This window comes from Bacteroides ovatus (genome assembly GCF_001314995.1).
GTDB classification, from domain to species: Bacteria; Bacteroidota; Bacteroidia; order Bacteroidales; family Bacteroidaceae; genus Bacteroides; species Bacteroides ovatus.
Genome location: NZ_CP012938.1, coordinates 3,456,716 through 3,514,386, shown reverse-complemented (window position 1 = coordinate 3,514,386; position 57,671 = coordinate 3,456,716). Strand labels below are relative to the sequence as shown.

Below are 57,671 nucleotides of genomic sequence, written 5' to 3'. Positions count from 1 at the left end.
TGTGATGCAGTTTCCCTACGAATACATTCTTGAGAAAGCATGGAATCTGAATGTAGATGATGATAAATGGATTGAATGTCTGGCTGACAGACATGTGGGATGCGTGTCGCAGCCTGTGCGCGATGCTTGGAAACGATTATTCAATGACATTTATGTACAGGTGCCGCGCACATTGGGTACCTTACCCGGGTATCGCCCTGCATTGAATAGGAACAGTGAAAAACGGACAAGTAATGTGTACAGCAATGTTGAACTACTAGAGGTCTGGAGAAAATTGAATGAGGCACCTTCTGACCGGAGAGATGCTTTTCGCCTGGATTTGATTACTGTAGGCAGACAGGTGCTTGGAAACTACTTTCTTGATGTGAAAGTGGAGTTTGACAGGATGGTTGAAGCTAAAGACCATCAGGCTTTGAAAGCTTGTGGCGAGAAAATGAAAGAGATATTGAATGATTTGGATAAGCTGAATGCCTTTCATCCTTACTGTTCGTTGGATAAATGGATTGATGATGCACGGAAGATGGGGGATTCTCCCCAGTTGAAAGACTATTATGAAAAGAATGCTCGCAACTTGATTACTACTTGGGGTGGAAGCCTGAACGATTATGCCAGCCGTTCGTGGGCAGGACTGATAAGTGATTATTATGCAAAGCGCTGGGAGGTGTATATCAATACATTCATCAAAGCGGTCGGGGAAGGTGTAGAGGTGGATCAGAAGCAACTTGAAGATGAATTAAAAGAAATAGAAGAAGGTTGGGTAAATGCAACTGATCGGAAGGATACTCGAAAAGATGTTCATTCAACAACTGACGGATTATTATCATTCTCCACCTTTTTATTCAGCAAATATCAAAGACTGGTGAAATAAATAAGAGGCCTGTTTTATTTGTTGCTCGCGATTCATGCTATATCAGAAAGAATTAATATATTTGAAAATAAGGACTTAATATAATAAGTTTTTTATTTTCATATTTAAAATGATTAAGATGTCCCAGAAATACTCACAGGATGAAGCCCAAGCTTTGGTTAAGGCTCTGAAAGAGGGGAACCAGCTGGCATTTAGTATTGTATACAAGACGTATGCGGCGCAGACCTTTTCTTTGGCATTTAAATATTTGCTGAATAAAGAATTGGCTGAAGATGCTGTGCAGAACTTATTCTTAAAACTCTGGCTGAAAAAAGAAGAAATCGACGAGACAAAACCTATAAACAGATACCTTTTTACAATGTTGAAGAACGATCTGCTCAATACGTTGAGAGACTCAAAGAAAAATATCTATTTACTTGAGGATTGCCTTTCAATGGTTTTGGAATTGGAAGACAATTCTCAAAACGAAAACCTTAAACAAGAACAAATGAACATCATACAGCAAGCTCTTGAGCAACTTTCGCCACAACGCCGCAAGGTTTTTGAAATGAAAGTTTCGGGAAAATACTCCAATCAGGAAATAGCCGATAAACTTAATCTTTCGATCAATACAATTAAATTTCAATATAGCCAATCTTTGAAGCAGATTCGCGCGACAGTGGGAGAGCTTAGCCTATTGTTGCTTTATTGTATGATGTAGTTTTATCACTTTTTGCTGATATGGAACGTTCTTTTGAATTAACACGGTTTAACGTAGTCTGTATAATACTTTTTTGTAACAGTGTGTATTACTAATAGATATTGAAATATGAAATCAAAAAAGAAACATACAAATCAGGACTTTGAAGTAGTTGACGGCATCGGGAAATATATGGATGACGACATTCAGAGGATAATAGAAGGCAAACAGCTCGAATTGGGCGACAGAGAATTGCCTCCTTTTGATGAATATCGCATTTATAAGAATATTCAGGCAGCCGTGATGCGGGAAGAAAAACGAAAGAACAGGAGAATAAGGATGCCATTGTTCTTTAAGTGGACGGTAGCCTGTGCAATTGTTTTGCTAGTGATAGGTGTGGGATATAATTTCTATCAAAGTCATAATGAGGCAAACCTTGTTTATCGGGAGGTCTGTGCTGTAAGGGGGGAGAAGCTACTCGTATTACTTCCTGATGGTAGCCGGGTGTGGTTAAATGCCGATTCTAAATTGACCTATCCGGAACAGTTTGCAAAATACAACAGGAATGTTACGCTGGAAGGAGAGGCTTATTTTGAGATAGCAGAAAACAAGAAATCCCCTTTTCAGGTGCTTGCCGAGAATGTGAAAATACAAGTGACGGGAACGTGTTTCAATGTAAAAGCATACGCTTCGGATAAGGTAATCAAAACTACACTCGACGAAGGAAGTATAAATATCGGGCATATGCAAAGCCGCAGGCCTATGCAGCAAATGCTTCCCGGACAAACTGCAGTTTATGAAAAAAGGAGTAATGTAATAAAAATAAAAACTGATAGATATCACGATGATGCTTCGAGTTGGAAAAGCAACCGGCTTATTTTCAGAAATGCATCATTGAAAGAGGTGCTTACAACACTCTCGCGTCATTTTGATATAGAGATTACAGTTAAAAACGAAAAGATTGCTTCGTTTACGTACGACTTCGTTTGTAAAGGGAACGATTTGAACTATGTGTTGGAGGTGATGCAATCCATAACACCGGTTAGCTTTAAAAAAATATCAGAATATACATATACCGTTGAATAAGTAAACTTAATCTAATAACAAAAACAAATTTATGAAAGCACTTTTAAAGCCCATTGTATGGGTATGCCTTTTCTTTTTTGCGTATCAAAGTACGTATGCACAGGCTCTTAAAATAATGAGCTATAATTGCCGGATGTCCGGGGAAATGACCGGTTACTCGGTGAAGGAGTATGCTGTATTTATCAGGAAATACAATCCGGATGTTGTAATGTTGCAAGAGATAGATTACAACACAAAAAGGAATAAAAATCAGGATTTCACCACTCAATTGGCTGCGGAGTTGGGATTGTTTTCCGTATTCGGGAAAGCGATGGATACTGGGGGTGGAGAATATGGAGTAGCTATCCTTTCAAAATATCCTTTTGTTTATATCAATAACAAAACTTTTGAAGGGATAGACGGGGCCAAAGAACCCCGGACGCTATTATATGTAGATATTCAGGAACCGGGAACTTCAGACGTAATCAGGATAGGAACGACTCACCTGGATCATTCGACAGACCTGATAAGGAGTGCAATGGCCGAACAGATTAATGAACGGATTGGTACGGGAGATACCCCGACACTGCTGGGGGGAGATTTTAATGCCCGGACCGACTCTAATGTGATTTGTGAAGTCATGAAGAACTGGCAGAGAATCTGTGATGATACATTCACCTATCCCGCAGATCAGCCGACAATCAAGATTGATTATATATTCGGACTTCCACAGAATAAGTGGAAAGTGAAGTCGTTTAAAGTTTTATCTAATCCGGAAGTTTCTGACCACAGGGCTTTGTTTGCTGAAGTTGAATTTGTAAAATGAATGAAATATGAAATCAAACTATCTATATCTGCTATTTATATGTGTCATCTCTTGCCTGTTCGTTTCGTGTAGTGATGAGGATAACAAGGGAGAAGAAATTCCGGAATGGAACCGGTTCAGAACAACTAACGTGTTAGTTTATGCGCACTTGTCAGAGCAAAATTTATTTAGCTCTTGTAGTTATAAAGAGGTGGCGTCATCTATCAGAAACACTGTTCATTCAGTGGCATTGCTGGACAGGACGAACGCTGTCTATGGGCAAACAGCAATCATAAATACGGGTACGGAGACTGCTAGAGAGAGCAAGAAAGTGCCGGTGTTTGTACCTGTCAGCTATAGTAACGGAGAGAAAAAGATAATCGGCAGTACGGTTCTTTTTCCTTCTACTATTTCCGAAATGACACAATATGTAGTAAAAAACGATTGCAGATATCTTGAAACAAAAACAGAAGCAGTGAACGGAATAGATATGCTCTTCTGTTCTGTATCATTAAATAGTGAAGACCTGATAGCTCCGGCTGTCGACGCTTTCAAGAAAAAGGTAAACGAACAGACGGTTCTGGTAGGCACTGTTAAACGTGCGTTATTGCCTAATCTTGAGTCGGCAATTACTTCTAACTTAACTTCTGATACCTATTCTTTCGTAGAAGTGGAAAATAGAAATAGAGACTCCGAGTATTGTATATTTGTCCTGACTTCACATAAATGGGCTTTTAGGGGGGTAACCGAAACAAGTGTAAGCGGAGATTTACATTGTTTTCAATTACAAATTGAATCTTTAAAATAAAAAATGAACGGTCATGAAGCAATATATCAAAAATATAATGATCCTGATACTTGCCCTTTCATGGGGTTTGTTGTTGACAAATTGTAGTGATAGTGAGTCCGATTATTCGGACGACAACGCATATCCGCCACCTACTGTAGAGCTCACTTCTCCTTCCGAAATAGATGTGGTGGAGTATAACTCGACGGTGACTGTATCTGCCAGAAGTTTCTCTGCTGTGGGTATACACAGTATATATGCTACCTTGTTGAAGATGGATGAGAATGGAGAATATGAAGAGATAAACGCGACTGAACGTCAACGTTTAAAGATAGATACTCTGCAAACTGATATGACACTTGAATTTGACTTGAATGTCAAGGTCAACACGCGTGAAGCAGCCGGGATACTGGTAACATCAACGGATGTTTTGACAAAAACGGCACAAAAGGTAATACCTATTAAAAAGATAACCAAACTTCCATCCCAGATATTCACCGAACCATCAGATTTCTCTGTTTTAGTACCCGATGAAGAGGTTTCTCTGTCTGTAGTGATTCGTTCTGCTGTGGGCATTAAGTCTATAAAACATACATTGTGTAATAAAGTACTGGGTGACCTGAAGGAATATACGACTATTCCGGTATCAGGCAATCCGTTGGAAATGGAATTTATCCTGAAAACTGTCGTAGACAATAAAGAGACCAATGGAATCAAGATTGTGGTAGAAGATATAGAGGGGTTGAAAGAGGAAAAGATTATCAATATCGAAGGTCTTGAGGGTGTTGACAATAATGTTGCGCTTGTTTTCAACGATATTGAAATGGCGCCTGAATGGGAACATTCAACAGAACCGGATCAACCTTATATTTTCTCCATAGAGGGAATCATGATACAAGGTGTGCAAAAGCATGTATTAAGCCTGAAGGAAATTAAAGGATATGGCTCAAAGGCAAACGGCGTAGACTTTGCTTTCATTAATATATGGAGAAATCCAAGCTTTGTTGCCGTTAAAAACAGAGGTTTCTCCTTTGTCAGTGCATCAAGAATTAGTGGAGGACCAATAGGGAGAGCTTATGACGTGAATGACTGGATCAAACCGGCAGGTGTTGCTACCAACAAAACGTTGTTTACTCTTATACCTGATGATAAGGTTACTGATCTTGGTATTGATGTGATGATGGCGAACGCGGCTTCGGACGTCAAGACTTTTGAGGCGTTGAATGTATTGGAAAGTATAGCTAAAGGAGGTGCCGATATGTTAATGCAAAGAGTCAATGCGTCTGATGGATATCCGAATGATCCTTGTAGTTTGCAGATAAAAGACGGTTCTTATATTGCCTTTGTTACTGCGGCGGGCAAATATGGTGTCATTCATGTCATTGAAGCCGCAAATGATACCGATGCGTTAGTTGCCGGAGGATGTAAAATAGCTACTCCTACAGGAGTGGTAGGAAGCCAGGGGCCAGCCTACTCGGGAGCTGGCATAACCGGACTCACCTATGACGGTGTGGCATTACTTTACGGACGTACCTGTAAGTTGAAAATTGTGGTTCAAAAGTAAGGTTATTATAAATTAAGGAATAAAGAACAATACATTTATATTTTGATGTAAAAGTAAAGAAAGGTCGGCTCATAAAAGAAAATGAGCCGGCCTTGTTTTTAGATGTTTCTTTAAATATTGGTTATAATAGTTTTGATGTTATCTCATTAATTTGCGTATCAAACACGAAAATATTATTTTCCTTTATGCTTTTTGCCGGAAAAGCTATAACTTCGAAGCACTTTTTAATTTGAATAATAAATGTTAGATTTGAAGCAGCTTACAACTGATGTATGCCGGATTGCTACCGAAGTTGGATGTTTTTTGAAAGAAGAACGAAAGAACTTCCGTCGTGAGCGTGTGGTGGAAAAACATGCACACGATTATGTGTCTTATGTGGATAAAGAATCTGAAGTGCGAGTGGTGAAAGCCCTTACTGCTTTATTGCCTGAAGCGGGATTCATTACAGAAGAAGGCTCTGCCACTTATCAGGATGAACCCTACTGTTGGGTGATTGACCCCTTGGATGGAACCACGAATTATATTCATGATGAGGCTCCTTATTGTGTGTCCATCGCTTTACGTAGCCGTACCGAACTTCTTTTAGGCGTCGTTTATGAGGTTTGCCGGGATGAATGTTTTTATGCCTGGAAAGGCGGAAAAGCGTTTATGAATGGCGAAGAAATTCATGTGTCGAACGTTGAAAACATCAAAGATGCATTCGTCATTACAGAATTGCCTTATAATCATCTGCAATATAAACAGACCGCTCTTCATCTCATCGATCAGCTTTATGGAGTAGTGGGTGGTATTCGAATGAATGGCTCGGCTGCTGCCGCAATCTGCTATGTGGCTATTGGACGTTTTGATGCATGGATGGAAGCATTTCTCGGAAAATGGGATTATTCTGCAGCGGCACTGATTGTTCAGGAGGCGGGAGGAAAGGTGACTGACTTTTATGGTGAGGATCATTTCATAGAAGGACATCATATTATCGCAACGAACGGGAATCTTCATCCTTTCTTTCAGAAGCTCCTGGCAGAAGTCCCTCCATTGAATATGTAGGTGCTATTGTAACTTCAAATTGCTATTATTATGAAACACACACTTCTTATCAAAGACTGGCTTAGTTCTTTCTTATCTTTGCTATTTCCCCATTGCTGCGTTGTTTGCGGCCGGCCGTTAGCAAAGGGTGAAGAATGTATCTGTACAGTATGTAATATCAATCTACCCCGTACTAATTATCATCTTCGAAAAGATAATCCGGTAGAACGGCTCTTCTGGGGACAAATCCCTTTGGAACGGGCTACTTCTTTTTTCTTTTATGAGAAAGGAAGCGACTTCCGGTTGATTCTTCATCGGTTGAAATATGGTGGACAAAAGGAAATAGGTGCAATTATGGGGCGGTATATGGCTGCCGAACTTTTGTCTTCCAATTTTTTTCAGGGAATTGATGTGATAATCCCCATACCGCTTCATAAGAAAAAACAGCAAATCCGTGGTTATAATCAGAGTGAGTGGATTGCCCGTGGTATTGCTGCTGTAACAGGAATCCCCATCGATACAGAATCAATATTACGTAAGAAAAATACGGAAACGCAAACGCGTAAATCTGTGTTTGAACGTCGGGATAATGTGGAAGGTATCTTCGAGCTTCAGCATCCCGAAACACTTGCAGGGAAACACATACTGATAGTTGATGATGTGTTGACCACTGGTTCTACTACTCTGGCATGTGCTTCCTGCCTAGTGAATGTGGAAGGAATACGGATTAGTATATTGACGTTGGCAACGGCTTAAATTTGTTTCAAGAATGTATAAAGGGCTTCTCAAAGATGACTTTTTATAAAAAAAACGAGATTGAGAACCGAATGAATTAATAATTTCTTATATTTGCACTGTCGTAGATCGACATGTTTTTATGTTTTTGAAGAAAAAAAGCGTTTAGCTGATTTCTGTGCAAGCGAAAAGTCGAAAATTCAAATGTGCACATGAAACAGTAAAATGCTCCTTGCGATATGCGGGGGGTGTTTCCTGTTTGTGCACATAGGGCTTCGACTCCCTCGCTTGCGGATAGGCAAATGCCCTACCGCTTTTTTTGTATATATAGGGTTTGTAATAGGGCGCAAACCATCATTTGTTATAAATGGAAAGAACAAAAAAGATATGCCCGCTTTCTCCTCAAAGCAATCGTGTGATTTGCTTGAGAATCCCCCTCTTGGCTGCATTGCCATACAATCAAGAAATCTCTGGCTGGACATCTCTTATGGTATTCTTTCCTTCTTTCATGTATATAAACCGATTTGAAATGAATGAAGATAGAGAAATAAACAGGTTCGGCTAAGACCCCAAGACGAGGTGGTTTATATCCAAACGGTAGGACTGCCTCGTCTATTTTTTCATTAAACAAATGAAGTGTCACGGCGAATCCATAGCAGCCAGTTGGTTGTGGTTTGCTATTTTTCGCCAAGATTTAATGTTATTTAAACTTTAAAGGCAAGTCAAATGGGACAGAGTGGTGTCTGACGGCTAAAAGGTCGAAAACATTACATTTATGTGTAACTACTTGCCTTTATCAAGAAACGATGAGGTACGACCAGTATCAGAGGGGGACTAATGGATTTATCCGGGAGGTTCCCCTTATTCTTTCGTCTTTGTTCTCAAACTGATCCCCAAATCCCCAATATTCAGACTAAGCCGCCGTTTTCAAACTGAACCGCTGTCTTTGGAGTAGTAGCAAATCAGCGGGGATAAATTTTAGATTAGTCCGAAAAATCGGGGAACAGTTTAAAAGTTTGGGTAATGTGCTTCAGGGCAGCCTATACCAAAAAAGTTCGTTCCTGCACAGTTTTGAGCTAAACGGATGCATGCCTCGCCACCGTATCTCCGTTAGGTGTGCCAATAAGACTTTTTTAATTGCCCAAACAAATTATCTTTATTGCCTAGTCAGATTATCTCAATTAGCTACTTTTACTTCGTCCCACTATAATGGAACGCAAAAGTAACTATAGTGTCCCTTACGTTCTACTATAGTTTCCCGTAAAGAACACTATAGTGGAACGAAATAAAAATAGCAAGTGGAACGAATCTGGATAGGCAAACGGATAAATAGAAATGCCCAATTAAAATCATTTCCTATGAATAGACGATTCGACTCATTCCATATGGGTTTTGAACAATTCGATGCTCTTTTCTATAACATGTTCAATTCTTCCAGCTCCTTTACTTTTCTTCTGTATTGCCGATAAACAAGGAGTTTGCAGGTGAATAGCCGCCCCTTCACCTTCTCTTCATCGTGAATCAAGTCAAATTGCTACTTTCAGATTCCACCATTGAGCAAGATTAGTAAAGCTATTTTGTAATTAGTTTCAACCCTATTTGAAACTAGATGTTTCTCGGTGTGAAACGGATTGTTTCAAGCCTTAAAACAATTTTTGAAACTAATCGCTACAGGAGAAGAGATGGTGAAGTTGTTACCCTTCACCCGCAAATTCCTTGTTTATCGGAGAGACAGAGAAAAGATGAAGGGGGACATGGAAAAATGGAAAATAAATATCCAATAAGAGAATTTATTCGATTCTGTTGTGATTCAATACCACACCGGTTAATCACTATTTAATTCCTTTTTGTACCGATATGATGTACCTACTTTTAGAGATATGGTTGTTCTGAGCCAAATCCCACAAGATATATTATTAGTCCTTTGGATGATAAGAAAGGTGAATAAATAGAAAAGCCACCCTTCTAGGTGGCTTCTTTTTTGCTCTTCCTCTTGGACTTGAACCAAGGACCCTCTGATTAACAGTCAGATGCTCTAACCGACTGAGCTAAGGAAGAATGTTTGCAATCAAGATTTTCAACTTTGCTCTTCCTCTTGGACTTGAACCAAGGACCCTCTGATTAACAGTCAGATGCTCTAACCGACTGAGCTAAGGAAGAATGTTTTTCTCAATTGCGATGCAAAAGTACTAGGTTTTTTTGAAATATGCAATATCTTTGCAAAAAAAATATTAGGAATGGACAAAATAATAGGATTGGGCAACGCCCTGGTAGACGTACTCGCAACCCTGAAGGATGATACTCTTTTGGATGAAATGGGTTTACCCAAAGGAAGCATGCAGCTCATCGATGACGCTAAGTTACAGCAGATTAACACAAAATTTTCACAGATGAAAACTCACTTGGCAACAGGCGGATCAGCAGGAAATGCCATCCTCGGACTGGCTTGTTTGGGTGCTGGAACAGGGTTTATCGGAAAAGTGGGAAATGATAATTATGGAGAATTTTTTCGTGAAAATCTGCAGAAAAATAAGATTGAAGACAAATTATTGACCTCGGATCGACTGCCTTCCGGTGTGGCATCCACTTTTATTTCACCGGATGGAGAGCGCACTTTCGGAACCTATCTGGGAGCAGCGGCTTCTTTGAGAGCAGAGGAACTGACCTTGGATATGTTTAAAGGTTACGCGTACCTATTTATAGAAGGCTATCTTGTTCAGGACCACGAAATGATTCTTCACGCCATTGAACTGGCTAAAGAAGCCGGTTTGCAGATTTGTCTCGATATGGCTAGTTATAACATTGTGGCTAATGATCTGGAATTCTTCACCTTGTTAATAAACAAATATGTCGACATTGTCTTTGCAAACGAAGAGGAAGCGAAAGCCTTTACCGGCAAGGAGCCGGAGGAAGCTTTGAGAGTGATTGCCAAGAAATGCAGTATTGCTATCGTAAAAGTCGGGGCAAAGGGTTCTTATATCCGCAAAGGGACAGAAGAAATAAAGGTTTCGGCCATTTCGGTTCAAAAAGTGGTAGATACTACCGGTGCCGGTGATTATTTTGCTTCCGGATTCTTATACGGATTGACTTGCGGATATTCGTTGGATAAATGTGCAAAAATAGGTTCTATTCTCTCGGGAAATGTTATTCAGGTAATCGGAACAACGATACCACAGGAACGCTGGGATGAAATTAAGTTAAATATTAACAGGATTCTGGCGGAATAACAAAGGATTGAGCTACTTTTACGACTCATTTAGATTGAAAGAGGTATGAAAAAATTGCTGAACAGGCAGATAGCTATTGTTGCAGTAGCGGTGATAGCCACAGTTGCTTTCTTTAGTTTCAAGAGTGGAGACGACCGTAATTTCCAGATTGCAAAGAATCTGGATATATTTAATGCGATTGTGAAAGAACTGGATATGTTCTATGTAGATACCATTGATCCGAATAAAACGATTCGGGAAGGAATCGATAATATGCTTTATACGCTGGATCCTTATACGGAATATTTCCCGGAAGAAGATCAGAGTGAACTGGAGCAGATGATTAAAGGATCATTTGGTGGGATGGGTTCTTACATTGCTTATAATACGAAACTAAAACGTTCGATGATTTCTGAACCTTTTGAGGGAACGCCTGCTGCAAAAGCCGGTCTGAAAGCGGGAGATATACTGATGGAGATTGACGGACAGGATCTTGCCGGTAAGAATAATGCGGAAGTCAGCCAGATGTTACGCGGACAGGCAGGTACCAGTTTTAAGCTAAAGATTGAGCGCCCGAATGAGAAAGGTGGACGTACGCCGATGGAGTTCACGATTGTACGTGAGTCTATTCAGAATCCGGCGATTCCTTATACTGCCGTATTGGATAATAATGTAGGTTACATTAGCCTTAGCACTTTTTCCGGCAACCCTTCCAAAGAGTTTAAGAAAGCATTTCTGGATTTGAAGAAACAGGGAGCTACTTCGTTGGTGATAGACCTCCGTAGTAATGGCGGTGGATTGCTGGATGAAGCAGTAGAAATTGCGAATTATTTCTTGCCGCGTGGAAAGGTGATTGTAACGACCAAAGGGAAAATCAAACAAGCTAGTAACACTTATAAGACATTGCGCGAGCCGTTGGACTTGGATATTCCGATTGCGGTATTGGTAAATAGTGGAACCGCTTCTGCTTCCGAAATCTTATCAGGTTCTCTGCAGGATCTCGACCGTGCCGTTATAGTTGGTAACCGTACCTTCGGAAAAGGACTGGTACAGGTTCCCCGCTCTTTGCCTTATGGCGGAACGATGAAAGTGACTACCTCTAAATATTATATTCCAAGTGGCCGTTGTGTACAGGCTATTGACTACAAGCATCGTAATGAAGATGGAAGTGTAGGAACCATTCCTGATAGTTTGACTAAGGTATTCCATACGGCTGCCGGACGTGAAGTACGCGACGGAGGTGGTGTAATGCCGGATATTGTTATCAAACAGGAGAAATTACCGAATATCCTCTTCTATCTGGTACGCGATAATCTGATTTTCGATTATGCAACGCAGTATTGTTTGAAACATCCTACCATCGTTGCTCCGGAGGAGTTTGAGGTGACAGATGCCGATTATAATGATTTTAAAGCGTTGGTGAAGAAAGCCGACTTCAAATATGACCAGCAAAGCGAGAAAATTCTGAAAACGTTGAAAGAAGCTGCCGAGTTTGAAGGGTATATGGATGATGCTTCAGAGGAGTTCAAAGCACTTGAAAAGAAGTTGAACCATGATCTTGATCGCGACTTGGATTATTTCTCATCTGATATAAAGAAGATGATTGCTACTGAAATTATCAAGCGTTACTATTACCAACGTGGTAATATCATCCAGCAGTTGAAGGATGATGACGGTTTGAAGGAAGCGATGAAAATTCTGAATGATCCGGTGAAATATAAAGAAATGCTTAGTGCTCCGGCTGCTAAGGAATAAATAAATATATTTCAAACATAGATATATGCGGAAAACGCGGTTTTGTTACCAACAAGCCGCGTTTTCTGTATATCTATATTTAATTGTAAAAGTCCTGTAAGGTCATGCCCGGACACTGATATTTGTGTCCTTAATCGATCTTTATTGACGAACCAAAGGCAGGGTAAAATAGAATCTGCTTCCCTGGCCTTCCTGAGAGCGCAACCAGATACGTCCACCCATCTTCTCTACTAACATTCTGCAAAGAGTTAATCCCAATCCTGTTCCCTGAACAAAATCGTTGACCTTTCCAAAGCGCCGGAAAATTGTGGCAATTCTTGCTGCCGGAATGCCGATGCCGCTATCTTTAACGTAGAACTCTACAAAATCCTCCTTTTCCCGATAGCCGAAATGAATTTCTCCTTTCGGGGTAAACTTCGTAGCGTTACTAAGCAAGTTACTTATAATTTGTATGATGCGATTCCAGTCTCCCGAAGTATACATGTCCGTATTTACGTCGTCCAAAATAAGTTTGACACCGTTTTGCGTCTTATGACAGAATTGTTGTTCCAGCTGCAGGCAGATATCTATTAATTTGATCGGGCGGATATTGAATTTTAGAGAATCAGCTTCAAGTGATGCTAGATCCAGAATATCATTGAATAGATTCAGCAGCATTTCCGAATTTCGTTCGATGATTTCCGAATATTGATTCTTCTCTTCTGCAGATGTTGCGTAAGTGATTAGTTTGGAGAATCCTACAATGGCATTGAGTGGGGTACGTATTTCATGACTCATGTTTGCCAGAAAAGCAGATTTCAGCCGGTCCGACTCTTCCACTTTGATTCTGGCAGCCTTTAGTTCTTTCTGTTGCTGGGCATTCGTCTGTTCCGCCTCCCATTGTTGGGATATATCACGGCACATACACAACAGATACTCTTTATCCAAAGGAAAGATACGGTTTTCGTAGTGATGTAAAACACCATCCAACATAAGATCGTGTCTGGCTGTTGAACTTTCTCCTGTGAGAATCACCTTATCCATATTCTTGCGGACACTTTCATAAGCTTCTTTGGGCAGAATGTCTTTTACGTTAGTGGTAGTGATATTGTTGGGGCTGATACCTTCTACGTGATTAGTTGCCGGAGAAGAAGCAAGCTCTATGATATTGGCGTCATGGTCGAAGACGGTGAGCATGTCAGGAAGAGCATCCAGTATCCGGGTACTATATTTATCACGAAAACGTTCTTTGGAAGGAGAGGAAGAATCAGAAGAAGAATGAGAGGAAAGAAAATCTATTTTCTTCTCTAATTGTTCGATTATTTCCAAAAGATCTTCCTTTGTTTTGTTTTCGTAATTTCTCATAGAAGATTCGTTATTATTCATTAGAATGTTGTAGAAGTTGTTTTATCTGTTGCAAATATAAAACAATATTCCGAGATGCTGACAGCCTCCCTAGTTATTATAATATAAAAAAAACGGATAGCTTTTGCCCTACTAATCAGAATGTTCTATCTTTGCATCCATTATATATAAATGATTTACAATATGTCTACAGAATTATTCTCTACTCTGCCCTATAAGGTGGCAGATATTACACTTGCTGATTTCGGACGCAAGGAAATCGATTTGGCAGAAAAAGAAATGCCCGGCCTGATGGCTCTTCGCGAAAAGTATGGAGAATCCAAACCGTTAAAAGGTGCCCGCATTATGGGGTCGTTGCACATGACCATTCAAACGGCTGTGCTGATTGAAACATTAGTGGCTTTAGGAGCTGAAGTACGTTGGTGCTCTTGTAATATATATTCAACGCAGGATCATGCTGCTGCTGCGATAGCTGCTGCCGGTGTACCGGTATTTGCATGGAAGGGCGAGACTCTTGCCGATTATTGGTGGTGCACGTTGCAGGCATTGAGCTTTGACGGCGGCAAGGGACCGAATGTGATTGTAGATGATGGTGGTGACGCGACAATGATGATCCACGTGGGTTATGATGCTGAAAATAATGCTGCCGTATTGGATAAGGAAGTACACGCGGAGGATGAAATAGAACTGAATGCTATCTTGAAGAAAGTGTTGGCAGAAGACAGTACTCGCTGGCATCGCGTAGCGGAAGAAGTGCGTGGCGTATCTGAAGAGACTACGACAGGCGTACACCGTTTGTATCAGATGCAGGAAGAAGGCAAATTGCTGTTCCCGGCATTCAATGTAAACGACTCGGTAACGAAATCTAAGTTTGATAATCTGTACGGTTGCCGCGAATCGTTGGCCGACGGAATCAAGCGTGCAACAGATGTGATGATTGCCGGAAAAGTAGTAGTGGTATGCGGTTATGGTGATGTGGGTAAAGGCTGTTCTCACTCCATGCGTTCTTATGGAGCGCGGGTGCTCGTGACGGAGGTAGACCCGATCTGTGCACTGCAGGCTGCAATGGAAGGTTTCGAAGTAGTGACGATGGAAGAGGCTTGTCTGGAAGGTAACATCTTTGTGACTACGACAGGTAATATCGATATTATCCGTATCGACCACATGGAGAAAATGAAAGACCAGGCTATCGTTTGCAACATCGGCCATTTCGATAATGAAATTCAGGTAGATGCTTTGAAACATTATCCGGGCATCAAATGTGTGAACATCAAACCACAAGTAGACCGTTATTATTTCCCGGATGGACATAGCATTATCTTGTTGGCCGACGGTCGTCTGGTAAATCTGGGATGTGCAACAGGACACCCGTCATTCGTGATGAGTAATTCATTTACCAATCAGACATTGGCGCAGATAGAACTGTTCAACAAGAAATATGATATCAATGTATATCGCTTGCCGAAGCATCTGGACGAGGAAGTGGCTCGCCTGCATCTTGAAAAGATCGGTGTGAAACTGACTAAGCTGACTCCCGAACAGGCCGCTTATATTGGTGTATCGGTGGATGGACCTTATAAAGCAGATCATTATAGATACTAATTTGATTTACGATTAGACGATTTACCATTTACGATTGATAAATAAGGGAGATCGATATTCCACTGTTATCAATTGTAAATGTTAGATTGTCCGGTCGTATTTATTTTTATATTCAAACTTCAATCGTAAATAGTAAATCGTGTCATCGTAAATGAAAAAGTTTCTTCCTGACTTAATAGCCATTCTGGCTTTTATCATTCTTTCTTTCGCCTATTTTTTTCCGGCTGATATCGAAGGTCGTATCTTGTTTCAGCATGACACGGCTGCCGGAGTCGGTGCAGGACAAGAATCGAAAGAGTATCTCGAGCGTACCGGAGAACGTACGCGCTGGACAAACTCGATTTTTGGAGGTATGCCTACTTATCAGATGTCTCCGAGTTACGACTCGACAACGTCCCTGAAAGGGGTGGAGAAGGTTTATCGCCTCTTTCTCCCGGATTATGTAGTGCTGACTTTTATCATGATGCTGGGATTCTATATCCTCTTGCGGGCGTTTGGAATATCGGCCTGGCTGGCAGGATTAGGCGGAGTGATATGGGCATTCTCTTCCTATTTCTTCATTCTGATACCGGCAGGGCATATTTGGAAGTTTGTGACATTGGCTTATATACCACCTACGATTGCAGGTGTCGTTCTGGCTTACCGGAAGAAATACCTGTTGGGCGGAATCGTTACGGCCCTGTTCATCGCCCTTCAGATTCAGTCGAATCACATTCAGATGAGCTATTATTTCATGTTTGTGATCCTGTTTTTTGTAGGAGCTTACTTTGAAGATGCTTACAAAAAGAAAGAATTGCCTCATTTCTTCAAGGCTAGCGGGGTTTTAGCACTGGCTGCCGTGGTAGGAGTCTGCATCAATATTTCCAATCTGTATCATACGTATGAATATAGTAAGGAGACGATGCGCGGCAAGAGCGAATTGAAGCAGGAGGGAGCTGCTGCCAGTCAGACTAGTAGCGGATTGGATCGTGATTATATAACCAACTGGAGTTATGGTATCGGTGAAACGTTGACGTTGCTGGTTCCGAATGTAAAGGGGGGAGGATCAGGATCTACGATGTCACAGAGCGAAGCTGCTATGGCAAAGGCCAATCCAATGTATAACGGTATTTACTCACAGTTACCTCAATATTTCGGTGAGCAGCCGTGGACAGCCGGTCCGGTATATGTGGGGGCATTTGTGATGTTCCTCTTTGTATTGGGGTGCTTTATAGTGAAAGGTCCTCTTAAATGGGCGCTGCTGGGAGCTACTATCTTCTCGATTCTGCTTTCATGGGGAAAGAATTTCATGGGGCTGACGGACTTCTTTATCGATTATGTCCCGATGTATAATAAGTTCCGCGCTGTATCTTCTATTCTGGTAATAGCTGAATTTACAATACCTTTGTTGGCGATTTTTGCCTTGAAAGAGATTTTGAGTAAACCGGATATGCTGAAACAGGAAAAGAACTGCAGAGGAGTGATTGCTGCGTTGGTACTAACTGCCGGTGTGGCACTCATTTTAGCTGTCGCCCCGGGCACTTTCTTCTCCAGCTTTATAACGACACAGGAGATGACTGCTTTGAAACAAGCACTTCCTGCCGAACATTTGGCTCCGTTTGTGGCCAATCTGACTGAAATGCGCGAAGCCATTATTGCTTCGGATGCATGGCGCAGCTTCTTTATTATAGTGATCGGTTGCCTGTTCTTATTCTTGTATCAACTGCGGAAGTTGAAAGCCTCTTTTACACTGGCGGGTATTGCACTTTTGTGTCTGATAGATATGTGGAGTGTCAATAAACGCTATTTGAATGACGAACAGTTCGTGCCGAAGTCGAAGCGGTCAGAAGCATTCGTGAAAACACAGGCGGATGAGATTATTCTTCAGGATACGACTCCGAATTATCGTGTACTGAACTTCATCGGTTTCCCCGGTAATACATTTAATGAAAACAATACAGCATATTGGCATAAGAGTGTCGGTGGCTATCATGCAGCGAAACTTCGCCGCTATCAGGAAATGATAGACCATCACATCGTGCCCGAAATGAAAGAAACTTATCAGGCTGTGGCTACTGCCGGTGGACAGATGGACAGTGTGGATGCTTCTAAATTCCGTGTACTGAATATGCTGAATACCAAATACTTCATTTTCCCTGCCGGAGAGCAAGGGCAGGCTGTTCCTGTCATGAATCCTTATGCATACGGTAATGCATGGTTCGTAGATAAGGTGCAGTATGTAAATAATGCAAATGAAGAAATAGATGCTTTGAACGATATTCTTCCAACGGAAACAGCCGTAGTGGATGTGAAGTTTAAAGAACAGCTGAAAGGTGTGACAGAAGGATATAAAGATTCACTATCTACCATCCAGTTAACCAGTTACGAGCCAAATCGTTTGGTTTATAAGGCCTCCACTCCTAAAGACGGAGTTGTTGTTTTCTCTGAAATATATTATCCGGGATGGCAGGTGAATATCGATGGCCAGCCGGTGGATATTGCCCGTGCAGACTATATCTTGCGTGCGATAAATATGCCGGCAGGGGAACATACCATCGAGATGTGGTTTGATCCGCAAAGCATACACGTCACGGAAAGTATTGCTTATGCAGCACTGGCTTTGTTGCTGATCGGAGTTATGGTTCTTGCGTGGACGCAGCGGAGCAAGATAGCGAAGAAGTCTTAAGCGAAATGTAATAGAGATCGTTCAAAAGCCTTGATCTTATAAAAATCACCTTTGCTGCAACATATTGTGCAGTAAAGGTGATTTTCTTTTTAGGGACTTTTCAAACTCATATCAAATAAGGGCGGCTCTCTTCCTCACGAAGAGAGCCGCTACTTTACATTCACTAAAAAATTATGAAAAACAAACGCTGTTCATAGAAACATATTAAGTGTGATGTTTTAGAGATTTTTTTGTTCAAAATCCGGACCCTTGTCAGGATGATTATCTTTGTGCATTCTTCTTTGAGAAGCTTTTTTACGTGCGGAATTTTGTTCGGCCTGCCATTTCTCATACTGTTCTTTTGTCAGAATCTTTTTTATTTTCTTTTCTTTGGTTTCTGCGGCTTTCTTTTGTGAGTCGGCAGAATTGGTATCTCTGTTCATCATCGGACCACCTCCCATTCTGCCCGGGAAACCACCTTCTCCCATCATTGGCGGTTGGCCTCCACCCATTGGCGGACGTCCTCCCCGCATACCGGGACCTTCTCCCATTGGTGGGCGATAGTCATCCGAATTTTGCATAGCCTTGAAAAATGCTTTTTGCTCTTTCAGGTTCAGCTTATATATTTTCTTATATTGTTTATCTGTCAGTTGGAGCAACTTATTCATTTGCTCTGTCATCTGGATTGCTACCTTCTCTGGATTCAGAACTTTGCGTGGAAGATGCTTTTCTTGTTGCTGCCTTTCTTGCGGCTCATAGGCTTCTTGTGCATTTATAAAACCTGCACAACATGTTAAGCTGACTGCCAATCCTATCAATTTCATGTTTTTTCTCATTTCTCTTACTGCTTTTATTTGTTTTAATATCTCAAAGCTAAGTAGATACTGGAGCAGATAAAAATAAAATCGACTAAGGGTGGAGATTTGTCTATCAAATGCCTGACTTTTCTTCGTCCGATGGGTTTATGCTATTATGCTTTAGGATGGAGGAAGGTTCCCCGCCTTGAAACTACAACAGTAACCTATTACCATACTGAATATACGATGAATAAAGGGTTTGATAATATAGGTGATAGGTTGAAAGAGGATTCTTGTTTTTATCTATGAGAGTGACTGTCCATTCATTTACCCATTGAAAAAGGAAAATATGAATATAAACAAATAGTTTGTGGATAGTCTCATTATGCTATAAGCTGCTAAATTTGTAGCCAATAATAGAGCATATATTATGAAAAGACTACTATTCATTTTTTCCTTTTTTTTCTTGTTCGTGTTAAACGGAAAAACACAGGAGGTAGAGATTCTGACATTAGAGGATTGCCTCCGCATTGGTATTGACAATAACTTGTCGTTAGAAGGGAAACGTAAAGAAATACAAAAAAGTAAATATGGCGTATCTGAAAACCGTTCGAAGTTGCTGCCGCAAATTAATGCGATAGCCGGTTATAATAACAATTTTGATCCTCCGGTGTCAGTCACAGACGGTTCATCTTACGGAGTTCCCTATAATATAACGAAAACATTGCAACATTCTGCTAATGCAGGACTGGAAATGCAGATGCCGCTTTTCAATCAGACTCTTTATACTTCTATGTCCATAGCTAAAGTGATGGAAGAAATCAGTCGTCTGTCTTATGGAAAAGCCAGGGAAGATGTTATTCTTCAAATCAGTAAGATGTATTATCTCGGACAGGTCACGGCCGAACAAATCATGCTGATAAAAGCAAATATCACCCGTCTGGAAGAATTGAGAGATATTACACAGGCTTTCTTCGATAATGGAATGTCTATGGAAGTCGATCTGAAAAGAGTCAATATCAATTTGGAAAATCTGAAGGTGCAATATGACAATGCACAAGCAATGATGAAACAGCAATTGAATATGCTGAAATACATTATGGATTATCCGGCTGAAAAGGAAATCGCGCTGACACCGGTAAATACCGATAGCATTACTACGGTAGCCCTGACCGGCTTGTCGGAAAATATCTATGAACTTCAACTCTCACAATCGCAAGTGCAACTGGCGGAACGACAAAAGAAGATCATTACTAATGGATATATCCCTTCTCTTAGTCTGACAGGCAGCTGGCGATATGCCGCATATACGGATAAAGGTTATCATTGGTTCCACTCCGGTCCGTCCAATCAATGGTTTCGTTCCTATGGAGTGGGGCTAACCTTGCGTATTCCGATTTTCGACGGACTGGATAAAACCTATAAAATAAAGAAGGCGATGATCGATATAGAGAACAAAAGGCTGGCATGGGAAGATGCCCGGAAGAATCTGCAAACTCAATATCTGAATGCTGTGAACGACCTGATGAACAATCAGCGTAACTTTAAGAAACAGAAGGATAACTACTTGCTTGCCGAAGATGTGTACGCAGTCACTTCCGACCGTTACCGGGAAGGCATTGCTTCTATGACGGAAGTGCTGCAAGATGAAATGCAGATGAGCGAAGCTCAAAACAACTATATCAGCGCACATTATAACTATCGGGTGACTAACCTGATGCTGCTTAAACTAACCGGACAAATAGAATCATTAGTCAAATAATACGCAAATAACAATCATAAATATGGAAACAATGGAAAATAACCTTCCTTCCGCTACTCATCAGGAGAAAGCAAAAAAAATGAAGAAACTTCGTCGCTGGCAGATTGCTATCAGCCTTTTCGGAGTGGCTATTATTGTTTGGGGAGTGATTGAAGTGATCTGCCTTTTTTTGAATTATAGCCAGACGGAGACTAGTAACGATGCACAAATAGAACAATATGTGTCTCCTATCAATCTACGTGCTTCAGGTTACATTGACAAAATCTACTTTACAGAACATCAGGAGGTACATAAAGGAGATACTTTGCTGGTACTGGATGATCGTGAATATAAAATTCGCGTAATGGAGGCTGAAGCTGCCTTGAAGGATGCGCAAGCCGGTGCGACCGTCATCAATGCTACACTCAATACCACGCAGACAACAGCATCTGTTTACGATGCGTCTATTGCCGAGATTGAAGTACGGTTGGCGAAACTGGAAAAAGACCGGAAACGATATGAGAACCTCGTGAAACGAAATGCGGCTACTCCTATCCAACTTGAACAGATTGTCACTGATTATGAAGCTACGCGTAAGAAGCTGGAAGCTACGAAAAGGCAGAAAAAAGCAGCTCTTTCCGGTGTAGATGAAGTGTCCTACCGTCGCATGAATACCGAAGCGGCTATTCAAAGAGCAACAGCTGCGCTCGAAATGGCCCGGTTGAATCTTTCCTATACGGTTGTAATAGCTCCTTGTGACGGAAAACTCGGCCGTCGTTCATTAGAGGAAGGACAGTTTATTTCGGCAGGGCAGACCATCACCTATATTCTTCCTGATACCCAGAAATGGATCGTTGCCAATTATAAGGAGACACAAATCGAGAACCTGCATATCGGACAGGAAGTATTTGTCACAGTAGATGCCATTAGCGATAAAGAGTTTAAAGGCAAAGTCACCTCTATATCAGGAGCTACCGGGTCTAAATATTCATTAGTGCCGACGGATAATTCGGCAGGTAATTTTGTGAAGATTCAGCAACGTATTCCCGTACGAATCGATTTCACCGATTTATCGAAAGAAGATAACGAACGGTTAGCAGCAGGCATGATGGTAGTAGTGAAAGCCAGACTCTAATCCCTCCGCCTCTTCTGTCTATATACAGTGCCTTATAATTTTTAATTTATATTTTTAATTAGTCCGATGCCCTCTTATCCTAAAAATTATCCTTTCTATGGTTGGATGCCCAAGCCGTTGGGTATTATCATTCTGTTATTTTTCTTTCTGCCGATTCTTACGGTAGGCGGGGTTTATTCGGTGAATAGCACCGAAATGATGAGCGGGCTTGGCATAATATCCGAGCATATCCAGTTTGCCAACTTTGTTACTTCTATTGGTATGGCAGCCTTTGCTCCTTTCCTATATCAGTTGGTGTGTGTACGGCGGGAGAAGATGATGTGTATTGTCGGGTTTGCGTTCATGTATATATTCAGTTATATCTGTGCAAAGACAGACAGCGTTTTTCTGTTGGCGCTTTGTAGTCTTCTGACGGGTTTCTTGCGTATGGTACTGATGATGGTCAATCTGTTCACACTCATTTGGTATGCGGGTGGAATGGAAGCTACCCGCAATATTACTCCGGGGTTGGAGCCGAAAGATACTGTCGGTTGGAATAAATTGGACATTGAAAGATGTGTGAGTCAGCCGGCTGTTTATCTGTTTTTTATGATTCTGGGACAGTCGGGCACAGCATTGACGGCTTGGCTGTCCTTTGAATATGAGTGGAAATATGTGTATTACTTTATGATGGGGATTCTCCTGATCTCTATTTTGCTCTTGTTTATTACCATGCCGAATTATAAGTTTCCCGGAAGGTTTCCTATTAATTTCCGTAAGTTCGGCAATGTCACTGCATTTTGCATCTCGCTGACTTGTCTCACGTATGTGCTGGTTTATGGAAAAGTACTCGACTGGTATGATGACGAATCTATCCGTTGGGCGACAGCTGTAAGTATTCTGTTTGCGGGAATTTTTCTATATATGGACGTAACGCGCCGGTCGCCTTATGTTTTGCTGGATGCGTTCAAACTGCGTACTATACGTATGGGAGCATTACTTTATTTATTATTGATGGTGATAAACTCCAGTGCTATGTTTGTCAATGTGTTTGCAGGAGTGGGGATGCATCTCGATAATCTGCAAAATGCTTCATTAGGTAATTGGTGTATGGTAGGTTATGCTATTGGTGCCGTGGTTGCTATGGTGTTGGGAGGTAAAGGATTACATTTTAAGTATCTGTTTGCGATGGGATTCTTCTTCCTGTCTTTATCAGCTGTTTTCATGTATTTCGAGGTACAGACAGCAGGAGTTTACGAGCGTCTGAAATATGCAGTTATCATCCGTGCTACAGGCATGATGATTCTGTATGCGCTGACGGCTGCTTATGCCAATCAACGTATGCCTTTTAAATATCTTTCCACCTGGATCTGTATTATGCTTACTGTGCGTATGGTTGTGGGACCGAGTATTGGCGGAGCAATTTATACAAATGTTTTGCAGGAGCGGCAACAACACTATATAACCCGTTATGCGCAAAATGTGGACCTGCTTAATCCGGATGCTTCCACTTCCTTCCTTGGTACGGTACAAGGTATGAAATATCAGGGTAAGAGTGAGACGGAAGCCCGTAACATGGCTGCTATATCTACCAAAGGGCGTATTCAGGTGCAGGCCACGCTCTCTGCACTCAAAGAGATGGCGGGATGGACAATTTATGGTGGGTTAATTTGTATGATATTTGTGCTCGTTGTTCCTTATCCTAAACGAAAATTGCTAACTTAGCGTCGTTTTTGATAATGATCTGTTAATATATTAGTATGATGGATAGCGGACAAGATCGTTTATTGCAGTTTGAACGCGATTTGTTAAGTGGGAAAAATATATGTAGCTCCGAAGGGATATTTGTAAATTTTCCACCCTCACTGAAGAAACCTTTTCAAATGAAAGGACTGGGGCTGATTATTTGCCACCAGGGTAATTTCCAGTTTTCGCTTAATCAGAAAAAGCATTTCGCAGGAGCAGGCGAAAGTTTGTTTATTCCCGAAGACGGCGAGTTTCAGGTTTTGCAAGAGTCGGAAGACATGGAGGTGCGGATTTTGATTTATCAGATAGAACCGATCCGGGATATTATGGGGAATCTGGTTGTTTCCATGTATATGTATTCCCGCCTTACTCCCGAAGAACCTTCTTGTGTATGGTCTACTGGTGAGGAAGAAGAGATCGTAAAGTATATGTCCTTATTGGACAATGTGTTACAGTCGGAAGAAAATTCATTTAAACTTTATGAGCAGAAATTACTTCTACTTGCATTGACGTACAGGATTTGTTCTATTTATAATCGCAAACTCGTCAATGACGGGCGGGAAGTGGGAGGACGCAAAAACGAAGTCTTTATTCACTTGATCCAGTTAATCGAAAAATATTATATGCAGGAACGGGGTGTTGAGTTTTATGCGGATAAATTGTGTTTGTCTCCTAAATATCTTTCTGCCGTTTCTAAGAGTATCTGCGGATATACCGTGCAGGAACTTGTATTCAAAGCTATCATTCGTAAGAGCATCTCATTGCTTAAAAATACGCAGAAAGATATTCAGGAGATTTCAAATGCCTTCGGCTTCCCCAATGCTTCTTATTTCGGTACGTTCTTTAAGAAGCAGGTTGGGGTTTCACCGCAGCAATATCGGAAGAATCTTTAAACGTTTATTCTTTTTCACCATAGGCAAGATCGCCTGCATCGCCCAGTCCCGGAACAATGTAAGAATGTTCGTTGAGTTCGGGATCGATGGCTGCGCACCAGATTGTTGTCTTGTCTTCAGGAAATACATTCTTTATATGATCGATAGCCTTTTGGCTGGCGATAATCGAAGCAACATGAATTTCGGCAGGGTGTCCTTTGGTCAGCATTGCCTGGTAACTAAGTTCCATACTCCCTCCTGTTGCCAGCATAGGGTCGGTGATAATCAGCGTTTTGTCATCAATGCGGGGAGAAGCGATATATTCTATATGTATATCGAATTTTAGCGTATCTTTATATTTGCGGTAAGCGGAAACAAACGCATTCTCCGCCCCGTCGAAATAGCTAAGGAAACCTTGATGGAAAGGCAGACCAGCACGCAGGATCGTACTGATTACTAAATTGTTGTCCGGTGTACTGACCGGAGCGATTCCCAGTGGTGTCTGGATGTTCTTTACCGAGTATTTAAACTCTTTACTCATTTCATAAGCCATGATTTCTCCGATCCGTTCGATGTTACGGCGGAAACGCAGGCGGTCGTTCTGAACTTCTACATTTCTAATTTCGGATATGTACTGGTTTAGAATCGAATTAGTTTGGCCAAAATCAATTACTTTCATATTATTTTTTAATCAGATTTTAATCTCATTTTCACAGCATTGCTAGCATACTGACTTGCAAAGTAAACGATAATCTTTCAAATTGCAATATTCAGTTTGCAGATATTGTTAGGAATTTATAAAAGAGTTTCAATTAGGGAAAAATTTCTCTAATACCTTCTTCCTTTCCAAAGAAAGTATTACTTTTGTAGCCGGATTTACAAGGGGCTATCCAAAGCTCCCCATGTTAAGGTGAAAAGAGATAGAAAACAAAATACCAATTTTAATTAATTCAAAGAAAATGGCAAATTTAGATTTAAGCAAGTACGGCATCACAGGTGTGACCGAGATTTTGCACAATCCGTCTTATGATGTTTTGTTCGCTGAAGAAACAAAACCGAGTCTGGAAGGCTTTGAAAAAGGTCAAGTAACTGAATTAGGCGCTGTGAACGTGATGACAGGTATCTATACCGGTCGTTCTCCTAAAGATAAATTCTTCGTTAAGAATGAAGCTTCTGCTGATTCTGTATGGTGGACTTCTGAAGATTACAAAAACGACAACAAACCATGTACTGAAGAAGCTTGGGCTGACTTGAAAGCTAAAGCTGTAAAACAACTTTCCGGCAAACGTTTGTTCGTTGTTGATACTTTCTGTGGTGCTAACGAAGCTACTCGTATGAAAGTACGTTTCATCATGGAAGTAGCTTGGCAGGCTCACTTCGTAACTAACATGTTCATCCGCCCGACTGCTGAAGAACTTGCTAACTACGGAGAACCTGATTTCGTATGTTTCAATGCTTCTAAAGCAAAAGTTGACAACTACAAAGAACTGGGCTTGAACTCTGAAACTGCTACAGTATTCAACCTGAAGACTAAAGAACAAGTAATCCTGAATACTTGGTACGGTGGTGAAATGAAGAAAGGTATGTTCTCTATCATGAACTACATGAACCCGCTTCGTGGTATCGCTTCTATGCACTGCTCTGCTAACACCGATATGGAAGGAACTAGCTCTGCTATCTTCTTCGGTCTGTCTGGTACAGGTAAGACTACTTTGTCTACTGACCCGAAACGTAAATTGATCGGTGACGACGAACACGGATGGGATAACGAAGGTGTATTCAACTACGAAGGTGGTTGCTACGCTAAGGTTATCAACCTGGATAAAGAAAGTGAACCGGATATCTACAATGCTATCAAACGTGACGCTTTGCTTGAAAACGTAACTGTTGATGCTAACGGTAAGATTGATTTCACAGATAAGAGCGTGACTGAAAACACTCGTGTTTCTTATCCTATCTATCACATCGAAAACATCGTTAAACCGGTGTCTAAAGGTCCTCACGCAAAACAAGTTATCTTCTTGTCTGCTGATGCATTCGGTGTATTGCCTCCAGTATCTATCTTGAACCCGGCACAGGCTCAATACTACTTCTTGTCTGGATTTACAGCTAAATTGGCTGGTACAGAACGTGGTATCACTGAACCGACTCCGACATTCTCTGCTTGCTTCGGTGCTGCTTTCTTGTCATTGCATCCGACTAAATATGCAGAAGAACTGGTTAAGAAGATGGAGATGACTGGTGCTAAAGCATACTTGGTTAACACTGGATGGAATGGTTCCGGCAAACGTATCTCTATCAAAGATACTCGTGGTATCATCGATGCTATCCTTGATGGTTCTATTGACAAAGCTCCTACTAAGGTTATTCCTTTCTTCGACTTTGTTGTTCCTACAGAACTTCCGGGTGTTGATCCGAAGATCCTTGACCCACGCGACACTTACGAATGTGCTTGCCAATGGGAAGAAAAAGCTAAAGATTTGGCTGGACGTTTCATCAAGAACTTCGCTAAATTTACTGGTAACGAAGCTGGTAAGGCTTTGGTTGCTGCTGGTCCGAAACTCTAATTGGAGAATCAGATATAATATGGAAGGCGGTTCGATTTCGAACCGCCTTTTTTGTTTATGCCTGTGCCTTTCTATGAGAATAAATGCTGTTTGTTTAAAACTTTTCCCTATATTTGCCAAAACAGGAGTACTAACCTTTAAAGGCGGTTATGGTATATCTAGCTACTGACAAACAGACCTATGCGGATCTAAGCATTACAGAGACTGCTAATAATGAGCAATTTCTTTTCTCTTTGTTTTCCAAAACAGAGACAAAAGAAGGAAAAGCGCTGATGTTGAACCAGGGAAAACGCATTATACTCTTTCCTTAATCTTTTATACATTTATCTTACACCAATATTGTCTTTTCATCTTATTAATAAGATATTTATCTTTCATTTACAATATTATTTGAGTACATTTACGTGATTATAAATCACAATTAAAATGAAGCAAGAAACTAAAAGAAAGATTGAGATCAGCAACCTACATGAATTTGCTGATTCATTAATATTGATAGATAACCGGATAGACCGTTGTAAAAAACATCAGGCCAGTACCATTGTTCTTATTGCAATTTCTGCTGTTATATGTGGCGCTGATACTTGGAATTCAATAGAAGACTTTGGTAAAAGTAAAGAATCTTTTTTTGCAGCCAAGCTTTCCAATTTTAATGGTATCCCTTCCCATGATACATTTAATCGCTTTTTCTCGGCATTAGATCCTTTAAAATTTGAAGAATCTTATAGGCAATGGGTCCAAAGCATTCTCAAATGTTATTCGGGGCATATAGCCATTGATGGTAAAACCATACGAGGAGCCTATGAATCCGAACAGGACAAGCGTCATCGTAAACAAGGAGTGCTTCCTGATTCGAATACGGGAAAGTACAAATTGCATGTCATCAGTGCATTTGCAACAGAACTGGGAATCTCCCTTGGACAGTTATGTACACAAGAAAAGGAAAATGAGATAGTTGTCATTCCTGAATTATTAGATATGTTGTGTATAAAAGATTGTATTATTACAATTGACGCTTTAGGATGCCAGCGTACAATTGCAGAGAAAGTCATAAAGGGAGAAGGTGACTACATTTTTATAGTGAAAGATAATCAACCGAAATTAAAGGAAATAGTACTGTCAGTAACAGAAAGTATTGTATCAAAAGGTACAACAGTACGATTTGACAAATATGAGACGCATGAAGAAGGACATGGCAGGAATGAGTCGAGAATCTGCTATTGCTGCAACGATCCTGGTTTTCTGGGAGCAGATATTAGAAAGAAGTGGAAAAATATACAGTCTTTCGGATATATAGAGAATACCAGAAATACAAACAAAGGCACTACAGTGGAAAAAAGATGTTTTATATCTTCCTTGGAACCTGATGCGCAGAAGATACTTAAAAATAGTAGAGAACACTGGGAAATTGAGAATAATCTACATTGGCAGCTAGATGTCAATTTCCATGAAGATAATACCAGAAGAAGAAATATATCAGCATTAAACTTCTCCGTACTGGCGAAAATTGCATTGGCTACATTAAGAAACAACAAAAGAGAGATACCAATCAATAGAAAAAGATTAATAGCAGGGTGGGATAATGAATTCTTATGGGAACTTATTTTACATGATTTATAATGCGTTTTCCCTGGATGTTGAACTGGATTATGTATCCGCTAAGTGATTTGGGGGAAATCCGTAAAAGACAGGAGGCTATTGTCTGGGATGCTTTGCCCGAACTTCTTTTGAATGAAGAAGAGCTGGATTTTATTGAGTATTACTTGGCTTATCGTGACCAGATACGGGAAGCTCATATTTTACTTTCATGTGCTACTGTTATCGACCGTCTGGTGCGATATGATTCGACCCGTTATGTGATCTGCAGAGGGGTGAAATTAGTGGTTCATCTCTTGCATTGTCTGAAGGAATGGGCGACAGAACTACCACAGGACGCCCCGCAACTCATGAAAGAATCTGCTGCTATGATTGATAATATTCTCCATGGAAGTGAATTGGAGGAAGTATTGGAGCAGACCTCTGATGAGGAAAAACGACTATCTAACTTTGTCATAGACAAATTCGATTATCTGTTCCGGTGTACTCGGTTGTTATCTTTGAAGGAACTTCTGTCTGTTATATATCTACTTGATGTTTGCCGTACAGCTCACCGGGTGGCAAAAGAGAAGAGCTTCTGTTGTATGCCGGTAATGGTACCGACAATGGACTTCTCGGTGGAGGGAGTCGTTCATCCTTTTGTGAAAGATGCGCAGCCAAACCGTTGGCAGATGTCCCGGGGAAATATATGCATTTTTACAGGCTCTAATATGGCGGGAAAGTCAACAACTTTAAAGGCATTGACCTTGGCTGTCTGGTTGGCACATTGCGGTTTGCCTGTTCCTGTGAAATCAATGATTTGTCCTCTTTACGAGGGGATTTATACCTCTATTAATCTGCCGGATTCTTTGCGGGACGGACGAAGTCATTTTATGGCGGAAGTACTCCGTATTAAAGAAGTGATGCAAAAAGCTGTGACCGGAAAACGCTGTTTGGTGGTATTAGATGAGATGTTTCGCGGGACGAATGCTAAAGATGCGTTTCAAGCCTCCGTTGCCGTCAATGAATTACTGAAAAGCTTCTCTCATTGTCATTTCTTGATATCGACACATATTTTGGAATATGCGAAAGCCTTTGAAAAGGATTCTTCCTGTTGCTTTTATTATATGGAAGCAGAAATTATTGATGATGCGTTTGTCTGTCCTCATCGGTTGTTGTCAGGGATTTCAGAGGCCAGAGTCGGGTATTGGGTCGTGAAAAAAATACTGTCGGATGGTTTGATGTAATTTTACCTCATTATAGAGGTTGTTGAGATTCTGTTTTATTTTTATTAGATATATATTTTGACTACTTTTGTACAGACTATAAATGGGTTATTAATCTTAAATAACGACGCGACGACCATGAAGAATTTTTATTTCCTTCTTATTAGTTCCCTATTCCTTACCTCCGGGCTTTATGCGGGAGAAACAGATTATACTCAAGGACTTTCCATCTGGTTTGATACTCCGAATACTTTGCAGGGATATGCTGCCTGGTATGGCGGAAGACCGGATTTGTGGAAAGATGAAAATAAACCGGTAACAGCAGGAAGCGGACATAATCTGGATGCCAGTTGGGAGTCACAGTCATTGCCTATTGGTAACGGTAGCCTCGGCGCAAATATTATGGGATCGGTAGAAGCCGAACGTATCACTTTCAATGAAAAAACGCTTTGGCGCGGTGGTCCGAACACAGCGAAAGGTGTGGACTATTATTGGAATGTCAATAAACAATCGGCCCATCTTTTAGATGAAATACGCAAAGCATTTACAGAGGGAGATCAGAAAAAGGCTGAAATGCTAACGCGACAGAACTTCAATAGTGAAGTTTCGTATGAAGCTGACGGAGAAAATCCTTTCCGTTTCGGTAGCTTTACTACAATGGGAGAGTTTTATGTAGAAACCGGACTGAATATGATAGGAATGAGCGATTATAAGCGCATTCTTTCTTTGGATTCGGCTATGGCAGTCGTACAATTCAAAAAGGATCGTGTGGCTTATCAACGCAATTTTTTTATCTCTTACCCCGCCAATGTAATGGTGGTACGTTTCAGCGCGGATCAATCGGGGAAACAAAATCTGGTTTTCAGTTATGCGCCCAATCCCCTGTCTACCGGCAGCATGGTTTCTGATGGAAATAAAGGACTGGTTTACACAGCTTCTTTGGATAATAATGGAATGAAGTATGTTGTGTGCATCCAGGCAGAAACAAAAGGAGGAACACTGTCTAATGCAGATGGAAAGTTGACAGTGAAGGATGCAGACGAAGTTGTATTTTATATCACAGCGGACACTGACTATAAGATTAACTTTGATCCGGATTTCAAAGATCCGAAAACATATATAGGCGTTAATCCCGAAGAAACGACAAAGCAGTGGATGAATAATGCAGTGGCGCAGGGATATACAGCTTTATTCAATCAACATTATAATGATTATGCTACTCTGTTCAACCGGGTTCGGCTGAATCTGAACCCAGCGGTGAAAGGAGTGAATCTGCCTACTTCCCAACGTCTGAAAAATTATCGGAAAGGACAGCCGGATTATTATCTGGGAGAGTTGTATTATCAATTTGGACGTTATCTTCTGATTGCCAGTTCCCGTCCGGGCAATATGCCTGCTAATCTACAGGGGATTTGGCACAATAATGTCGATGGACCGTGGCGTGTGGATTATCATAATAACATCAATATCCAGATGAATTATTGGCCTGCTTGTTCTACCAACTTGAATGAGTGCGTGCTTCCGTTGATTGACTTTATCCGTACACTGGTGAAACCGGGGGAGAAGACTGCACAAGCTTATTTCGGAGCAAGAGGATGGACGGCATCTATCTCCGGCAATATTTTCGGCTTTACCACTCCGTTGGAAAGTCGGGATATGTCGTGGAACTTCAATCCGATGGCAGGTCCCTGGCTGGCTACTCATATATGGGAGTATTACGACTATACAAGAGACTTGAAATTTCTGAAAGAAACCGGCTATGAACTAATTAAGAGTAGTGCGGATTTTGCAGTCGATTACCTGTGGCATAAGCCGGATGGAACCTATACGGCTGCTCCGTCCACTTCGCCCGAGCATGGTCCTATCGATCAGGGAGCTACTTTTGTGCATGCCGTAGTGCGTGAAATTCTGATGGATGCGATTGAAGCAAGCAAAGTGTTGGGTGTAGATAAGAAAGGACGTAAGCAATGGGAGCATGTGCTTGCCAATCTCGTTCCCTATCAAATAGGTCGTTATGGTCAGTTGATGGAATGGTCGGTGGATATTGATGATCCGAAAGATGAACATCGTCATGTGAATCATTTGTTCGGCCTGCATCCGGGACATACTGTTTCTCCCGTCACTACTCCCGAACTGGCGAAAGCTGCTAAAGTGGTATTGGTGCATCGTGGTGATGGTGCTACCGGTTGGAGTATGGGTTGGAAGTTGAATCAGTGGGCGCGTTTGCAGGATGGTAATCATGCTTATACTTTATTCGGCAATTTATTGAAGAACGGAACCATGGATAATTTGTGGGATACGCATCCGCCTTTCCAAATTGATGGGAACTTTGGTGGGACAGCGGGAATCACCGAAATGCTGCTCCAAAGTCACATGGGCTTTATTCAATTATTACCGGCTTTGCCGGATGCATGGAAAGACGGTTCTATCAGTGGTATTTGTGCAAAAGGAAATTTTGAGGTGGATGTGATCTGGGAGAATCATCAATTGAAAGAAGCTGTTGTACGCTCTAATGCAGGAGGCGACTGTGTCATAAAGTATGCGGATCAGACTATCTCCTTTAAAACTGTGAAAGGACGCAGTTATCAGATTGGATATGATGCAACTAAAGGGCTCATTAAAAAATAAACACAAAATGTCGGAAAATTAGAAAGAAAGGATGGTACTGGAGTATTTAAAATTATTCGTGACATTTGCGAAGATTGGAATGTTTACTATTGGTGGCGGTTATGCCATGATTCCGTTGATTGAACGGGAGATTGTTAACAAGCAATGGATGAATAAGGAAGAATTTATGGAGATGTTTGCTTTGACGCAGTCGCTTCCGGGTGTGTTTGCTGTGAATATTTCTATTTTTGTAGGATATAAGTTGTATAAGGTGGGTGGTAGCCTGGTGTGTGCATTGGCTACGATTCTTCCCTCTTTCGTTATCATGATGCTGATAGCCATGTTTTTTGCACAGTTTCAGGATAATGAAGTGATGATTCGTATCTTTAATGGAATACGTCCTGCCGTGGTAGCATTGATTCTGTTTCCTTGCATTTCTGCTGTTAGAGCTTTGAAACTGAAGTATTTTCAGTTGGTTGCTCCTGCCATAGCTACCGTGTTGATCTGGCAGTTCGGCTTATCACCTATTTATATTGTGGTGGCCGGAATTATAGGGGGATTGGTATATACATTATGGTTGAAAGAAAAAATAGCGAATAAACAGGTATGATATATTGGCAATTACTTTGGGTGTATCTTAAAATAGGTATGTTCGGTTTTGGGGGTGGATATGCAATGCTTTCCCTGATTCAACATGAAATAGTGGATCTTCATCATTGGCTGACTCCTCAACAGTTTACGGATGTGGTCGCAATTTCGCAGATGACTCCGGGACCGATTGGCATAAATAGTGCTACTTACGTAGGTTATGCGGTAACACAAAGTGTTTGGGGAGCTGTGTTGGCCACTGTAGCCGTTTGCTTGCCTTCTTTTATTTTGGTGTTGCTCATTTCTTATTTCTTTGCGAAGTGTAAGGATAATAAGTATATTAAAGCGGCTATGTCTGGACTGCTTCCTATGTCGGTCGCGCTGATTGCTTCGGCTGCATTACTTATGATGAATAGAGAGAATTTTATAGACTATAAAAGTATCGGTATTTTCGCAGCCGCCTTTTTGGTTACATGGAAATGGAATCTTCATCCTATTCTGTTGATTTGTCTGGCGGGTGTGGTAGGATTACTGTTGTATTAGTAATACTTATGGGAAAAAGAGGAGGTTGTGTCAAAACGTTGGCACAACCTCTTTTATATTTTACAGTTCTGCTATATTTTCTTTTGGCTATGCTGCTTTTTCCTCATGCATTTGGCAACAAGTTGCTATATTCCAATTATATCGGGTTATAAATAGTCCCATAAACATATATTTGGCAACTGTAATGAGCCCCTTTCCTTCTTTTATCAGTTTAGCACACATTTTTTTGATATTAAAGGCTATAGCAAAGAAAGCAAAGTCCATTGTAACCTTGTCTTCTCCCACATGCCGGAATCTTCTGTATGCCATGTTGTATTTCATTTGTCCAAACACAGCCTCTGGTTCTATACACCTCCTGCCTCTATGCTTGATACCTTCTTCTGAGAGCAACCTTTCCCGTGCCTGCCGTTTGTATTGATTTAATCGGTGGTTGACTTCTATAATACGGTTCCCCCGAGCTTTAAAACAACTGCCACGCAAAGGGCAACCTTCGCATCTTTTTGCTTTATACCGGGCACTTTCGATGATGTATCCGCTCGCTGTCTTGTCACGTTTGGTTCCTATACGGTTCATGTGCTGTCCCATAGGACAAACGTAATAATCCTCTTGGGCATTGTAATGGAGACTTTCGGCATGGAACGGGTTGGGAGTATAACGAGGACGCTGTTCTTTATGGAAGTAATTGTACTTGATGAAGGCTTCTATCCCATTCTCCTGCATGAACCGGTAATTTTCTTCCGAACCGTAACCGGAGTCTGCCACACAGATATTCGGTAAACGGTTATAGCGGTACTGGAAAGAGTGGAAAAAAGGTATGAGGGTCAGTGTATCGGTAGGGTTGGGAAACAGACGGAAGTCTGTGATGAATTGGTTTTCAGTACCTATTTGCAGATTATATCCGGGTTTGGTCTGCCCGTTCTTCATGGCATCTTCTTTCATGCGCATGAATGTGGCACCAGGATCGGTCTTGGAATAGGAGTTACGTTCTCCAAGGGTATCAAGGTGATTGTCGTATTCTATCAGCTTGTCACGATACCCTTCAAGTTCCATGACCTGCTTCTTCTTTTTGCGCAGGGCTTTCTTTTCTTCCTTATCCTTTGTTGCAGGCTGGCGTTCCAGGGCTTCTTTAAGTTCATCCACTATGTCAGAGAGCCTGCAGGGAGTAAACTCCACGGATGTGTCTTTTATAGAGTTCTCCTGTGCAATGGCTTCATCCACCTGTTCCAAGAGAATACGGATTTTATCCATTAGTCTCGTACGGTTCCGTTCGACTGTCTTGCGCCAGACAAAAGTATATTTGTTGGCTTTGGATTCAATCTTGGTGCCGTCGATATACTCCACATCAAGGCTGATGAAACCTTTATCGGCAAGGACAAGAACCAACTGGGTAAATACATTATTTATTTCCTCCTTTACACGGTTACGAAAACGGTTGATCGTGATAAAATCCGGATGCTCATTACCGGCAAGCCAAATATAATGAATGTCACGAAGGAGGTGCTTCTCTATTTTACGGCAAGAATAGATATTATTCATGTAGGCGTAGATTATCACCTTAAGCATCATTTTAGGATGATAAGGACAACGGCCCGTTTCCTTATAAAGCTTCTTGAAACTCTCAAGATTGAGATTGTCAATAACAGCATTCACGATGCGGACCGGGTCGGTCGCAGCTATGTTTTCATCAATTCTTTGTGGAAAAAGAACGGTTTGGTTGGGAATGTAAGGACGAAAATGTAACTTTGCCATAACGAAAAACTTTATACCTAAAGATACGAAAACTTTGGGTAATAACAAAGCCCGGGCTTGAGAAAGTCTGGGCTTTGCGCATAAAAAAAGGCTGTGTCAGCGTTTTGACACAACCTCCTCATACTCATTTATTCCAAGTTACTACTGTAGTCTGAATGATACCGGTACAGTAAATTTCACTCGAACTTTCTTACCATTCTGCACTCCGGGAGTCCATTTCGGCATAGAACTTATCACGCGGATAGCTTCTTTATCCAAATAAGGATCAACCCCTCGCACAACTTCAGGATTGGAAATCGTTCCGTCTTTGTCTACAACAAACTGAACAATGACTTTTCCTTGTGAACCAGTTTCCTGCGAAATCGTTGGATATTTGATATTACTACTTAAATATTTCATTAAAGCAGCTGTACCTCCAATAAACTCCGGCATGACTTCAACACTTACATGAATAACGTCTTCAACTACCGTTTCTGTTTCTACCACTGGGGGTATCCAAATAACATCATGAACTGCATTCATATCCTCTGACACTGTAGAAACGTTATCCGTCACCTCCATATTGTTTTCCACTATTTCGAACAATTCTGTTACCTTAGTTTCGGGAGGAGGAGGCGGTTCCAGTTTCTCTTCAGGGAATGTGATTGGAACTAGCTCTGTTACAAAGATGGATTCATCATCTGGCGATAGTGCTGCAATCCTGACATCATGTTGTGTCCATTCGAACGAAACGAACATGAAGGCTAGCGCAACAACCAAACCCATCAACAACCAAGAACCCCGTTGATTCTCAATTGCAGCCTTTTTTGATTTCTTGGCTTCCATAAAAAATGTGTTTAAGTAATTAATAATAGAAAATATATAGTATATATACTACTTTTCGTTTTTCCTCTTAAGCATTACTTAAAGTGCTCTCTCGCTGCAATAAATATAATCTTTTTATGGATAGGTTGTTACGACGTCTCTTGTTTATTTTATTCTTTTCTCTTCTTTTGGATAAAATTTATGAATAATTCGGCTCCAGTGAGTTTAGTATGAGTAAACGTTTCTATACCACTATTTTTCATATCTCAATATTGAACATAAATTGTACTAAGACCAGTATGACCGGACGCCTGCAATGAATCTCCAGAATAGGTCAGATGCATAGAGATTCCGTTATAATCAATTTTCACCGGATAAGACACCTGCTGCCGGTCTATTGGAATGAGTACATCGAGTATACCTTCATCGTTCGTTTTCACTTTCAGAAAGCCAAAGTCGAATGTTACACCTATGAGTTGCTTTTCCGTTTCATTATCTACAATACAGTATCGAATATGCCCAAACGTTTCAGGATTCCGTTGAATAGGCAATGCTATCTTTGAAGTAATAGATACGATTGTGTCCAACACATAGCAACCATAAGCCTTTGCAACAATTCTCATATTCTGTCCTTTATACTTTCCCGGAATGTTGGGAAACAAAACAGCATTATCCAAATCTTTTAGAACCACTGTGCGTAGATCATTTTCACCTAGAAACAGATACAGACTGTCTGTTTCATCGGCACTAAGTGGGAGAGCCTTGCAAGGTGTTTGTGATAATTGCACTGCTAAATCGAAAGGACGTGAATGAATTGCGTTCACTGCCAGTCCGATGATAATGGAAAGGACAACAATCATCAAAGCGACCAGCTTAACGAGAAAATGCTTTCGACGGTTCCATAATACGCCAAAGTCCACATCAAGCATTCTTGCCACAAGACGGATAAATGCTTGATGGAAACGTATCGCATGGAATCTTGAATTTTCCGCCTGCACATCAATCCCCAAAAGTTCCAATCCGCCTAACGTCAGTTGAGCATGAAAACATTCCCGATCTTTGGAATGAGGAATACCGTCAATGATAAAAGGTATAATCTCTCTTTCGCGTCCCTTCGAGCGGAAGTAGGCAATCTCCTCCCCTACATATTTCGATTGTGCCGAATTCGGCGAACAAATGACAATCAGATATTTCGATTCGTCCAATTTATGATGCAGTTCGTCACTAAGTACACCACTCGTCAGTTCATCAGCATCACGAAAGACTTTAAACCGTTTAGGTGCCTCCGGCTTCATTTTCTGAATCATTGTCGGCAAATTGTACGATTCTAATAAAAACTGTAATCGCTTCGCCGCCTTAATGTCCGTATGACGATAGCTAATAAAAGCAAAAAAATTGTGTGCCATTTTTCCTCTTTCTTATATAGGACCAACATTTATTACTGTACAAAGGATTGCTTGGCCTGAAGAGAAGTAACATATTTAATCCATTCCAAAGTCTCCTTCGTCGAATTATCTTCTTCACCCAAAGTGCTCCTGTATATAGCTAACGCTTTTTCGAGGAACATCAATGCTTTAGAATTATTACCTAAAAATGCATACATCATCCCTATATTGCCATAGCATCCAGCTACATCAAGATAATTTTTGTCATAAACAGGTAACCAGATTTTCAATGCTTTTTCAAAATATATCAAGGCTTCAGGATACTCTTTTTGATAAAAGTACATTTTCCCAATCCTATTATAACTGGCAGCTATAGTCGGATTATTCTCTCCGTAAACAGATAATTCAACATTCAAAGCCTCTTTAAAACACTCCAAAGCTTTAGAATAGTCACCTTTCTCATAATATATTTCACCCGCACCATTATAGAAGGTAATTTGATCACTGATCTGTTGAGTCTGACGCTTAGTAGCATCACTTATCAGCTGTAATGTTTGCCGAATGGAACAATCATTTTCGTCTAATATTTTTCGATCGATTGCCAATGATTTCTCTAAAAACAGCAACGACTTTGCATAATATTTTCGATTATAATATATCACTCCTATATTATAATAGGCTGATGCAGCCAAAGGGAGATTCACACCATTGACTAACAATCCTTCCAAAGCTTTTTCATTATATTCCAGAGCCTTATCGTAGTTTTTTTGAGAATAATATACCTGTCCTATATTATAATATTGGGTAGCTACTTGAGGATGGTCCTCTCTATATAATGATAAGTCTATTTTCAAGCTTTTTTCATAATATTCCAAGGCTTTGCTTTTATTTCCCTGGTCAGAATATAGATTTCCTATATTATTATAAGTGGTAGAGACGTCAGGTGATATTTCTCCATAAGACAATTGGATTTCTAAAGCCTTTTTATAATATGTCAAGGCGTTGACATAGTCACCCTGATCCTGATATATCCCTCCTATATTACTGTAACAGACAGCTACACCAAGATCATTCTCGCCATTAACAGACAAGCTGATATTCAAGGCTTTCTCATAATACTCTTTAGCTCTGGAAATATCACCTTGTACTTGATATATCCCTCCCATATTATTATAATAGACAGCTACCCCAGAATCATTCTCCCCATAAACAGACAACCTGATATTCAAAGCTTTCTCATAATATTCTTTGGCTTTGGAAATATCGCCTTGTACTTGATATATCCCTCCCATATTATTATAACTATCAGCTTTGTCCAAATCATTTTTTGCAATGCCCAATGCGGATAAAAAATAATTCATAGCCCGACTGTAATCAGCCATGTATTGATCTTCAAACATTCCTGCAGTATTCAAATATTTGCAATTTGTTGGAGCTGCTTTCGTGAGAATCTCATAATAATGCGAAACCGAATCATTCAAATGCTGCATCTTGAATGATTCGATAGCAGTCTCCATTTTCCCAAACCATTGACTGCGTTGTTGTATCAATCGTTGTTGTTCTGACAGTCCTCTAGCTAATTCAAGCTTGGCTTGTTCTACTTTTGCATCCGCATTCCGTTGCTGTTGTTCAATCACCTTCCAGGCTTCCTCGGCTCCACCAGGCATAGACTCGCGTATCAAGTCGTTAAGTGCCTTCCATTCTCCGTTTTTTTTCAGTTCATAGATTTTCAGTTCCAAAGAGTCCAAGCTCTGATAATCGGTCAATGCCAGCTCTTCAGCTAATTCCTTGATAACCTCATCTATCTTATCCTCATTGTTGATGTAGTCAAGATAAAGTTTGCGGATGCTGTCACACTCCACTTTCAGACGTGCATAATGCACATCCGACTCGTTCAATTCTCCAAGACGCTTATTCAGTTCATTGCGTAGTTTACGTAAAGATAACGACTGCTCTTCATACTTTTCTTTCAGTAATTCATATTGCTTCTTATACTCCGTCTCCTTTTCTTCTGGTGTTATCAACGAGACTTCCAAGTCATTGGCAGATACAAATAGTCGTTTACCTTTCGATGGCGAAGCCAACATATACTTGGAACCTTGTGGCATACGCACGGCTGTCAGTGTATAACTACCGGCCTTATCCGTGACCTTCACCTCCAACGAAAATCGTCCGTTCTTATCGCTTGCCTTATTAGCTTGCCCCGACACAACAACTTGTACACCCTGCACCGGAATGAAAGGATCTGAAACCGAACGGGTTATCTTACGGACTACCCCCTTCTGGGTATGAACCTGTGCTGTAACTCCCAATACCATGAAGACGGCAAAAAGGAATACTGTTATCAAACGTAATCTACTCATGTCATTTTCATTAAAACTATAGAATTATCTATAATCTTACCCTTATTATTTTTATAGTCCTTTCTACAACGCCTTTCCACATTCCGAACAGAATTTCGCACCTTTGATATTCCGATGCCCGCAGTTCGTACAAAACACCATCCCGCCAGTATTTGAAGCCGAGATTGTAGAAGAACTTTGATTTCTTATCATCACTTCAGCTATTTCGAGTGCCTTATCATCAAGCTTGGACTGTTGCACCATCCCCCAAATTTGCGTGATAAGTACCGGCCAGAAGAATAGCATAGAAATGATAGTAGGAATAGCTTGTTGCCCAAAAATCCCTATCCCAGCTTCAAACGCTATTGCATTGTCTTTAGGTATCAAGCTGACTTTTAATGCAGACTTCAAACCAAGTACGGCTTTAAACAAATTACCTTTGGATATAGAAATATCAACACCACCACTTAATAAATTATCTATCTGTACCTCAAACTGTTCTGCCATAAATTCTGTTCTTATCTGTTCGGCAATGGCAGGAATCAAGGAAGGATTACCCGGAAGTATTTTTTTTGTTGCAAATGTTCCCATAATTCTATTTTTTAAAAGTGTAATGACTGTAATGCATGATATTGGCTCGTTGTAAATAACACACCGGTTTCAACAAGCAATTCCTTAATCTCACGCTGTTGTTCTTCCGTATAGTTCTTTTCCATAGACTTCAATATAGAAATAATTCTTTCAGACTGTTCCTTGACCTCCTGTTCAGTAACTATACCATCTTCCATAATCTTCTTGAATGTGGGCTGGTTCATGACCGCCTCATCTAAATTCAACATTCCTTGTTCATTAAAAAACATAAGCTATTATATTTAAAGTTTATTTCCACAATGTTTGCAATAAGTCCAGCCATCCGCTATCGGTTGCTTGCAATTCAGGCATATCTTGCCTGATTTCTCTGTCGAAAGATGATCGACGATAGTCTTATATTGGGAACTTTTCCCCCATTTCAAGATCTCCTTAACCCGCACGGCCGAAAACGGATGATTCTGATTCATTATAGCTGCGACTTGCAATGTCTTATTCCATAATCCGTCATTACGGATAGCTTCATATTGGTCTGCCTGCTTAGCCCACTCCACCAGATCGATATTCTTTGTTATAGAAGACGGACCTCCAGATAGACGAGCCATCGTGCTTGCCACTATGGCTGGAGTAGTCACAATACTGGCAGCTCTGTCACAAGACAACTCACTTTTACGTTCCCAATACAAAATCGCATATTGGATGGGGACTCCCAAACTTCCCAAAACGCCAAGTGAATCCAAACCATCCATCACATAATGAGCTATGGAATGATATAAGACATGATGACAAAGAATATGCCCGCATTCATGGGCAATCACTGCATCCAGTTCCTCTTCTGTCATCATATCAACCAAGCCGGAAGTGATAGTTATAAAAATCTTTGTATCGCCAAAGGTCCATGCGTTAGGATTAGGGTCCATAGAGAGATAGAATTCCGGTTGTTCAATCCCCAACTTCTTACAAATCGGTGGCAGACGATTATACAATTTAGGCAATTGATTCGGTGATAAACGAATTGCAGATGCCATATTAACGCCATATTGCAGTTGTTCCAATCCCATTGACATCAATTTTTTCACTAGGGTCGGGAATCCGGGAATACTTTCCAGCTGCCTCAATGCAGCTGCATCCTCCGGATGAATAAAATCTGTTGCTTTAATCATGGTTATCAATATTAATATCTATTGTTTTTATGACCTTCATTACAAAACACATCAAGTTCAGTCTTTTCATATCACTGGTATACGCAACAAACTCCTCGTAAGCACCACAGGTTAAAATCCTGATATACAATAAACCGGAAACATAAAAAGAATTATGCGAATAAATTCTTCATTTATCTGACAAAATAAGAAAGCAGCACGATAATCAGTATTAGCTTTTAACAGATACAAATATCATGCTGCTAAAATGTTGTCCTTGTGCAGTCCTTTCATTGGCGATTTCAGAGACCTGGACAAACATATTCTCCATATTCTAGTTCACCGCATCATCGTTACAAGTCTCAAATATAACGAATAATATAGCAGGCAAAAAATTACAAAAGTCCCAATCATGTCTAAACAGACCAAAAACAGAACTATTGATGCGAAAAACATGTCTATCATGACATTTTTTATTTTGCAAATCACAACAACAAAAAGATAGCATTCATTACAAATACACTATTTATATCTTTCATCTTTCACCGAAAGTCATAAATCCTTTTGTTCATCGCACTTTCAAACCATTGACAGTTCTTTTTCAATCTATCACCCAATCTTTCATCTTTCACCACTTATCACATTCAAAGGAACAGCTATTTCTTTCCTGAACTATTAATAGATAAGTTCCTTTCCATTAAATATAAACTTCCTTTTCATTAATAGAAAACTTATTCCTCACCTGATTCAAACTATAAATGCAAGTTCCGTTTTTATAAATGAAACTTGCGTTTATAAAAACAGAACTTGCATTTATATAATCAAAGCTTTCATTTATAGATTGCAAACAGTCAAAAGGAACTTCTCTATTAGACGAAAGAAACTTTGCATAGGAAAGAAAGGAAGTTTTCTATTAATAGCCAATGCAAGAGATAGTACATAAGAAGATTCCAATAAAGAGAAGATGATATATTTGGAGAGTCCGATAATAAAGCATACCTTTACTCGCCTTTTAAAGAAAGAAACATAAACAATAAACACATCTATCATGAAACTTACTTTGATGCGAGACAACGGAGAGACGACAACCATGCGAACGTTGGACATCAACACACAAATTGAAACGATGAAGCATGAAACGAAAGCCCAGCCAGTCAGCAACCTACGCACGAGCATCCGTTACGCATCACCGGACAGCAAACTGGACGACGTCAAGAAATTGACCAAAGTTGTCCCGGCTGCCACTTTTCGTAAAACAGTCAATGGTATACAAATGACCGGATATAACGGCATTATACAAATAGAAGTGAATCATCTCGCCAACCGGATGGAAGTAAACCGGGTGAAGCAGGAAGCGGCTGAACTTTCACATACATTCGCAGCCTTTATGGGTTCTGGAGGACATTCCGTGAAAATATGGATACGATTCACACGTCCCGACAAGTCACTTCCTCAAAAACGGGAAGAAGCGGAAATATTTCAGGCAAATGCCTACAGAAAAGCAGTCAGCCTATACCAGCCCGCCCTTTCCTATGCTATCGAACTGAAGAATCCTGCCCTGGAACAGTTCTGCCGACAGACTTATGACCCGGAACTTTATTACAACCCTGAATCTACCGTGATTTATATGCGGCAGCCATTGGAGATGCCTTCGGAAACAACTTACAAGGAAGCTGTGCAAGCAGAAGCATCTCCATTCAAACGGTTGATTCCGGGATATGACAGCTTCGACACATTATCCGCTCTCTTCGAAGCTGCTTTATACAAGGCATATCAATCACTAAGCGAATTACAGCCAAGAATCCATATTCATTCCGATGAAGACCTGAAGCCTTTGCTGGTTCAGGTAGCGAAGAACTGTTTTCAGGCAGGAATACCGGAAGAAGAAACGATCCGTTGGTCTACCGCTCATTTCTATACCAAGAATAAAGAATTCCTGATCCGGCAAACCATACAGAATGTATATACGTGCGAAAAAGGTTTCGGAAAGAAATCTCCCTTATCAGCAGAACAGGAACTGGAGTTTCGGACGGAAGAATTCATGCAACGCCGATATGAATTTCGCTACAATACAATGACGACAGTTGCGGAATACCGCGAACGAAACACGTTTTGTTTCTGTTTCCGCCCCATCAGTAACCGCATACGGAACAGCATCGCAATGAACGCACGCCTGGAAGGGCTTAACTTATGGGACAGAGACGTCATCCGGTATCTGGACTCCGACCGTATCCCTATTTTTAATCCTATTGAAGATTTCCTTTTCGGGTTGGACATCCGTTGGGACGGGCGTGACCGGATTCGGGAACTGGCAACCCGGGTTCCTTGCAACAATACCCACTGGCCTGACTTGTTTTACCGCTGGTTTCTGAATATGGTAGCCCACTGGCGTCAGACAGACCGGAAATACGCCAATTGTACTGTACCATTACTGGTCGGTCCACAGGCATACCGAAAATCCACCTTTTGCCGAAGTCTGCTTCCACCTGAATTACAGGCTTATTATACCGACCGCATTGATTTCAGCAATAAGCGGGATGCCGAACTTTCTCTAAATAGATTCGCACTCATCAATATGGATGAATTTGACCAGAACCGAGTGAGCCAGCAGGCATTTCTGAAACATATTCTTCAAAAACCGGTTGTCAACGTCCGGCGTCCGCATGGCACCGCTACTCAAGAGATGCGCCGATATGCATCTTTCATTGGGACAAGCAATCACAAGGACCTACTGACTGATACTTCCGGCAGCCGACGCTATATCGTAATTAATGTGACCGGCCCCATCGATTGCTCCCCCATTGATTATGAGCAGCTTTATGCACAAGCCATGCACGACTTATATAGAGGAGAGCGATATTGGTTCAACACGGAAGATGAGCATGTCATGACGGAGAATAATCAGGAATTTCAAGTCATGCCGGTTGCCGAACAGTTGTTTCACGAATATTTCCGAGGGGCAAAAGAAGGAGAAGAATGCGAGCAACTCCTTGCTATTGAAATACTGCAACAGTTACAACATGACAGCAAGATTCATGTATCTATCTGCAGTATTGTCCAGTTCGGAAGAATATTGCAAAAGAACAAAATACCTTCTTTGCATACGAAACGCGGTAATTTCTACAAAGTAATACGAATCAAGCCGGGAAGAGGATAAGTTTGCAATAAAAAATATCCGGTGAAAGATGACAGATCGGTGACAGATCATTTTACATCTATCACCAACGTACAACTACCATAGACAGGGAGTTTCAGTAGAAGGTGAAAGATTGAAAGATAAAAGCATGAAGAAAAGCTTTAGTGGAGGGAGTATAGATATAAGACGAAACATCATCTAACAAATTTTCGTTCTACTTAAATTGAAAAATAGACTCATTTAAATGGAGCCTGCATTCAACTTTAGTAGAACGAAAATGGTCATGTAGATTAAATAAATTATTTATGAAAGAACCGAAAATAAGCATAGCGTCATAACAGATTGTCTTTTACGATTCTCTATTTGACAGGTTTAGATTAAACGAATAGTACTTATTTTGCTTTTTTCTTTTTCTTCGCGTTATCCTTCTTACGCATATCCTGGTATTTCTTATATTGTTCATCGGTCAGAATGCTTTTTATTTTAGCATCTATTTCCTGCCTTTTCTTTTGCATTTCTTCCCGCGTAGGTCTTTCATTCGATTTATTTTTCGCAGGTCTCATTTCTTCCATGGCAGCTTTGAAATCTTTGGCCTGCTTTTCATTCAAGCCCAGATCGGCAACAATCTGTTCCATACGTTTCTCTCTATCAGCCTTTCCATTCTGACGATTTTGAGCCATACATACAGTTGAGCCAATCAATAACGCAACTGCCAAACTTAAAATTTGCTTTCTCATCATTTTAATTCTCATATTAAATAAGTTATGTATGTTAGACCTCACAAATGGGTGAAAGTTAATTCGATGATGAGGCTAAAATTGTTTTTTCACATTATTTATCAAAGGGCAACTAGTATCACATCGAAAAACGAATAAACGTTTTCTTATCCGGTAAAAAAACAGCAGCATCCAGTTTATCGGTTTAGAAATATTATTTCTATATTTGCAGGAAACAGATCAAAACTTGATATACCCTATGCAAACCTATTACAAAACCGATTAATAATTAAAACGATGAGAACACTTTTTTTTATTCTGCCATTTATCTTTATCACTACAGGATGTATTAAACAGAATACAGAAAAAAGTGATATTTTGACAACAGAGGATATAGCCAAATTTGACAGTTTATTTAATGCCTGGGAAAAAGAAATACACAACAATCCCAAAGCACAATTAAGTTCAAGTACCCGTGCTTACACCATTTTACCCCAATTCAAAGAGCTAAAAGCTATGGGTAAGAAAATTATCCCATGTATCATAGAACAGTTTGAAAAGGGCAATAACACTTTTTTTGCTTTACCTCTTTATGACGAATTACAAGATAATGACAGCCTAAAATCTCACAGAGAAACAAGCGAACAAGATAAAGTGAGCGAGATTGTGCAGAAATTCAGAGAACAGGAAAAAAGAAAGATGTGGGAAGAAGCTAATAGCTACAAGACGTCTATAACCGACACTACTTTCCTGAAGACAAGAGGGACGATGTCGTATGCTGCAATAGATTTATTCACGGGACGAGGTTTCAATAAAGATTACGCATTTAATCAGGTTGTCTATTCGAAAGCCTTACAAAGAGCCCAGAAACATCTGTCTGTCGTAAATGGTCAGTTGGCATGCGACTTAAAGTCAGGTACAGAAATATATATTTCCGAAGATTTATACCTATTTATCACCGGTCTTTTTAAGGATTGGAATACGTGGCTGGAATCGGGAAAATATGAGATAATAAAAGACGAACAAGGGCTTTATACAGTGTTACCTAAGAAAACCAACCAATCATCGCAAACGAACTCCGTCATATTGCGACCTATTCCCCGTGACATTCCGACTGGAGAGAACATAAGTCCCGCTTCGCTTTCTATAGAAACAGAACACGATCATTATCCGCTATCAACTACAGAAGTAAAAATAACCATCACCAACCACTCTCACTATGAATACGAGTGCGGAGAAAAGTACAGCCTTGCTTACTATAACAAAAGTAAACGGCAATGGGAAACATTGCCGACCGATCCTGTCGTTAATGATATACTGTGGATTTTCCCACCGGAGCACCCCAGTCACCAACAGACAATCAAACTCTATACATCAGAATCCCCCAACCATCCAGGGAAATACCGTATCTACAAATCATTCAACAGAGGCACCAAAGTGGCTTATGGAGAATTTGAATTACTACCTTAATGTGAATTTCCAACAACAAGCACACTCCAGATCAGTAACATTCGGATAACAGCTAATCATTTCAGTAACGATTCTTTCGTCTATGACGCGTGCAAATCCATCATGCCCGAATTTCGGTATGACCAACGAGTTACGAGGAGTAGAAAAAAAAAACGGAGAGAGTTTTTCAACTTTCTCCGTTTCAGTACCCAGACCCGGGGTCGAACCGGGATGGAAGTGAATCCACTGGTGTTTGAGACCAGCGCGTCTACCGATTCCGCCATCTGGGCGCATACTTGATTTCTCAATTGCGGTGCAAAGATACGACATTATTTTGAATCCACAATAGTTTGGCAAAAAAAAGGAGAAAAAAATAATAAAACATATCTTAAACACTTCTCTATTCAGAGAATAAACCGTACATTAGCAGAAACTTTAAAATAGAGTCACTATCATGACAAACCAGGATAATTATTGCGTGATTATGGGTGGCGGCATTGGAAGCCGCTTCTGGCCGTTTAGCCGCAAAACATTGCCCAAACAATTCTTAGATTTCTTCGGAACGGGGCGTTCACTTTTACAGCAAACTTTTGACCGGTTCCAAAAGGTTATTCCAACAGAAAACATTTTCATCGTTACCAATGCAATGTATGCAGACTTAGTGAAGGAACAATTACCTGAAGTGAGCGAAAACCAAATTCTGCTGGAACCTGCAAGACGAAACACTGCTCCATGTATAGCATGGGCTTCTTACCACATCCGGGCACTGAATCCAAACGCCAATATCGTAGTTGCACCTTCAGACCATTTAATTTTAAAAGAGGATGAGTTTCTTGCCGCTATCGAAAAAGGACTTGATTTTGTTTCACGCTCTGAAAAACTACTAACATTAGGTATTAAACCCAATCGTCCGGAAACAGGATATGGATATATACAAATAGATGAACCCGCAGGAGGAAACTTCTATAAAGTAAAAACATTCACTGAAAAACCTGAATTAGAATTAGCTAAAGTATTCGTAGAAAGCGGAGAATTTTACTGGAATTCCGGCCTGTTTATGTGGAATGTAAATACAATCATCAAAGCAAGTGAAGACTTGTTGCCTGAATTAGCTTCCAAACTGGCACCGGGAAAAGATATTTATGCCACCGATAAGGAAAAAGCATTTATTGAAGAAAATTTCCCCGCATGTCCTAATGTATCCATCGACTTCGGTATTATGGAAAAAGCGGATAACGTGTATGTATCGTTAGGAGATTTTGGCTGGTCTGACCTTGGAACCTGGGGATCACTTTATGACTTATCGGAAAGAGACCCGGAAGGCAATGTTACTCTGAAATGCCATTCGCTTATTTATAATAGTAAAGATAATATGGTAGTACTTCCCAAAGGAAAACTGGCCGTAATTGATGGATTGGAAGGATTTCTAATAGCAGAATCCGACAATGTTCTTTTAATCTGCCGCAAAGATGAAGAACATGCCATCCGTAAATATGTGAATGATGCCCAAATGCAACTGGGTGACGATTTCATTTAGCAGCGTATAATACTTAGCTGCTACAACAAAAGCCGGATAAGACAATAATATAAATAATGAACGGTGAACTCTCTGCAAACAATCATGCAGTTCGTTCACCGTTCATCGTTTATTATATCGAAAAACTTTGTGTGTCCTTAAACAATCACAGGCCTTAGATAATTTCTATTCCCTGCTCTTTACAAAGCTGTAATCCCAGATCCTTCAATCTGAACTTCTGAATCTTTCCACTACCTGTCATCGGGAATTCATTCACAAAGAAGATATATTTCGGAATCTTATAACGGGATATCTTATTTCTACAAAAATCACGAACATCAGCTTCCTGCATTTTCACACCTTCCTGCAAGATAATAAATGCTCCGACCGCCTCACCGTATTTCTTAGAAGGAATACCTGCCACCTGAACATCTTTCACTCCATCAAGTTTATAAAGAAACTCCTCTATTTCGCGCGGATAAATATTCTCGCCACCCCGGATTATCATATCTTTGATACGTCCGGTAATCCGGTAATTTCCATCTTCATCCTTGATACCTAAATCACCGGAATGCAAGAAATTGTTTTCATCAAGCACTTCTGCTGTTGCTTCCGGATTTTTATAATATCCTTTCATGGTGTTATATCCACGGTTGCACATCTCACCTTGTACGCCAACCGGACATTCTTCACCAGTTTCCGGGTCGATCACTTTTACTTCCGTAAATTCAAAATCACGTCCTACCGTATTACAACGTACATCAAACGGATCATCAATACGAGAAGCTGTCATACCCGGTGCAGTCTCTGTCAGTCCATACACACTGGTCACCTTCATATACATTTTCTCCTCCACTTGCTTCATCAGTTCAACAGGACATAGAGAACCTGCCATAATACCTGTACGAAGACAAGACATATCAAAGAGATCAAACATCGGATGATGCAACTCGGCAATAAACATAGTCGGTACGCCATAAAGAGCCGTGCAACGTTCTTTATGAATGGAAGCCAATACAATCAGCGGATCGAAACGTTCCACCATTACTTGCGTACAACCATGAGTCAGACAGTTCATGGTGGCCAACACCACTCCGAAACAATGGAATAACGGAACACAGCAGCAAAGTTTATCATCCGCCGTGAACTTCATGTGTTCACCAGTCAGAAATCCATTATTGGCAATATTATAATGTGTCAGCATTACTCCCTTCGGAAAACCGGTAGTTCCCGATGTATATTGCATATTCACCACATCGTGACAATCCACCTTGCTTTTGAGTTCGCTCAAACAGTCGTCTTCCACATTATTTCCCAATAACAGAATCTCCGCTGTATTATACATACCACGATGTTTCTCCTGTCCTACATACACTACATTTCTCATGTACGGAAAACGTTCACTCTTCAAATGTCCGCGTTCACAGGTTTTCAATTCGGGAAGCATTGTATAGGTCATCTGCACAAAGTCACTGTCCTTCTCGCCATTCACGATACAAAGCGTATGCATATCCGAGTTCTGGCAAAGATACTCCAACTCCGATTGTTTATAGTTCGTATTTACAGTAACATATACCGCACCGATCTTCGCACAAGCATACAACAATGTCAACCAATCGGGAACATTAGCCGCCCAGATACCCACATGGGTACCACGTTCCACCCCAATGGCGATAAGCCCTTTCGCCATATCATCCACACGACGGTTCAACTGACTCCAGGTAAAACGGAGATTGCGGTCGGAATAAACGATATATTCCTTATCGGGAGTCTCTTCAGCCCAGTGCTCGAGCCACTGCCCCAAAGTACGATCAAATAATTGCATGTAATTATACTTAAGTCTTGGTTCCTATTATTTCATTAAATTGGCGTGTAAACTACTGCCAGGATTTTTGCAGCCTGCCCCTCGTAAGCATGTACATGATGAGGAACAATGGAATCATAATAAATGCTATCACCCTCTTCCAGCAAATAGGTATTCTTGCCGTAGCTGATTTCCATGATACCTTCCATAACCATGATAAATTCTTCCCCTTCATGAGAAGAAAGCACGAAGTCGGTATCTTCCGTTGGCATCACATCAATAATAAACGGCTCCATGTGACGATCCGCCTTTGACTTGGACAACGAGTGATATTCCATGTGTTTGCGAGAATGAATCGCGTTATTGGAGAAACTAATCGCATCTTTGGCTTCTTTCTTACGACAAACCACCGGTCCTACTTCATCCTGATCGTCAAGGAAAGTCCCCAGACGTACTCCCAATACACGCGCAATTTTAATTAGCGGTGCAAGAGAAGGTATATCAATGTTATTCTCAATACGTTCAACCTGTTCGATAGCCAAACCCGAACGTTGTGCCAACTCTTCTATGCTTATTGATTTATCTTCGCGGAGGGCTTTAATTTTTTCGCCAACAATCTTACTTGTATCCATTTTGAAAGCATTTTAGTTATCAAAGGTGATAAATTATAATAATTAAGCTGCAAAAATAACAAAATCTTTAGATGAACACAATTATAACCGAAGAAAATACGACTATCAGGAAGAAAAAGAAGAAACTAAAAAAAGCCGCTCCTCTATAAATGAGGAACGGCTTTAAATCTTTTCGCGACAAGTAGATTACTTACGCAAACCGAGCTCTTTAACAATAGCACGATATCTTTCGATATCTCTTGCTTTCAGGTAATCAAGTAAGCGACGACGCTTACCTACCAACATTGTTAACGCTCTTTCAGTACTATAATCTTTTCTGTTGAGCTTCATGTGCTCAGTCAGGTGAGAAATACGGTAGGAAAACAATGCCACTTGGGCCTCAGCTGAGCCGGTGTCAGTGTTAGACTTTCCGTACTTTCCGAAGATTTCTTGCTTTTTAGCAGCGTCTAAATACATAATTCTTAGAATTTTAATTGATAAATTATTCTTTTGAGCGTGCAAAGATAGGCATTATCTTTATATCACACAACGATTTACAAGAAAAAATTGCTATCATTGCGCATATTTCTAATCCTATTTTCGTACCTTTGCAGCCAAATAATAGGTATTATATGCAAAATATTCGAAACATTGCAATCATTGCCCATGTTGACCATGGGAAAACAACGCTGGTTGACAAGATGCTATTGGCCGGAAATTTATTCCGCAGCAACCAAAATAGTGGTGAACTTATCCTGGATAACAACGATTTGGAACGTGAACGTGGTATAACGATTCTCTCCAAAAATGTATCCATCAATTACAACGGTACAAAGATTAATATTATTGATACTCCGGGACACAGCGACTTCGGTGGTGAGGTAGAACGTGTATTGAATATGGCCGACGGTTGTATTCTGTTGGTAGACGCCTTTGAAGGTCCGATGCCCCAGACTCGTTTCGTACTGCAAAAGGCACTGGAAATCGGTTTGAAACCTATCGTGGTAGTTAATAAGGTAGATAAGCCTAACTGCCGTCCGGAAGAAGTTTACGAAATGGTTTTCGATTTGATGTTCAGCCTGAATGCAACGGAGGACCAACTGGACTTCCCCGTAATCTACGGTTCCGCCAAGAACAACTGGATGAGCACCGACTGGAAGCAACAGACTGACAGTATTACTCCGCTACTGGATTGTATCATCGAAAATATTCCGGCACCCAAACAATTGGAAGGTACTCCCCAGATGTTGATTACTTCTCTGGATTATTCTTCTTATACCGGTCGTATCGCTGTAGGCCGCGTACATCGCGGTACATTAAAAGAAGGTATGAATATAACGCTTGCGAAACGTAACGGTGATATGCTCAAGAGCAAAATCAAAGAGCTCCATGTTTTCGAAGGTTTAGGCCGCGTGAAAACAAACGAAGTTTCTTCCGGTGACATCTGCGCACTGGTAGGTATCGACGGTTTCGAAATTGGAGATACTGTTTGTGATTTCGAGAATCCGGAAGCATTGCCGCCAATCGCAATCGACGAACCGACCATGAGTATGCTGTTTGCTATCAACGATTCTCCTTTCTTCGGTAAAGATGGCAAGTTTGTGACTTCACGTCATATCCACGACCGTCTGATGAAGGAGCTCGACAAGAATCTGGCTCTCCGCGTAAGAAAAAGTGAAGAAGACGGTAAATGGATTGTTTCCGGCCGTGGCGTACTCCACCTTTCTGTATTAATTGAAACAATGCGCCGAGAGGGATATGAATTGCAGGTAGGTCAGCCGCAGGTTATCTTCAGAGAAATCGACGGTGTGAAATGCGAGCCGATTGAAGAACTGACCATCAACGTACCGGAAGAATATTCCAGCAAAATTATAGATATGGTTACTCGCCGTAAAGGTGAAATGGTCAAGATGGAAAATACAGGTGAACGTATCAATCTTGAGTTCAATATGCCTTCACGCGGTATCATCGGTTTGCGTACCAATGTACTGACTGCCTCTGCCGGCGAAGCCATCATGGCACACCGCTTCAAAGAATATCAACCGCACAAAGGAGAAATCGAACGTCGTACGAACGGTTCTATGATTGCTATGGAAAGCGGAACAGCTTTTGCTTATGCCATCGACAAATTGCAGGATCGCGGTAAATTCTTTATCTTCCCGCAGGACGAAGTTTATGCAGGACAAGTAGTAGGCGAACACTCTCATGACAACGACCTGGTTATCAACGTAACCAAATCGAAGAAATTGACGAATATGCGTGCTTCCGGTTCGGATGATAAAGTACGCCTGATTCCACCTATCCAGTTCTCACTTGAAGAAGCACTGGAATATATTAAGGAAGATGAATATGTAGAAGTTACTCCTAAAGCAATGCGTATGCGTAAAGTGATTTTGGACGAAATCGAACGTAAACGTGCAAACAAGAACTAACCATTCTTTCATAATATTATAAAAGAGGAGGTTGTGTCAAAACGCTGACACAGCCTTTTTTTATGCGCAAAGCCCAGACTTTCTCAAGCCCGGGCTTTGTTATTACCCAAAGTTTTCGTATCTTTAGGTATAAAGTTTTTCGTTATGGCAAAGTTACATTTTCGTCCTTACATTCCCAACCAAACCGTTCTTTTTCCACAAAGAATTGATGAAAACATAGCTGCGACCGACCCGGTCCGCATCGTGAATGCTGTTATTGACAATCTCAATCTTGAGAGTTTCAAGAAGCTTTATAAGGAAACGGGCCGTTGTCCTTATCATCCTAAAATGATGCTTAAGGTGATAATCTACGCCTACATGAATAATATCTATTCTTGCCGTAAAATAGAGAAGCACCTCCTTCGTGACATTCATTATATTTGGCTTGCCGGTAATGAGCATCCGGATTTTATCACGATCAACCGTTTTCGTAACCGTGTAAAGGAGGAAATAAATAATGTATTTACCCAGTTGGTTCTTGTCCTTGCCGATAAAGGTTTCATCAGCCTTGATGTGGAGTATATCGACGGCACCAAGATTGAATCCAAAGCCAACAAATATACTTTTGTCTGGCGCAAGACAGTCGAACGGAACCGTACGAGACTAATGGATAAAATCCGTATTCTCTTGGAACAGGTGGATGAAGCCATTGCACAGGAGAACTCTATAAAAGACACATCCGTGGAGTTTACTCCCTGCAGGCTCTCTGACATAGTGGATGAACTTAAAGAAGCCCTGGAACGCCAGCCTGCAACAAAGGATAAGGAAGAAAAGAAAGCCCTGCGCAAAAAGAAGAAGCAGGTCATGGAACTTGAAGGGTATCGTGACAAGCTGATAGAATACGACAATCACCTTGATACCCTTGGAGAACGTAACTCCTATTCCAAGACCGATCCTGGTGCCACATTCATGCGCATGAAAGAAGATGCCATGAAGAACGGGCAGACCAAACCCGGATATAATCTGCAAATAGGTACTGAAAACCAATTCATCACAGACTTCCGTCTGTTTCCCAACCCTACCGATACACTGACCCTCATACCTTTTTTCCACTCTTTCCAGTACCGCTATAACCGTTTACCGAATATCTGTGTGGCAGACTCCGGTTACGGTTCGGAAGAAAATTACCGGTTCATGCAGGAGAATGGGATAGAAGCCTTCATCAAGTATAATTACTTCCATAAAGAACAGCGTCCTCGTTATACTCCCAACCCATTCCATGCCGAAAGTCTCCATTACAATGCCCAAGAGGATTATTACGTTTGTCCTATGGGACAGCACATGAACCGTATAGGAACCAAACGTGACAAGACAGCGAGCGGATACATCATCGAAAGTGCCCGGTATAAAGCAAAAAGATGCGAAGGTTGCCCTTTGCGTGGCAGTTGTTTTAAAGCTCGGGGGAACCGTATTATAGAAGTCAACCACCGATTAAATCAATACAAACGGCAGGCACGGGAAAGGTTGCTCTCAGAAGAAGGTATCAAGCATAGAGGCAGGAGGTGTATAGAACCAGAGGCTGTGTTTGGACAAATGAAATACAACATGGCATACAGAAGATTCCGGCATGTGGGAGAAGACAAGGTTACAATGGACTTTGCTTTCTTTGCTATAGCCTTTAATATCAAAAAAATGTGTGCTAAACTGATAAAAGAAGGAAAGGGGCTCATTACAGTTGCCAAATATATGTTTATGGGACTATTTATAACCCGATATAATTGGAATATAGCAACTTGTTGCCAAATGCATGAGGAAAAAGCAGCATAGCCAAAAGAAAATATAGCAGAACTGTAAAATATAAAAGAGGTTGTGCCAACGTTTTGACACAACCTCCTTTTTCAATAAAAAAATATATCTTTGTCGGGAGAATAAAAATACGAATGATTGTTTTATGAATCTTCTACTCTGTATAAAAAGACCTTTTATCTGGCTTTCCCGCTTTCGTTATCGTTGCGGATATGGCGTACATTCCCCTTTTGCTTTTAGCCTGATTACCGATGTGATTTATGAGAAGATGCCTTACTATGCCTATTCTTCTTTGAAAAAAGAACAAAAAAAGATGATAAGAGAGCGTGGGTGGACTAAAGGTTCTCAAAAGGTAAACCGTTTCCTGTTCCGGTTGGTGAACAAAGTGCAGCCTGATACGATTATAGAAGTTGGGCGTCCTTCCTCCACAACCCTCTACTTACAATCCGCTAAGCCATCGGCTTCCTACCTCTTTGCTTCCGACTTGTCGGAACTGTTTCTGGATGCAGACACTTCAGTTGACTTTCTGTATCTGAATGACTACCGGAATCCCGATTTACTGGAAGAAGCCTTCCGGGTCTGTGCACATCGCACCACTCCTAAAAGTGTATTTGTAGTCCATGGCATCTGCTATTCCAAAGAGATGAAAGCACTTTGGAAAAAGCTGCAGGCTGATGAAAGAGTAGGCATCACCTTTGACCTCTACGACGTCGGTTTATTATTTTTTGATAAAACGAAGATAAAACAGCAGTATATTGTCAACTTCTAAGAACCTTTGTACGTTTACCTTATAATAAGTAAAAAAGAAGATTATGAAAAAGAGCCTTGTATATACAAAGACCGGAGATAAAGGAACTACCAGTCTTGTCGGCGGAAGTCGCGTTCCAAAGACCCATATCCGTCTGGAAGCTTACGGAACTGTGGATGAACTAAATTCTCATCTAGGATGGTTGAATACCTATCTGCAGGATGAATCAGACCGTGATTTCATTTTGAGTATTCAGCATAAGCTATTTGCCATCGGTTCACATCTGGCCACCGACCAGGAAAAAACGCAACTGAAGGCTGCCAGCATCATAACTCCTGAAAACGTGGAGAATATTGAGCGGGAGATTGATAGGCTGGACGAACAACTGCCCGAACTTTGCGCTTTCATCATTCCCGGCGGGAGTCGTGGAGCAGCCGTTTGTCATGTTTGCCGTACTATTTGCAGGAGAGCCGAGAGACGTATTCTGGCTTTATCCGAAACTTGTACAATTTCTCCCGAAGTATTAGCATTTGTCAACAGATTATCAGATTATTTGTTTGTATTATCCCGAAAAATTAATTTTGATGAGCAAAATAATGAAATATTTTGGGATAATAGTTGGAAATGATAGATTTTATTATACTTTTGCCGAAAAATAGAAAACGAGACAAATTTAGTATTCATTTTAAATACTCAAGATTATGTATTGGACATTGGAACTTGCATCAAAACTTGAAGATGCTCCCTGGCCGGCAACCAAGGACGAATTGATTGATTATGCCATGCGTTCGGGTGCTCCTCTTGAAGTTATTGAGAATCTCCAGGAGATGGAAGATGAGGGCGAAATCTATGAGAGTATCGAAGATATTTGGCCGGATTATCCTAGTAAGGAGGATTTCTTCTTTAACGAGGAAGAGTATTGATTTAAAAAGACCGAACATATAAGAATACCCGATAACTGTTGTAAGAAGCTATCGGGTATTTTTTATTGTCAGCTCGGTTTCTTGCTTTAGAATTAGAATACAGGCATCTGCCAGATAAATCCTACAGAAATACGGTTAGTACTGTAATTCTCCTGTCCCAGCACCTTGGCGCGGGAAGTGAAATCATACGAACGTCCTACATAGGTAACAAAGAAGTGCAGATTGGTTTCCATCGGGTAATATTCGATACCGCCCAGATATCCCCAGGAAGTACGGTAATTTCCCTTCTCTATTCCCTCGGACGCCTTGCCTACGGAAGCCGTCTCGTACATACCCTTCACAAAAACATTCCATTTCGGAAGAAAGCGGTAATTACATTTGGCAACAACCGAAAGATAGTTCGCATCAAAAGCATTATGACCGCCCGGACGACCTACGATACTGGTAATGATTCCCTTGCGGTCAATATCCTCTTTTGAATACATGAAATCGACAAAAGCATTCCATTTTCCAAGATTTAACTCGTTACCTAAAGCATAATAATACATATTGTGACTTTTGGCCTCGTTCATAACAGAAGCCGACCAACGGGTTTTAAATACATTATTGAAATTACCGTTCCAGTTCAATGTATAAACCAGTGGCATTTTGCCCGATTTCAGATCGGGGAGATTGCCTTCGGCATCCTCTGTGATTCCGTAAGTATTATCGAAAGAACTGTTGCGGCTGTTCAATATCTGCAAGTTAAGCTGCTGTTCGGGAGTAATGTTATAACCCACATTCAATCCGGTCATGAAATTACTCATGTAATCAATCATATCACTGTATTGATAGATGTCAATCGGATTCAGGTCGAACTCGATACCACCGTATGCGGCACATTGCTTTCCTGCAAAAAGACTAAACTGGTCATTCAGCTTGATACCGATTCCGGCATAGTCGATAGAAGTCGGGAGATTATCAATCATGCCGTTTGCATCGTTCGAGCGGTTGAGGCGCTGACGATAGCGGTAAGACAGCCAGTTGTTGATATTTCCTTTGGCTTCGATACGAAGCTGGTGCATATTAAAGTCACCCTCCTGAAAACC

The 57,671-nt window shown here is 40.8% G+C and carries 46 protein-coding genes, 3 tRNA genes and 1 pseudogene (2 of these 50 running past the window's edge); 31 read left to right on the top strand and 19 right to left on the bottom strand.

Annotated features, from left to right (window positions below; genetic code table 11):
• The 8 genes from Bovatus_RS13980 to Bovatus_RS13945 all read left to right on the top strand — a co-directional run.
• A protein-coding gene (locus tag Bovatus_RS13980) for an alpha-N-acetylglucosaminidase (RefSeq protein WP_004296442.1) crosses the window boundary here: on the top strand, positions 1-868 show its 3' portion. 1,316 nt of this gene lie to the left of the window's left edge; only the last 868 of its 2,184 coding nucleotides appear in the window; its start codon lies beyond the left edge, outside the window; its stop codon occupies positions 866-868.
• 118 nt (positions 869-986) lie between these two features.
• The gene (locus Bovatus_RS13975) at positions 987-1,568 is read left to right on the top strand and encodes an RNA polymerase sigma factor (protein ID WP_004317492.1); all 582 of its coding nucleotides are present in this window, start codon (positions 987-989) and stop codon (positions 1,566-1,568) included.
• Between the two features lie 108 nt (positions 1,569-1,676).
• Entirely contained in the window at positions 1,677-2,633 is a 957-nt protein-coding gene (locus tag Bovatus_RS13970) for a FecR family protein (protein ID WP_004296440.1), read from the top strand.
• A gap of 31 nt (positions 2,634-2,664) precedes the next feature.
• Positions 2,665-3,438: an endonuclease/exonuclease/phosphatase family protein gene (locus Bovatus_RS13965; RefSeq protein ID WP_004296439.1), complete on the top strand. Its 774-nt coding sequence runs from the start codon at positions 2,665-2,667 to the stop codon at positions 3,436-3,438.
• A gap of 7 nt (positions 3,439-3,445) precedes the next feature.
• Positions 3,446-4,225, top strand: coding sequence for a hypothetical protein (locus Bovatus_RS13960; protein WP_004296438.1), 780 nt, complete (start codon positions 3,446-3,448; stop codon positions 4,223-4,225).
• 13 nt (positions 4,226-4,238) lie between these two features.
• On the top strand, positions 4,239-5,768 hold the full coding sequence (locus Bovatus_RS13955) for a hypothetical protein (protein WP_004296437.1): 1,530 nt from the start codon (positions 4,239-4,241) through the stop codon (positions 5,766-5,768).
• A gap of 240 nt (positions 5,769-6,008) precedes the next feature.
• Positions 6,009-6,812 carry an inositol monophosphatase family protein gene (locus tag Bovatus_RS13950; RefSeq protein WP_004296435.1) on the top strand — a complete coding sequence of 268 codons (804 nt, stop codon included), beginning with the start codon at positions 6,009-6,011 and terminating at the stop codon, positions 6,810-6,812.
• A gap of 30 nt (positions 6,813-6,842) precedes the next feature.
• On the top strand, positions 6,843-7,547 hold the full coding sequence (locus tag Bovatus_RS13945; RefSeq protein ID WP_004296434.1) for a ComF family protein: 705 nt from the start codon (positions 6,843-6,845) through the stop codon (positions 7,545-7,547).
• 1,963 nt (positions 7,548-9,510) lie between these two features.
• On the opposite strand, the gene Bovatus_RS13935 is transcribed toward Bovatus_RS13945, so the two are convergent.
• Together Bovatus_RS13935 and Bovatus_RS13930 are read right to left on the bottom strand one after the other, a co-directional pair.
• Positions 9,511-9,584, bottom strand: a tRNA-Asn gene (locus Bovatus_RS13935).
• 28 nt (positions 9,585-9,612) lie between these two features.
• Positions 9,613-9,686, bottom strand: a tRNA-Asn gene (locus Bovatus_RS13930).
• A 77-nt stretch (positions 9,687-9,763) separates the two neighbouring features.
• On the opposite strand from Bovatus_RS13930, the gene Bovatus_RS13925 reads away from it, so the two are divergent.
• The gene (locus tag Bovatus_RS13925; protein WP_004296430.1) at positions 9,764-10,753 is read left to right on the top strand and encodes an adenosine kinase; all 990 of its coding nucleotides are present in this window, start codon (positions 9,764-9,766) and stop codon (positions 10,751-10,753) included.
• Positions 10,754-10,798: 45 nt separating this feature from the next.
• Positions 10,799-12,487, top strand: a complete 1,689-nt coding sequence (locus Bovatus_RS13920) for a S41 family peptidase (RefSeq protein ID WP_004296429.1) — start codon at positions 10,799-10,801, stop codon at positions 12,485-12,487.
• A 141-nt stretch (positions 12,488-12,628) separates the two neighbouring features.
• Here the strand turns inward: Bovatus_RS13920 and Bovatus_RS13915 are convergent, their stop codons facing one another.
• Entirely contained in the window at positions 12,629-13,831 is a 1,203-nt protein-coding gene (locus Bovatus_RS13915) for a sensor histidine kinase (RefSeq protein WP_004296428.1), read from the bottom strand.
• Between the two features lie 183 nt (positions 13,832-14,014).
• Here Bovatus_RS13915 and ahcY point away from each other — a divergent pair, with 183 nt between their 5' ends.
• Positions 14,015-15,433 (top strand): adenosylhomocysteinase, encoded by a 1,419-nt coding sequence (gene ahcY, locus Bovatus_RS13910; protein WP_004302401.1) that lies wholly within the window; start codon positions 14,015-14,017, stop codon positions 15,431-15,433.
• A 151-nt stretch (positions 15,434-15,584) separates the two neighbouring features.
• On the top strand, positions 15,585-18,098 hold the full coding sequence (locus tag Bovatus_RS13905; RefSeq protein WP_004296426.1) for a YfhO family protein: 2,514 nt from the start codon (positions 15,585-15,587) through the stop codon (positions 18,096-18,098).
• 218 nt (positions 18,099-18,316) lie between these two features.
• Here the strand turns inward: Bovatus_RS13905 and Bovatus_RS13900 are convergent, their stop codons facing one another.
• The gene (locus Bovatus_RS13900) at positions 18,317-18,913 is read right to left on the bottom strand and encodes a hypothetical protein (RefSeq protein WP_004296425.1); all 597 of its coding nucleotides are present in this window, start codon (positions 18,911-18,913) and stop codon (positions 18,317-18,319) included.
• Between the two features lie 391 nt (positions 18,914-19,304).
• Between Bovatus_RS13900 and Bovatus_RS13895 the strand changes: the two genes are divergently transcribed.
• The 4 genes from Bovatus_RS13895 (at position 19,305) to Bovatus_RS13880 (ending at position 24,368) form a co-directional block, all read left to right on the top strand.
• Positions 19,305-20,636, top strand: a complete 1,332-nt coding sequence (locus Bovatus_RS13895; protein ID WP_004296423.1) for a TolC family protein — start codon at positions 19,305-19,307, stop codon at positions 20,634-20,636.
• A 22-nt stretch (positions 20,637-20,658) separates the two neighbouring features.
• Positions 20,659-21,750, top strand: coding sequence for an HlyD family secretion protein (locus tag Bovatus_RS13890; RefSeq protein WP_004296422.1), 1,092 nt, complete (start codon positions 20,659-20,661; stop codon positions 21,748-21,750).
• A 66-nt stretch (positions 21,751-21,816) separates the two neighbouring features.
• The gene (locus tag Bovatus_RS13885; RefSeq protein ID WP_004323124.1) at positions 21,817-23,454 is read left to right on the top strand and encodes an efflux MFS transporter permease; all 1,638 of its coding nucleotides are present in this window, start codon (positions 21,817-21,819) and stop codon (positions 23,452-23,454) included.
• Between the two features lie 38 nt (positions 23,455-23,492).
• On the top strand, positions 23,493-24,368 hold the full coding sequence (locus Bovatus_RS13880; protein ID WP_004323125.1) for a helix-turn-helix domain-containing protein: 876 nt from the start codon (positions 23,493-23,495) through the stop codon (positions 24,366-24,368).
• Positions 24,369-24,372: 4 nt separating this feature from the next.
• Here the strand turns inward: Bovatus_RS13880 and upp are convergent, their stop codons facing one another.
• Positions 24,373-25,026, bottom strand: a complete 654-nt coding sequence (gene upp, locus Bovatus_RS13875; RefSeq protein ID WP_004296418.1) for a uracil phosphoribosyltransferase — start codon at positions 25,024-25,026, stop codon at positions 24,373-24,375.
• 280 nt (positions 25,027-25,306) lie between these two features.
• Here upp and pckA point away from each other — a divergent pair, with 280 nt between their 5' ends.
• The 7 genes and pseudogenes from pckA to Bovatus_RS13845 all read left to right on the top strand — a co-directional run bounded on the left by pckA (position 25,307) and on the right by Bovatus_RS13845 (position 33,453).
• Entirely contained in the window at positions 25,307-26,914 is a 1,608-nt protein-coding gene (gene pckA / locus Bovatus_RS13870) for a phosphoenolpyruvate carboxykinase (ATP) (RefSeq protein WP_004296417.1), read from the top strand.
• 149 nt (positions 26,915-27,063) lie between these two features.
• Positions 27,064-27,195: pseudogene (locus tag Bovatus_RS25250) on the top strand (MutS-related protein); the annotation flags it as partial.
• Positions 27,196-27,340: 145 nt separating this feature from the next.
• The gene (locus tag Bovatus_RS13865; RefSeq protein WP_004296414.1) at positions 27,341-28,534 is read left to right on the top strand and encodes an ISAs1-like element ISBaov2 family transposase; all 1,194 of its coding nucleotides are present in this window, start codon (positions 27,341-27,343) and stop codon (positions 28,532-28,534) included.
• A gap of 14 nt (positions 28,535-28,548) precedes the next feature.
• Complete coding sequence (locus Bovatus_RS13860; protein WP_105096243.1) at positions 28,549-29,736, top strand: MutS-related protein; 1,188 nt, start codon at positions 28,549-28,551, stop codon at positions 29,734-29,736.
• A gap of 117 nt (positions 29,737-29,853) precedes the next feature.
• Positions 29,854-32,343: a glycosyl hydrolase family 95 catalytic domain-containing protein gene (locus tag Bovatus_RS13855; RefSeq protein ID WP_004296412.1), complete on the top strand. Its 2,490-nt coding sequence runs from the start codon at positions 29,854-29,856 to the stop codon at positions 32,341-32,343.
• Positions 32,344-32,374: 31 nt separating this feature from the next.
• A complete protein-coding gene (locus Bovatus_RS13850; RefSeq protein WP_004296411.1) occupies positions 32,375-32,932 on the top strand; it encodes a chromate transporter in 558 nt (185 codons plus the stop codon).
• Positions 32,929-33,453: a chromate transporter gene (locus Bovatus_RS13845; RefSeq protein WP_004296410.1), complete on the top strand. Its 525-nt coding sequence runs from the start codon at positions 32,929-32,931 to the stop codon at positions 33,451-33,453. Before Bovatus_RS13850 ends, Bovatus_RS13845 begins: the two co-directional genes overlap by 4 nt.
• Before the next feature lie 87 nt (positions 33,454-33,540).
• On the opposite strand, the gene Bovatus_RS13840 is transcribed toward Bovatus_RS13845, so the two are convergent.
• From Bovatus_RS13840 to Bovatus_RS13810, 7 genes are all read right to left on the bottom strand, one after another.
• Positions 33,541-35,202 carry an IS1182-like element ISBf3 family transposase gene (locus Bovatus_RS13840; RefSeq protein WP_004296258.1) on the bottom strand — a complete coding sequence of 554 codons (1,662 nt, stop codon included), beginning with the start codon at positions 35,200-35,202 and terminating at the stop codon, positions 33,541-33,543.
• 141 nt (positions 35,203-35,343) lie between these two features.
• Entirely contained in the window at positions 35,344-36,027 is a 684-nt protein-coding gene (locus Bovatus_RS13835; protein WP_004323130.1) for an energy transducer TonB, read from the bottom strand.
• 245 nt (positions 36,028-36,272) lie between these two features.
• Positions 36,273-37,412, bottom strand: a complete 1,140-nt coding sequence (locus Bovatus_RS13830; protein WP_004296408.1) for a toll/interleukin-1 receptor domain-containing protein — start codon at positions 37,410-37,412, stop codon at positions 36,273-36,275.
• A 32-nt stretch (positions 37,413-37,444) separates the two neighbouring features.
• Positions 37,445-39,754 carry a tetratricopeptide repeat protein gene (locus tag Bovatus_RS13825; protein ID WP_052587836.1) on the bottom strand — a complete coding sequence of 770 codons (2,310 nt, stop codon included), beginning with the start codon at positions 39,752-39,754 and terminating at the stop codon, positions 37,445-37,447.
• Positions 39,755-39,817: 63 nt separating this feature from the next.
• Positions 39,818-40,324, bottom strand: coding sequence for a zinc ribbon domain-containing protein (locus Bovatus_RS13820; RefSeq protein WP_004296406.1), 507 nt, complete (start codon positions 40,322-40,324; stop codon positions 39,818-39,820).
• An 11-nt stretch (positions 40,325-40,335) separates the two neighbouring features.
• On the bottom strand, positions 40,336-40,572 hold the full coding sequence (locus Bovatus_RS13815; RefSeq protein WP_224440841.1) for a hypothetical protein: 237 nt from the start codon (positions 40,570-40,572) through the stop codon (positions 40,336-40,338).
• A 33-nt stretch (positions 40,573-40,605) separates the two neighbouring features.
• On the bottom strand, positions 40,606-41,484 hold the full coding sequence (locus Bovatus_RS13810; protein ID WP_004296404.1) for a M48 family metallopeptidase: 879 nt from the start codon (positions 41,482-41,484) through the stop codon (positions 40,606-40,608).
• A 1,027-nt stretch (positions 41,485-42,511) separates the two neighbouring features.
• Here Bovatus_RS13810 and Bovatus_RS13805 point away from each other — a divergent pair.
• Positions 42,512-44,620 carry a BT4734/BF3469 family protein gene (locus Bovatus_RS13805; protein ID WP_004296401.1) on the top strand — a complete coding sequence of 703 codons (2,109 nt, stop codon included), beginning with the start codon at positions 42,512-42,514 and terminating at the stop codon, positions 44,618-44,620.
• Between the two features lie 371 nt (positions 44,621-44,991).
• Here Bovatus_RS13805 and Bovatus_RS13800 read toward each other — a convergent pair whose 3' ends face one another.
• The gene (locus Bovatus_RS13800; RefSeq protein WP_008776923.1) at positions 44,992-45,336 is read right to left on the bottom strand and encodes a hypothetical protein; all 345 of its coding nucleotides are present in this window, start codon (positions 45,334-45,336) and stop codon (positions 44,992-44,994) included.
• 276 nt (positions 45,337-45,612) lie between these two features.
• Here Bovatus_RS13800 and Bovatus_RS13795 point away from each other — a divergent pair, with 276 nt between their 5' ends.
• On the top strand, positions 45,613-46,785 hold the full coding sequence (locus Bovatus_RS13795) for an immunoglobulin-like domain-containing protein (protein ID WP_004296399.1): 1,173 nt from the start codon (positions 45,613-45,615) through the stop codon (positions 46,783-46,785).
• On the opposite strand, the gene Bovatus_RS25690 is transcribed toward Bovatus_RS13795, so the two are convergent.
• Together Bovatus_RS25690 and Bovatus_RS13790 are read right to left on the bottom strand one after the other, a co-directional pair.
• Positions 46,777-46,845: a hypothetical protein gene (locus Bovatus_RS25690; protein ID WP_229086025.1), complete on the bottom strand. Its 69-nt coding sequence runs from the start codon at positions 46,843-46,845 to the stop codon at positions 46,777-46,779. The genes Bovatus_RS13795 and Bovatus_RS25690 overlap by 9 nt on opposite strands.
• 125 nt (positions 46,846-46,970) lie before the next feature.
• Positions 46,971-47,054, bottom strand: a tRNA-Leu gene (locus Bovatus_RS13790).
• Positions 47,055-47,218: 164 nt separating this feature from the next.
• Between Bovatus_RS13790 and Bovatus_RS13785 the strand changes: the two genes are divergently transcribed.
• Positions 47,219-48,301, top strand: a complete 1,083-nt coding sequence (locus Bovatus_RS13785) for a mannose-1-phosphate guanylyltransferase (RefSeq protein ID WP_004296398.1) — start codon at positions 47,219-47,221, stop codon at positions 48,299-48,301.
• Positions 48,302-48,455: 154 nt separating this feature from the next.
• Here Bovatus_RS13785 and Bovatus_RS13780 read toward each other — a convergent pair whose 3' ends face one another.
• The 3 genes from Bovatus_RS13780 to rpsO form a co-directional block, all read right to left on the bottom strand.
• On the bottom strand, positions 48,456-50,105 hold the full coding sequence (locus Bovatus_RS13780; protein WP_004296397.1) for an AMP-binding protein: 1,650 nt from the start codon (positions 50,103-50,105) through the stop codon (positions 48,456-48,458).
• A gap of 35 nt (positions 50,106-50,140) precedes the next feature.
• Positions 50,141-50,716 (bottom strand): helix-turn-helix domain-containing protein, encoded by a 576-nt coding sequence (locus tag Bovatus_RS13775; protein ID WP_004296396.1) that lies wholly within the window; start codon positions 50,714-50,716, stop codon positions 50,141-50,143.
• Positions 50,717-50,902: 186 nt separating this feature from the next.
• Positions 50,903-51,172, bottom strand: a complete 270-nt coding sequence (gene rpsO, locus Bovatus_RS13770; RefSeq protein ID WP_004296393.1) for a 30S ribosomal protein S15 — start codon at positions 51,170-51,172, stop codon at positions 50,903-50,905.
• Between the two features lie 155 nt (positions 51,173-51,327).
• On the opposite strand from rpsO, the gene typA reads away from it, so the two are divergent.
• The 5 genes from typA (at position 51,328) to Bovatus_RS13745 (ending at position 56,583) form a co-directional block, all read left to right on the top strand.
• Complete coding sequence (gene typA, locus Bovatus_RS13765) at positions 51,328-53,127, top strand: translational GTPase TypA (RefSeq protein ID WP_004302390.1); 1,800 nt, start codon at positions 51,328-51,330, stop codon at positions 53,125-53,127.
• 144 nt (positions 53,128-53,271) lie between these two features.
• Positions 53,272-54,933 carry an IS1182-like element ISBf3 family transposase gene (locus Bovatus_RS13760; protein ID WP_004296258.1) on the top strand — a complete coding sequence of 554 codons (1,662 nt, stop codon included), beginning with the start codon at positions 53,272-53,274 and terminating at the stop codon, positions 54,931-54,933.
• Positions 54,934-55,057: 124 nt separating this feature from the next.
• The gene (locus Bovatus_RS13755; RefSeq protein WP_004296389.1) at positions 55,058-55,681 is read left to right on the top strand and encodes a hypothetical protein; all 624 of its coding nucleotides are present in this window, start codon (positions 55,058-55,060) and stop codon (positions 55,679-55,681) included.
• 43 nt (positions 55,682-55,724) lie between these two features.
• Positions 55,725-56,288 (top strand): cob(I)yrinic acid a,c-diamide adenosyltransferase, encoded by a 564-nt coding sequence (locus Bovatus_RS13750; RefSeq protein ID WP_004296388.1) that lies wholly within the window; start codon positions 55,725-55,727, stop codon positions 56,286-56,288.
• 73 nt (positions 56,289-56,361) lie between these two features.
• A complete protein-coding gene (locus Bovatus_RS13745; protein WP_002558131.1) occupies positions 56,362-56,583 on the top strand; it encodes a DUF2795 domain-containing protein in 222 nt (73 codons plus the stop codon).
• Positions 56,584-56,675: 92 nt separating this feature from the next.
• On the opposite strand, the gene Bovatus_RS13740 is transcribed toward Bovatus_RS13745, so the two are convergent.
• Positions 56,676-57,671: the 3' portion of a porin gene (locus Bovatus_RS13740; RefSeq protein WP_004296387.1), read on the bottom strand. The gene runs 192 nt beyond the window's last position; the window shows 996 of its 1,188 coding nt (coding positions 193-1,188); its start codon lies off the right edge, out of view; it ends in the stop codon at positions 56,676-56,678.

What these genes read in the sequence shown, in the direction of transcription:
- Bovatus_RS13840 (WP_004296258.1), bottom strand. Translation starts at nt 35,202, where the DNA reads ATGGCAAAGTTACATTTTCGTCCTTACATTCCCAACCAAACCGTTCTT.
- Bovatus_RS13845 (WP_004296410.1), top strand. Translation starts at nt 32,929, where the DNA reads ATGATATATTGGCAATTACTTTGGGTGTATCTTAAAATAGGTATGTTC.
- Bovatus_RS13925 (WP_004296430.1), top strand. Translation starts at nt 9,764, where the DNA reads ATGGACAAAATAATAGGATTGGGCAACGCCCTGGTAGACGTACTCGCA.
- Bovatus_RS13800 (WP_008776923.1), bottom strand. Translation starts at nt 45,336, where the DNA reads ATGAGAAAGCAAATTTTAAGTTTGGCAGTTGCGTTATTGATTGGCTCA.
- Bovatus_RS13805 (WP_004296401.1), top strand. Translation starts at nt 42,512, where the DNA reads ATGAAACTTACTTTGATGCGAGACAACGGAGAGACGACAACCATGCGA.
- Bovatus_RS13880 (WP_004323125.1), top strand. Translation starts at nt 23,493, where the DNA reads ATGGATAGCGGACAAGATCGTTTATTGCAGTTTGAACGCGATTTGTTA.
- Bovatus_RS13785 (WP_004296398.1), top strand. Translation starts at nt 47,219, where the DNA reads ATGACAAACCAGGATAATTATTGCGTGATTATGGGTGGCGGCATTGGA.
- Bovatus_RS13905 (WP_004296426.1), top strand. Translation starts at nt 15,585, where the DNA reads ATGAAAAAGTTTCTTCCTGACTTAATAGCCATTCTGGCTTTTATCATT.
- Bovatus_RS13855 (WP_004296412.1), top strand. Translation starts at nt 29,854, where the DNA reads ATGAAGAATTTTTATTTCCTTCTTATTAGTTCCCTATTCCTTACCTCC.
- Bovatus_RS13830 (WP_004296408.1), bottom strand. Translation starts at nt 37,412, where the DNA reads ATGGCACACAATTTTTTTGCTTTTATTAGCTATCGTCATACGGACATT.
- Bovatus_RS13810 (WP_004296404.1), bottom strand. Translation starts at nt 41,484, where the DNA reads ATGATTAAAGCAACAGATTTTATTCATCCGGAGGATGCAGCTGCATTG.
- Bovatus_RS13960 (WP_004296438.1), top strand. Translation starts at nt 3,446, where the DNA reads ATGAAATCAAACTATCTATATCTGCTATTTATATGTGTCATCTCTTGC.
- Bovatus_RS13745 (WP_002558131.1), top strand. Translation starts at nt 56,362, where the DNA reads ATGTATTGGACATTGGAACTTGCATCAAAACTTGAAGATGCTCCCTGG.
- Bovatus_RS13970 (WP_004296440.1), top strand. Translation starts at nt 1,677, where the DNA reads ATGAAATCAAAAAAGAAACATACAAATCAGGACTTTGAAGTAGTTGAC.
- Bovatus_RS13945 (WP_004296434.1), top strand. Translation starts at nt 6,843, where the DNA reads ATGAAACACACACTTCTTATCAAAGACTGGCTTAGTTCTTTCTTATCT.
- Bovatus_RS13895 (WP_004296423.1), top strand. Translation starts at nt 19,305, where the DNA reads ATGAAAAGACTACTATTCATTTTTTCCTTTTTTTTCTTGTTCGTGTTA.
- Bovatus_RS13820 (WP_004296406.1), bottom strand. Translation starts at nt 40,324, where the DNA reads ATGGGAACATTTGCAACAAAAAAAATACTTCCGGGTAATCCTTCCTTG.
- Bovatus_RS13975 (WP_004317492.1), top strand. Translation starts at nt 987, where the DNA reads ATGTCCCAGAAATACTCACAGGATGAAGCCCAAGCTTTGGTTAAGGCT.
- Bovatus_RS13750 (WP_004296388.1), top strand. Translation starts at nt 55,725, where the DNA reads ATGAAAAAGAGCCTTGTATATACAAAGACCGGAGATAAAGGAACTACC.
- Bovatus_RS13915 (WP_004296428.1), bottom strand. Translation starts at nt 13,831, where the DNA reads ATGAGAAATTACGAAAACAAAACAAAGGAAGATCTTTTGGAAATAATC.
- Bovatus_RS13900 (WP_004296425.1), bottom strand. Translation starts at nt 18,913, where the DNA reads ATGAGAAAAAACATGAAATTGATAGGATTGGCAGTCAGCTTAACATGT.
- Bovatus_RS13950 (WP_004296435.1), top strand. Translation starts at nt 6,009, where the DNA reads ATGTTAGATTTGAAGCAGCTTACAACTGATGTATGCCGGATTGCTACC.
- Bovatus_RS13780 (WP_004296397.1), bottom strand. Translation starts at nt 50,105, where the DNA reads ATGCAATTATTTGATCGTACTTTGGGGCAGTGGCTCGAGCACTGGGCT.
- Bovatus_RS13920 (WP_004296429.1), top strand. Translation starts at nt 10,799, where the DNA reads ATGAAAAAATTGCTGAACAGGCAGATAGCTATTGTTGCAGTAGCGGTG.
- Bovatus_RS13795 (WP_004296399.1), top strand. Translation starts at nt 45,613, where the DNA reads ATGAGAACACTTTTTTTTATTCTGCCATTTATCTTTATCACTACAGGA.
- ahcY (WP_004302401.1), top strand. Translation starts at nt 14,015, where the DNA reads ATGTCTACAGAATTATTCTCTACTCTGCCCTATAAGGTGGCAGATATT.
- Bovatus_RS13835 (WP_004323130.1), bottom strand. Translation starts at nt 36,027, where the DNA reads ATGGAAGCCAAGAAATCAAAAAAGGCTGCAATTGAGAATCAACGGGGT.
- pckA (WP_004296417.1), top strand. Translation starts at nt 25,307, where the DNA reads ATGGCAAATTTAGATTTAAGCAAGTACGGCATCACAGGTGTGACCGAG.
- Bovatus_RS13775 (WP_004296396.1), bottom strand. Translation starts at nt 50,716, where the DNA reads ATGGATACAAGTAAGATTGTTGGCGAAAAAATTAAAGCCCTCCGCGAA.
- Bovatus_RS13955 (WP_004296437.1), top strand. Translation starts at nt 4,239, where the DNA reads ATGAAGCAATATATCAAAAATATAATGATCCTGATACTTGCCCTTTCA.
- Bovatus_RS13815 (WP_224440841.1), bottom strand. Translation starts at nt 40,572, where the DNA reads ATGTTGAATTTAGATGAGGCGGTCATGAACCAGCCCACATTCAAGAAG.
- Bovatus_RS13850 (WP_004296411.1), top strand. Translation starts at nt 32,375, where the DNA reads ATGGTACTGGAGTATTTAAAATTATTCGTGACATTTGCGAAGATTGGA.
- Bovatus_RS13755 (WP_004296389.1), top strand. Translation starts at nt 55,058, where the DNA reads ATGAATCTTCTACTCTGTATAAAAAGACCTTTTATCTGGCTTTCCCGC.
- Bovatus_RS13965 (WP_004296439.1), top strand. Translation starts at nt 2,665, where the DNA reads ATGAAAGCACTTTTAAAGCCCATTGTATGGGTATGCCTTTTCTTTTTT.
- Bovatus_RS13825 (WP_052587836.1), bottom strand. Translation starts at nt 39,754, where the DNA reads ATGAGTAGATTACGTTTGATAACAGTATTCCTTTTTGCCGTCTTCATG.
- upp (WP_004296418.1), bottom strand. Translation starts at nt 25,026, where the DNA reads ATGAAAGTAATTGATTTTGGCCAAACTAATTCGATTCTAAACCAGTAC.
- Bovatus_RS13860 (WP_105096243.1), top strand. Translation starts at nt 28,549, where the DNA reads ATGTTGAACTGGATTATGTATCCGCTAAGTGATTTGGGGGAAATCCGT.
- Bovatus_RS13890 (WP_004296422.1), top strand. Translation starts at nt 20,659, where the DNA reads ATGGAAACAATGGAAAATAACCTTCCTTCCGCTACTCATCAGGAGAAA.
- Bovatus_RS13865 (WP_004296414.1), top strand. Translation starts at nt 27,341, where the DNA reads ATGAAGCAAGAAACTAAAAGAAAGATTGAGATCAGCAACCTACATGAA.
- rpsO (WP_004296393.1), bottom strand. Translation starts at nt 51,172, where the DNA reads ATGTATTTAGACGCTGCTAAAAAGCAAGAAATCTTCGGAAAGTACGGA.
- Bovatus_RS13885 (WP_004323124.1), top strand. Translation starts at nt 21,817, where the DNA reads ATGCCCTCTTATCCTAAAAATTATCCTTTCTATGGTTGGATGCCCAAG.
- typA (WP_004302390.1), top strand. Translation starts at nt 51,328, where the DNA reads ATGCAAAATATTCGAAACATTGCAATCATTGCCCATGTTGACCATGGG.
- Bovatus_RS13760 (WP_004296258.1), top strand. Translation starts at nt 53,272, where the DNA reads ATGGCAAAGTTACATTTTCGTCCTTACATTCCCAACCAAACCGTTCTT.